A 55,199-nucleotide genomic window follows, 5' to 3' on the forward strand; every position below is an offset into this window, starting at 1 on the left:
CTCATAACCCGAAGGTCGTCGGTTCAAATCCGGCCCCCGCAACCAACTCTTTCGTCAGCTTGCGATTGTATAAACAGTCGAAAGCAGACAAACGCTACCAAGCTACTGCTCGGCTTGGGGTGACAATTCGGACGCGGGGTGGAGCAGCTCGGTAGCTCGTCGGGCTCATAACCCGAAGGTCGTCGGTTCAAATCCGGCCCCCGCAACCAACTTTCTGTACGTTCCCTTCCTGCATTGCCAATCATTGAACAATCCTTCTTGATGCTCGTCACCATCTGGTGATTGCTGCTATTTCTGACGCTTTTTCAAGACCAAAACTGGTCGTATCAACCATTTGTTGGGTATCATCAGGTATCTCTTCATGGATGAGGCACGCGCCTGTGATCACTCCCTTCACCTATCTTCCTCCTGCTATTGAAAGCCGGGATGCTACGCTGGCCGAAGCCCTTGCCCAAGGGCTGCCGTTGCAACTGCTGCTGATCGCCGAAGAGCAGAAGGAGTCCTTGCTTTCGCTGCCCGCCCTTGCGGGTCTCCAGACCCAGCTTGCGCTGGGGAAAAAAGCGCCCTTTACCCTGATGCATGGCAATACCCTGTTGCAGGTGATGTTTGTGGCCGGCAGTGTGACGCGGGATCACCGCCTCTATAAACAGATCCGAGGCTGGATTTCTCCTCTTTCTGGGCTCAATGTGGAGCGCCTCGGGCTGCATCTGGAAGGTTTTTCCCCCTCCGAGCGAGTGATGCTGGCCGAAGTGATGTTGTCAGCCCTGCTTGCCGCCAATATTTCGTTGCCCACCAGTAAGCGCCGCAGTGAAAGCAGCTGGAGCTATCAGCAGATCAAGGTTTCACCCGCGGTGGTGCTGGACTTGGCACGCCTTTACAGCGAAGCGGGGGGGAACGGGCTGGCTCGCCATCTGGCGGTGTTGCCTGCCTCCGAGCTGACGGCCGCCAGCTATCGCGAGTTTGTCAGCAAGCTGGCGCAAGATGAGGGGTGGCAGTGCCATCACTATGATCAGGCGCAGCTGGCCGAGCTGGGGGCGGGGGCGTTTCTGGCTGTTGCTCGTGGCTCGGAAGACAATCAGGGGGCCATGGTCAAGCTCAGCTACTACCCACCCAAGCCGGTGCGACGCATTGCGTTGGTGGGCAAGGGGATCTGCCACGACTCTGGCGGCTACAACCTCAAGGTCTCTGGCAGCATGTATGGCATGCATCTGGACATGGGGGGGAGCGCGGTGGCGCTCGGTACCCTCTACGCTATCAGCCGAGCTCAGCTACCCTACGAGGTACACTGCTGGCTGGCCATTGCCGAGAACCATATCGGCCCTCACGCCTATCGTCCTGGCGAGGTGGTGACTGCCATCAATGGCACCTCCATCGAGGTGGTCGATACCGATGCCGAAGGGCGAATGGTATTGGCCGACACCCTGGCGATGGCGGTGCAGGATACTCCGGATCTGCTGCTCGATTACGCGACCCTGACCGGGGCCTGCAAACGGGCGCTGGGTAGCCGCTACAGCGGCGTCTTTACCAATCGCAGCGAATGGATGACATCGCTGGTCAATCTGGGTCAGCGCAGCGGTGAGCGGATCTGGCCCTTCCCGCTTGATGACGATTACGACGACAACATCGAAAGCGAGTGGGCCGATGTGTTGCAGTGTGCGCCGGGCAGTTCGCCGGATCACATCGATGCGGCCCGTTTCCTCGCCCACTTCGTGCCCGAGCAGACCCCCTGGCTGCACTTCGACCTGAGCGGTTTTCGCAACAAGGGGGGCAATGGGGTGGTCTCCAGCGAAGTGACCGGCTTCGGTGTGCGTCTCACGCTGGATCTGCTGGCCAGCCCGCTTGGCAGAGTTGGTCGCCAAGCCTCTGAACAATCTGAATGATTACAAGGATTTCTGTGAAACAACCAAGCTATGACTGGGTGCTGTTCGATTTGGATGAAACCCTGCTCGATTTTCCGGTCGCCTCTGCGCTGACTCACACCTTGCAGATCTATGGCGTACAGGCTGATGACGCCAGCATGGCGCAGTACCACGCCCTCAACCACGGGCTCTGGCAGCAGTACAACGACGGCGAGATCGATGCAACGGCGTTGCAGCAGACCCGCTTCTCCCTCTTTGCCCAGCAGGTTGCCGCCGATCCCATGGCGATGAACAACACCTTTCTGGAGCAGATCATTGCCCTTAGCATGCCTCTCGAAGGGGTGGTCGAGACTCTGCAGCAGCTGCGCAGCAAGGTGCGGATGGGGATCATCACCAATGGTTTCAGCGTGCCCCAGCGGGGGCGGCTCGGCAAACTGGGCTGGAGCGAGTGGTTCGAGCCGCTGGTGATCTCCGACGAGATCCGGGTGACCAAGCCAGCGCCAGCTATTTTCCAGCACACTCTTTCCTTGATGGGACAGCCAGATCCGGCCCGGGTGCTGATGGTGGGGGATAATCCGAAAACTGATATTGCCGGGGCGGCGGCGCAGGGGCTGGCAACCTGCTGGTACAACCCGGCGCGGCAAGCGGGCGAGTGCGATGCCACCCACGAAATCCACCACTTCGCCCACCTTGCCGACATTGTGCTGGGACGCTGATAGCCAGGCTTAACCATCACGTTATCGGTGACCAAAACGTCCTGGCAAGTTGCAACCAGGGTTGTTTGAGACAGGATTGGGTTTGCTTGAGACAGTAAGGGGAGCTGATGCTCCCCTTACTTATGAGTGTTTTCCTGTGAATGCAGGGATCTGAACTGATAGCGATCGAGGATCTGCTGATAGTCGGGACTCTGTTTCAATTGATCGATAGCCTGATTGATCCGCTGCAGTTGCGCCTCAGTAGTGCTCTCTTTGCTCAGCATCAGGTGAACCGGTGTCTGTTCGATATGCAGCAGAATATACAGCTTGTCCTGCACGCCATCCTTACCCTGCCACTCCTGCAGTCCGTGGGGGTCCAGAATAAACCCCTGGATCCGACCCCCTTGCAACATCTTCAGCAACTGATCCAGCCGCAGGCGCATCTGCAAACGGGGCTGCAGCTCGGGCCTTGCCATCAACTGGCGGAAGGTATTGCCGTAATCAAAGCCCTTGAGCACCCCGATATGGAAGTCAGGGGTGTTGATCAACTGCTCCAGGGTGTTGATCCCGCGCCAGCGATCGGCATCTTGCCGACGGATGACGATGGCCGTCTCCTCTTCCCGATAGGGGTGGCTGAAGCGGGCATATTGCTGCCGCTCGGCGGTGATATTGGCTGACATGGCCAGTTGAACCGTGCCGAATTTCAGCTCGTGCAGCACGCGAGCCCAGGGCATTTCACTGAATTTGGCCTGATAACCGGCCCGCAGGAAGATGGCGTTGAGCAGCTCCACATCCAGTCCGCGGAGCTGTTGCTGTTCATTGCGATAACTGAAGGGTTGCCAGTCGACCCAGCCCACGACCAATGACTCTTGTGCCGTAGCCTGGCAACACAAACACCATAACAACAAGAGTCTGTACACAACGCATACCCTCGAACAGGCTGATACGGTTGAGTATTGGACAGGAACGACGGAGTAACCAGTGCTGAGGGTTGAGCGGATGCACAGATGTGCATCCCTCACAGTTCGTGGGCGTGGAATCCCTTGCGATAGCGGGTTTCACAGCGCGGGCAGCGTTGCAGGGTCGGATCCTGTTCCAGCTGTTCGATGGACAGTGGCTCTTCACAATCGGAGCAGAGGCCATAGAGGCCAAGATCCATCTGGCAGAGTGCCGCATCGATCCGCTTGAGGCGGGCCACGCTCTGCTCAACCTTCGGCAGATCCAGCCGGCTGGTCAGTTCCACCAGTTGATCCTGCTCGCAGTGACCGACCTGTTCGGCCCACTCGTCACGGCGGCAGGCTTTGAGCTGACCGATCAGCGTTGCTCTTACTTGGGCCCAGTCTGACAGCAGGCGATTACGCCAGACAGTCAACTGTGCTTGCGTCATTTCACACACATTATCCCCCACAGGACAGACGACAGATTCGGGGCAGTATAGGGATCCGATAACTCTATCAAGATGATATGCGTCAAGTTAAACGTGGTTAGCCGTGGCTTTTGGCTGCTTGCAGCAGGGCATCGCGGATGGGAGCCGTCTCTTTGAGCACCCGGATCTCCTGAAACAGCAGGTCCGCTTCGGGATATTCCCGCTTGAGATAGCTGAACCACTGTTTGATGCGGCTGGGGTAGTAGTCGGCTTTTTCGCTGGCCAGATCCTGCTCGGTATAGCTCACCATCAACTGCAGCACCTCGGCCCAGCTCATGTGCGGGCAGCCGGTTTTCATCACGTTGGCCAGATTGGGCAGGGAGATGGCGCCGCGCCCGACCATCAGGGCATCGCAACCCGAGACCCTGGCGCAGGCGAGGGCATCTTTGTGATCCCAAATTTCGCCGTTGGCGGTGACGGGGATGGGCAGGGCGCGGCGAATGGCGTCCACATATTCCCAGTGGGCGGGGGCCTTGTACCCTTCGCGCTTGGTGCGCGCATGAACGGCCAGCTCGTTGGCGCCCCCCTGGAAGACCGCCTGAGCGTTCTCCAGATAGAGATCCTTGTCATCGTAACCGAGGCGAATTTTGGCGCTCACCGGCAGATGGGCGGGCACCGCCTCGCGCACCGCCTTGACGATGCGGTAGATAGTCTCGGGCTCTTTGAGCAGCACCGCACCGCCCTTGCTCTTGTTGACCGTAGGGGCGGGACAGCCAAAGTTGAGATCGACCCCGGGGGAGCCCAGCTCGATGGCGCGCACGGCGTTCTCGGCCAGCCACTCGGGGTGTTGCCCCAGCAGTTGTACCCGCACCGGGGTGCCTGCGCGGGTTTTGCCATCTTGCAGCAGTTCAGGGCAGAGGCGGTAGAACACCTTGGCGGGCAGCAGCTGATCGACGACCCGGATAAACTCGCTCACGCAGAGATCGTAATCATTGACGGAGGTGAGAACCTCCCGCATCAGGTGATCCAGTACCCCCTGCATGGGGGCCAAAATAACGCGCATAACGGCTTTCCGACGAGAGTGGCAAGAAAAAAGAGCGCAGATTGTAGTGGGGTTGCGGCCCGCTGTCAGCACCCGCTCAAACTCTGTTAGGCTAGAGGGAGATAAATCACGCAAGGAGACGGAATGAAGCGTTGGTGTCTGATGGCGCTCGGGTGGCTGGCATTTGCCACCGGTATCGTGGGCATTGTGCTGCCGCTCTTGCCGACTACCCCCTTCATGTTGCTGGCTGCCGCTCTGTTTGCCCGCTCGTCGCCCCGTTTTCATCGCTGGTTGCTGACCCATCCCTGGTTTGGCCCGCCCATCGTGGATTGGCAGCAATATCGCGGCATTCGTCGCCAGGCCAGACGGCGCGCCATTATCTTTATTTTGCTCACCTTTTCGGTGTCGCTGGCGGTGGTGCCACTGCTGTGGGTCAAGGGGTTGCTGGTTGTCATAATGGTGATCCTGCTCACCTGGTTAATGCGCCTGCCGGTGCTGGAGCCAGTTGCAATGGCGAAGTGAAGTCCCTAAGCTATTGCAGCAATAATGCTATGGAGTCGGCCTGTCATTTTTGCGTGACAGGCTTTTTTATTTCCCGCAGAAGGGAATTGAGAAAAAATGGCCACCCCTGGGTCAAAAAAATAAGCGGTCAACACATGAATCCGGAAACCCTGAAATTTATCGAAGCAAGCATCAAGACCATTCCCGACTATCCGAAGCCGGGCATTCTGTTTCGTGACATCACCAGCCTGATCGAGAACGCCGAGGCCTTCAAGGCCACCATCGATCTGCTGGCCAATCATTATCGTGATCAAGGGATCACCAAGATTGTTGGCACCGAAGCTCGCGGCTTCATCTTTGGCGCGCCGGTTGCCTATGCCATGGGGCTGGGCTTTGTGCCGGTCCGCAAGCCGGGCAAGCTGCCGCGCGAAGTGATCGAGGAGTCCTATGCCCTCGAGTACGGCACCGATACCCTGCAACTGCACACCGATGCCATCGTACCCGGTGACAAGGTGCTGGTCGTGGACGATCTGCTGGCGACCGGCGGTACCGTCGATGCGACCGTCAAGCTGATCCGCCGTGCTGGTGGTGAAGTGGCCGATGCGGCCTTCATCATCTCCCTGCCGTCTCTGGGTGGCGATGCCCGCCTGACTGCCGCTGGCATCAAGGTGGTCTCACTGGTCGAGCTGGCCGGCGAGTAATGCCTCTTCGGCCTGATCCTCTGCATCGGGCCTGCATTGAACCGGTGCCCTTGCGGGCATCGGTTTGAAAATCAAGCGATCCCTCCCGCTCTCACCGATAGCCGATACAGCCAGCTCGCCATTTGTGTTAGCATCCGGCCTCAATGCCCTGTCTTCCCTGCATGATGGATTTATGAGCTATCAGGTTCTGGCGCGTAAATGGCGCCCCCATACGTTTGAACAAGTGGTAGGCCAGCAACATGTGCTGACCGCCTTGACCAACGCCCTGGATCAGGGACGGCTGCATCACGCCTATCTGCTGAGCGGTACCCGCGGGGTCGGCAAGACCACCATCGCCCGTATTCTGGCCAAGAGCCTCAACTGCGAGCAGGGGATCAGCAGCCACCCATGCGGTGTCTGCGATACCTGCCGCGAGATCGATCAGGGCAATTTTGTCGACCTGCTGGAGATTGACGCGGCGTCGCGAACCAAGGTGGAAGATACCCGCGAGCTGCTCGACAACGTGCAGTACCGCCCGGCCCGTGGCCGCTTCAAGGTCTATCTCATCGATGAAGTGCACATGTTGTCGCGTCACAGCTTCAACGCGCTGCTGAAAACCCTGGAAGAGCCGCCCCCCTATGTGAAGTTTCTGCTGGCCACCACGGATCCGCAGAAGCTACCCATTACCATTCTCTCGCGCTGCCTGCAGTTTCATTTGAAGAGTCTGGATCAGACCCAGATTGCCAAGCAGCTCGAATGGGTCCTGGATCAGGAGGGGCAGCCCTTCGAACCACGCGCCCTGCTGGCCCTGGCCAAAGCCGCTGACGGCAGTATGCGAGATGCCCTGAGCCTGACCGATCAGGCGCTGGCCCACGGCAATGGCAGCGTGCGCCTCGAGAGCGTGCTGGCGATGCTGGGCACGCTCGATCACCGCCATCTGCACCAGCTGCTGGAAGCCATTTTGCGGCAAGATGCCCCCGCGACCATGGCCAAGATCACCGAGATCGCCACCCTGGGCCCCGATTTTGATCAGCTTCATGCCGAGCTGGAGGGACTGCTCCATCGCATCGCCATGGCGCAGCTGCTGCCTGCCAGTGTGCAGGAGCAGGGGGCGGATGCCGATTCCCTGCTGCAACTGGCCAAGGCGATGAGCCCGGAAGAGGTGCAGCTCTGCTACCAGATTGTGCTGGGGGGGCGTAAAGATCTGCCCTGGGCCCCCGATGGCCGCACTGCGCTGGAGATGACCTGCCTGCGGATGCTTGCCTTTGCGCCACGGCGCGATGCCCTGCATCCTGCCAGCCTCACTGCGCTGCCCCCGTCAATGACGAGCAATGCGGCGAGCAGTGCCACGCCGGTAGCCTCCTTGCCGGGAAAGCACCCGGCCGCTGAATCGGCCGCACTGGCACCGATCAGCGGCGCCGTGCCTGCACCGCTAGCCAGCCCTGTTGCCACCAGTGTCGTGCCCGCGGTTGATGTCTCCCTGCCTGCGATGACGGATGACATCGGCAACCCCGCCGACAGTGAGGAGGAGGCGCAAGCCGCCGAGCTGTTCAGCCAGCAGGATGAACTGCTGCGCGAAGCTGCGGGCATGGGGTATCAACCCGAGCCCGCGTTGCCACGTGTGCAACCCGATGTGTCTGCGCACTCAGCCGCACAGCCCGTTGATGCTGATGATCGAGCGCCTGCCGCAGCCGATACCGACTATTCCCGTGGCGAGTCGCTGACTGCCTGCATCGAGCCCGCGCTCGAACCTACAACCACGCCGGTTAGCGCACCTGAAGCTGTTTCAGCGGTATCGAGCATGCAGAGCCTGCTTGGCAAGCGAAACATGCTGCGCAGCCGCCAGCGTGGTCAGGATGCCCCGGCGGCGCCTGCGCCGCGCGCGGTGCCGGTTTCGCCAGCTAAGCCTGTAGCGCCCGCCGCTGCACCGGTCGCCACCCAACAGCCAGCTCCGGTCAGCCAACCGGCCGGGCAGGGGATGGCGACGATGGGTCACTATGATGATCTGCCACCGGTGGATCTCTATGGCGACAGTTACGAGCCGCAGGTTGATAACGGCGATTACGAAGAGTACCTCAATCAGGGCTTTGCCGAGCAGACTCAGGTGATGAGCCACGCTCCCGTCACGGCACCGGCCCAGCCCACCGATCTGCCACCCTGGGATCTCGACGGGCAGCCGAGCTATCGATCCGGTGAGCGCAGCGCTGCGGCGCCAGCGGTGACGCCCACCCCTGTGACCCAGCCGCCCGTTGTTACCACGGCGGTGGCTACTGCACCTGTGACGCAGAGCGAGCCCCCTCAGCCGGTGATGGAGACCATCGACTGGGATGAGCTCGAAAGCGACAGCGAGCCGCAAGAGGGGGAGGCGACTCGCCTTATCCCCTCCTCGCTGCTCAATGGTTGCGGCGATGCTTGGGCCGAGTTGATCGCCCACACTCAGGTGGGTGGTAGGCTGCGTCAGCTCGCCATCAACTCGGTGATGACGCGGGAAGGGGACAAGGTGTTGCTGACCCTCAAACCCGAGCAGCGCCATCTGGTGAGTGACAAGGCGCGCGCCGATCTGGCCGAGATCATCGGGCCAGCGCTGGGGCAACCGGTGCAGGTCGAGGTGACGCTTGGTGTGGTGCCTGACCAGGAGACCCCCCTCGAGATCGAACATCGCCTTTATCTCGGGGTGCGCGAGCAGGTGACCCGGGATCTGGAGCAGGATCCCTACGTACAGTTTTTAGTTCAGCGGTTTGGTGCCGTGCTTCATCACGAGAGCATCGAGCCCCTCAACCGCTAAATTCCGTGGCCGGGAGCTTGCTTCCGGTTGAAAAGCAGTTTGGCTGTCCCCATCTAGGACAGACAAGCCCACAGCCCGGCGCTGGATGCCGGATTTCAAGACGAGAGACGACATATGTTTGGTAAAGGTGGAATGGGGAACCTGATGAAACAGGCCCAACAGATGCAAGAGCGTATGCAGAAGGCGCAGGAGCAGCTGGCTCAGATGGAAGTGACCGGTGAAGCCGGTGCTGGCATGGTCAAGGTCACCATGACCGGTAGCCACAGCGTCCGTCGCATCGAGATCGATCCCTCCCTGATGGAAGATGACAAGGAGCTGCTGGAAGATCTGGTTGCCGCCGCTTGCAACGATGCCGTGCGTCGTGTGGAAGAGCAGAACAAGGCCAAGATGGGCGAGCTGACCGGTGGCATGCAACTGCCGCCAGGCTTCAAGATGCCGTTCTAAGGCGACTCTCCCCGCGCATTCTTGCTCCCTTGTCGCTGGCCATTCGGGTCACGGCAAGGGGGACGGCCGAGAGACCCAAAGATGCAGCGTTATTGCTCAGGCGATACGCTGCGTTTTTTTATGGGCGCCATGCTGGCGCGGGCGGGCTCTAACTATCCCTTCTGGGGAGAGGTTGCCACAGCGAAGGCCGATTACGCCATGAAACGCAGCGCCTTGTATAGGCGGCACTATTTGTCGATACCCGCTATCGGATATCCCGGTTTGGCGTGGCCGGGCGGGAGCGGCATAATAGCCGCTTGCCGTATTGAGGAGATTGTATGAAATATATTGGAGCTCACGTCAGTGCGGCCGGCGGGGTGGAGAATACCATCGCCCGCGCCCAGGCCATCGGGGCCAACGCGTTTGCCCTCTTTACCAAGAATCAACGTCAGTGGCAGGCGGCCCCCTTGTCGGATGCCACCATTCGTGCCTTCAAGGCGGCCTGTGACAAGGCCGGTTTTCTGCCGGAGCAGATCCTGCCCCACGACAGCTATCTCATCAATCTGGGCCACCCGGATCCCGATGGTCTGGCCAAATCCCGCGATGCGTTTCTCGACGAGATGAAGCGTTGCGAGCAACTGGGGCTTTGCTATCTGAACTTCCACCCCGGTAGCCATCTCAAGCAGATCCCTGAGGCGGCCAGCCTCAAGCTGGTGAGCGAGTCCATCAACTGGGCGCTGGAGCGCAGTGAAGGGGTGACGGCGGTGATCGAGAATACCGCCGGGCAGGGGACCAACCTCGGCTGGTCGTTCGAGCACCTCGCCACCATCATCGAGGGGGTGGAGGACAAGAGCCGGGTCGGGATCTGTTTCGATACTTGCCACGCCTTTGCCGCTGGCTACGATCTGCGCACTGCCGAGAGCTGCGCTGCCGTCTTTGCCGAGTTCGACCGTACGGTGGGTTTTCACTATCTCAAGGGGATGCATATCAACGGCGCCAAGTGTACCTTCGGTAGCCGGGTCGATCGCCACCACAGCTTGCGGGAGGGCAATCTGGGAGAGGCAGTATTCCACCACATCATGAATGATGATCGCTTCGATCGCATTCCGCTGATCCTCGAGACCATAGACGAGTCCATCTGGGGCGAGGAGATCAGCTGGTTGCGCAGTCTGGCGCAGTGATACCGAGCAAGCGAATCAAAGAGAGGGTGCCGTGGCTCCCTCTCTGCTTTTTCCGTCATTGGGGGGCGGGTCTGCCAGCGGCGCTCCGAGCGGGCGTTACTCTGCGCGGCTCACCTCGGCATCCTTCACCTGAGCCCGGCAGAAGTGGATAAAGTGGCGCAGGGAGGTGGAGTGGTACTTCTGCTTGTGCCAGATAAGGGAGAGCTGGCGCGGGAAGCGGCGGGAGAGGGGCAGGGCGATCAGCCGCCTATCTGCCAGGCGATCCGAGGCTGCCAGCCGGGAGATAAAGGAGATGCCAAGCCCCTTCTCCACCGCCAGCATCACCGCCTCCAGGGTGTTGAGTTCAAGCCCTGGTTGCCAGCGGGGCAGCTCGGGCTGGATCTGCTGGATAAATTGCTCGCGGCTGCCCGATTGTGCTTCACGCAATACCCAGGTTTCGCCCCCCAGTCGGGAGAGGGAGAGCTCCTTCTTGCTGGCAAGCGGGTGACCGGGTGGAGCCACCACCAGCATCTCGTCCTGCAGCCAGGGTTCGGCGAGCAGGTCGGGGTGGTGGTTCTCCCCCTCGATCAGTGCCATATCCAGCTCGAAGTTGGCCAGCGCATGACAGAGCAGGTGAGTGTTGTTGATGGTCACCTTGGGGGGGAGTCCCAGCTCCTGTTTGCTGCTGGCGAGCAGGGTGGGGAGCAGGTAGTTGCCGATGGTCTGGCTGGCACCAAGGCGAAGCTGGCCGCTCGGCTCGGCATCGGGACTGAACAGGTTCTCGATATCCTGCATCCGGGTCAGCAGCTCTTCGGCGGCCGGTTGCAGCAGGCGCCCCTCGTTGTTGAGCTGCAATCTGGGGTGAATGCGGTCAAACAGCGGGGTGGAGAGCTGGCGCTCCAGCTCCTGCAGCGACTGGGAGACGGCCCCCTTGCTCAGGCAGAGCTCGTTGGCGGCAAGGCCAAGGTTTCCATAGCGGGCAATGGTGGCGAACACTTTCAGCTGCTGCAGGGTCAGTTTCATCGTGTTTGGTTTTCCTGAATGATTGATTTAATTCATTTAGATATCGTAAACGATAAGGGACCATTATCCTATCGCCATAGTCATCAATAGAAAGGTGTCATCATGATCGCAAGAACCCGTAAATCACTGGCTGCCGCCCCAACCCCCATGGCGGGTCTGGCGCTGGGCATCGCCAGCCTTGGTTGGTGTTGGGAAAATGCCGGTCACTTCGATGGCCGGATGCAACTGCTGGGCGCTGCCATTGCTGCCGTGCTGCTGGTGATCCTGACCTTCAAGTTTCTGCTTCACCCCCGCCTGCTGTTGCAGGATCTCGCTCACCCCGTGGTGGGCAGTGTGGTACCGACCTATGCCATGGGCACCATGGTGGTCTCCAAAGCGCTGGGTATGATTGCGCCGCAAGCGGGTGAGGCCCTCTGGCTGTTTGCCGTGGCGGTTCACCTGCTGTTCCTGGCCACTTTTATCTGGCATCGCGCCAAAGAGTTTGAAATCCACCACATGGTGCCGAGCTGGTTCGTGCCGCCTGTGGGGATCATCGTGGCTGACGTCGCCTTCCCGGGCGGTCAGTTTGCCCCGCTGGCCAACGGTCTGCTCTGGTTCGGGATCATCTGCTATGGCCTGATGCTGCCGCTGATGCTCTATCGCCTGATCTTCAGCCATGAAGTGCCGGATGCCGCCAAACCGACCATCGCCATTCTGGCGGCCCCTGCCAGCCTCTCTCTGGCCGGTTACCTGACCGTCAGTCAGGAGCCGTCACTGCTGCTGGTAGCCGTGCTGTTGGGGATTGCCATCCTGATGACCGGTATCATCTATCTGGCCTTCATCAAACTGCTGCGTCTGCCCTTCTCGCCGGGTTATGCCGCCTTTACCTTCCCGCTGGTGATAGGTGCTACCGCCCTGTTCAAAGTGGCTCATCTGGTTGAAGGGTTTGCGCAAGGCAGTCACTACGTCGAGCAGATCAGACTGCTGGCCCACTTCGAGCTGGGGGTGGCTACCGTCATCGTCGGGTATGTGGCACTGCGTTACCTGATGTTTTTTCTGCCGCAGCGTAATATCGAAATGAATAACAGCATGGCCCGCCAGGGTGCTCACCGTTAAATCTTGAAGAAGATGTGACATCGGGAAATGGATAAGCAGTGCGCTCCGAGAGCGACGGGATAAACGACCAGTCATACGATGGATGGACAAAGAGCCTCCACCCTGGTTGTGTAACGAGCAAAATGCCCCGCAGTGCGGGGCATTTTTTTATGGTTTTTTGATGTGGCGCCTGTGGCGGGCTATTTGCCATGGATTTAACTGGTATTACCTGTCAGGACGACTACAATGCAGCACCACTTTTTCGCTCGACCCCAATACATGTCGTCCCAAGATCCCGTATTTGACTCCTCTTTTGAAGCCCGTTTTCTGCATCCCCGCTACTGGTTCAGCTGGCTGGCGCTCGGTGTGCTGATGTTGCTGGCCTTTGTGCCGGTGCGATTGCGCGACCGTTTGGCCGAAGCCTTGGCACCGCTGGTGTTTCGTATCTCGAAAAAACAGATCTATATCGCCAGAACCAATCTGGAGATCTGCTTCCCGGACAAGAGCCCGGAAGAGCGGGATGCCATTGCACTGACCTCGATCCGGGTCGGCCTCAAGAGTCTGTTGGGATTTGGCGAGTTCACCATGCGCAGCCAGCGTTATCTGATGAGCCGGATGCAGGTGATCGGTTGGGAGCATATCGAGGCGGAGCGGGCGGCCGGTCGTCCGGTGATCCTGGTGGTGCCCCATACCTGGCCGGTGGATGCCGCCGGTTACTGCTTTACCCAGCGCGGGGTGCCCATGTGCACCATGATGAAACGGGCGCGCAATCCGGTGTTTGACTGGCACCTCAACCGGGCACGAGCCAAGAACGGTTGCCGCGTCTATGAGCGCAGCGCCGGGATCAAGGCGGTGATCAGGACCATCAAGAGCGGTCGCAGCTTCTTCTATCTGCCGGATCAGGATCATGGCCGCGAGAAGAGCATCTTCGCCCCCTTCTTTGGCTATCCCAAAGCGACCCTGCCTGCCTTGCCCCGTCTGGTGCAGGTCAGTGGCGCCAAGGCGGTGCCGCTGCTCGCCTGCTATGACGAAGCGAACCACTGCTACCGGCTGGAGATTGAGGCTCCGTTCGACAACTACCCCACCGAGGATGTGATGGCCGATACCTGTCGGATGAACGACATGGTGCAACAGCAGCTGATGCGCCATCCGGGTCAATACATGTGGTTCCTCAAGATCTTCGATACCCGTGAAGATCAGGAGGGGCTGGATGGCCTCTACGAAGAGGGGATACGCCGGATCCGCAAGGGATTGTCGCCCCACGGCTGACCCAGAATTTGGATTGATTGAAATGGCCCCAGGTGGGCCATTTTTTATGATAACTAGTCTGATCAGTGCCTTGCAGGCTGATGGCCAGCCTCCCCAGGGTAGAAAAAAATGTCAGGATCACTACAATAACCGTTTGTTTTTGATGACTTGATGGCCGCCATGTCTGCGTTAGATCCGGTATTTGATACCTCATTTCATAGCCGCCTGCTGCATCCCAAATGGTGGGGCAGCTGGTGCGCGTTGGGCCTGCTCTCCCTGCTGGCATTTACCCCCGCGAGATTGAGGGATCGCTTTGCCGATCTGGTCTCACCGACCCTGCTGCTTTTTTCGAAAAAGCAGGCCTATATCGCCGATACCAACCTCAAAATCTGCTTTCCCGAGCTGGATGCCGCAGCACGGCAGGCGCTGCTGCTCAAATCGATCCGGGTCGGGCTCAAGACCTTTATGGGCTTTGGCGAGCTTAGCTGGCGCAGCAAGGCGCGGCTGACCCGTCGCATCAAGGTTACCGGCTGGGAACATGTGCAAGAGGAGCAGGCTGCAGGCCGCCCGGTTATCCTGGTGGTGCCTCACACTTGGGCGGTCGACATGATTGGCCGCTACTTCTCCATGATGGGCATCGAGATGTGCACCATGATGAAGAGCCCGAAAGATCAGGTGTTCGACTGGTACATCAACCGCGAGCGGGCCAAAGGGGGCAAAGTGTACGAGCGCAGCGCCGGCATCAAACCGGCGATCAAGTCGATCCGCGCTGGTGCCAGTTTCTTCTACCTGCCGGATCAGGATCACGGCCGCGAGGCGAGTGTGTTTGTTCCCTTCTTTGGCCGCCCCAAGGCAACCCTGCCTGCATTGCCCAAGCTGGTGAAGCTGACCGGTGCCAGAGCGGTGCCCATCTTCGCCAGCTATGACGAGGATGAGGGTAGCTATCTGCTGGAGATTGAGCCGCCGTTTGACCCTTATCCCACCGCCGATCTGCTGGCAGACGTCAATGCCATGAACCGGGTGGTAGAGATGCAGGTGGCGCGCCATCCCGAGCAGTACATGTGGTTTCTCAAGATCTTCGAAACCCTGGAGCATCAGGAGGGGGATGACGGCCTCTATGAAGCGGGGATCCAGCGCATTCGTCAGGGCTTGCCGCCCGAACCTTGAAAATTGGCCCGCTTGCGGGCCATTTTTGTTGGTACAGACGCCTTTCGTATTTGGTCTGCTGCAGGTGGTTTTTAAGGCGAACGGGTGGACAAAAACAGCGCAAACAGGGGATAACAGGGTGTCTTATGAAAGGGAGAGGCAGGTGAGCGTGTTCGGAGCTATCTTCGAGAGCGGAAATAGGGTAAAAGGGCGGCCATGAAAATTCCAAATCGAATCCAACCTTTGGTTGATGACGGCCTGGTCGATGAGGTCGTCAGCCGGTTGATGAGCGGCAAAGAGGCCGACGTCTATGTGGTGCGCTGCGGCGACGAGATCCGCTGCGCCAAAGTTTATAAAGAGGCGTCCAAGCGCAGCTTCAAGCAGGCCGTGGTTTATCAGGAGGGGCGCAAGGTGCGTAACAGCCGCAGCGCTCGCGCTATGGAGAAGGGCTCCAAGTACGGCCGCAAGCAGCATGAAGAGGTGTGGCAGAACACCGAGGTCGACGCCCTGTTCAAGCTGGCGGCGGCCGGTGTGCGGGTGCCGCAGCCCTATGTCTGCCTCGATGGTGTCCTCTTGATGGAACTTATCACCGATGAGGATGGCAATGTCGCGCCGCGCCTCAACGATGTGGCACTCACCCCCGAGCAGGCGGTTATTGATCACCACAAGGTGATCCGCTATGTGGTGCGGATGCTCTGCGCCGGTCTTATCCACGGCGATCTCTCCGAGTTCAATGTGCTGGTGGATGAACAGGGCCCGGTCATTATCGACCTGCCCCAGGTGGTGGATGCCGCCGCCAACAACCAGGCCAAGGCGATGCTGGAGCGGGACGTCAACAACATGCGCAACTACTACGGCATGTATGCCCCCGAGCTGCTCAAGACCCGTTATGCCCAAGAGATGTGGGCGCTGTTTGAAGATGGCACACTCACCCCCGAGAGCGAGCTGACCGGTCACTTTGAAGAGAGCCGCGCCGCCATCGATCTCGATTCGGTGCTGCAGGAGATCGAGAGCGCCGAGGAGGAGGCCTATGCCCGTCAGGCCCGGATGAAGGCGGAGCAGGAAGACAGCTACTAACGGTCTTGCCACGTTCGCAAAAAGAGCGCCTTCGGGGCGCTCTTTTTATTACTGCTGCGGCTATGGTCGGCTGGGGCGGGGGGCTAGCTGATACATCTCCAGCCAGTTGCGATCCCCCGGATGGAAGCGCCGTCCCAGCAACATGCCACCGGCTGCTGTAATGACCTTGCGGGAAGCCAGATTGTCTTGGTCACAGCAGATCAGCACCGGCGCCGCCAGTACCTGTTGTTGCACCCAGCGCAGCAGCACAGTCGCGGCCCCTTCGCCACGGCGAGAGGGGCGGGTTTCGTAACCGATATGACCCAGCCACTGGCGGGTTGCCTTATTGTCACCGTGACGAAGGCGCAGGGTGGCGATGATCTCCTCGCCATCGAGGGCAAAATAGGTGGTGGTCGGCAGGTATCCCCTGGGCAAGTTGTGCCCTTTGGCGTGATCCAGCAGGCTCTGTAGCCAGCCGTCCGGGTCAAATTGTGCCACCTGATAGAGCGGCTGTCCGTCCTCGGCGCATTCGGTGACATAGCGCCGGTAAGCCGGGGCATCTGCCAGTCTGGCCGGTCGGCACTGCAGAGTGAGCACTTCGCTCATGACAGGAGCGCGCAGGGCGGCAGCGGTTGCGGCTCGTTGTGGTGGAGTTCCTGTACGCAGGCCCGTTGCCTCCCAGCCTGTTTGGCGGCGTAAAGGGCCTGATCCGCGCGCAGGTAGGCCGCTTCAAACCCCTCGTCAGGGTGCAGCGAGGTGAGGCCGATGCTGAGGCTGATGGGGCCACCGGCCAGCGCCCGGGTCGCCTCGGCGATCTGTTGCTGCAGGCTGTGACAGTAGTCGGGCAGGGTCTGCGGGTCCGCCATCAGCAGCAGGGCCAGCTCATCGCCGCCAAGCCGACCGGCCATGCCCTCAGAAGGCAGGGTATTGGCGATCACCCGACCCACGGCCCGCAGCATGGCATCACCGGCGGGGTGGCCGTGGCGGTCGTTGATCTGCTTGAAGTTGTCCAGATCGATCAGCAGCAGCTGGCCGGGGCTCGTCACCTCGCGGGCACGCAGGGCGACCTGGCGTTCGAAATAGTGGCGGCTGAACAGGCCGGTCAGCTCATCCTGATTGGCGCGCCGCTCCAGCTTGCGCTGGGTGGCCAGCAAGGCTTGCTGCTGGCGGGTGTGGACCAGGCTCAGCAGCAGATAACTGCGGGCGATGGTAAAGAGCAGGCTGAGCAGGATCACAGGTCCGAGCAGCGGGTCGGTGAAGGAGTTGGCCGCCTGCTCCGGCTGCCAGAGGTGTTTGGCAATCCGCAGCAGTTGCAACAGCAGTTGCAGGCCGAGCAGCAGAATGGCAAAGCGCAGCACCCGATAGACAGGGGCCAGCCGCTGGTAGCGCCAGAGCTGCCAGATAAGCAGCGCAATCTGCAGCGAGAGCACGCCGGAGAGCACGATTATCCGACTGTGCACATCAAAGAGGGGTTGCTGCAGGGCGGTCAGGGCAAACAGGACGAAACCACCGAGGGTAACGGCGGGCAGCAGCCAGCCCAGTTGATCGGCTTCACGGCGAAAGAAGTGGCGCATCCCCCGTTCATAGAGCAGGGTGGTCGACATCAACAGCAGGTTGGTGCAGAGAATATTGGCAAGGGATGCATTTCCCTCGAGGGGGCGCAGCAGCAGGCAGCAAAAAGCCCCCGCGATAACCAGTTCCCCCGCTGACCAGTAGATCAATGCCCTGATCTGGCGATGGGTGTGCCACATGGCGGCGAAAATGGTGGCGACCCCCACATGTGACAGCGTGACGAACAGCACCAGACTCAACAACTGGGCCGAGGAAAACAGACTTGGCATCAAGGGGCTCTCTGGGAAGTCACCTGTGAACGAACAGGCGATGGGGTATCGCCTGCTGGCAGTGGCCGATCACAACATGAATCCAACCTATTATCAATTGGTTAAATGGCCGAATGTGCTCACCTCCGACTTCTTGCTCGATGGCGACTGCTGACTCGATTTATCAGCGCACAAGGAGCCATTTTATTGTCTTGTCAGTCAATTTCGCTGCGTGAAAGGTGGTTGTGTTGGCGGCAGGGTGAACCCAACCGCCAGACGTTGTGCTAATCGCAGGTTGCAGCAGGCAAGCGCATTACGATGGCCTCCCTGTCCAGATGGGTCAGTAGACGGCGCACGTCGTCGAGGCGGATGATCAGAGTTGCGGTGTTGACCAGCGGATGGCACTGCACCTGTTCGGCCTGCCAGATGGCCTCGTCCACCACCAGCTCTACCGCTTTTTCCCTGTCGCGCACCATGGCGAGCAGGGTCACCGATCCCGGGGTAAGGCCGAGCACCGCATCGAGTCGCTCAGGTGAGCCAAAGCTCAGCCGCTTGACGCCGAGCATGGCAGCCAGCGCCTTGAGGTCGACCCGGTGCTCCTCCGGACTCACCACCAGAAACAGCCGCTCGCTTTTCGGATCGCGCAAAAAGAGGTTCTTGGTCTTGGCGGCGGGCAGGTCGGGCAGCAACTTGCTCGCCTCCTCACAGGTAAACACCGGGGGATGGTCAAAGCGCTGGTATGGGATAGCCAGCTGATCCAGCAGGGAATAGATTGCCACAGATACTCCTTTCGTCGGCGAAGAGTGGTCAGAACGGGATGAGCGGGAATAACGACCGGATCGAGCTTACCAGTTTGACTCCCGCCTCGCAGCCAGCGTGATGATTGCGAGCAGGCACTGTATGAACGTACAATAGTCCCATTCTCGGACAGCCCCTTTACGCTTCATGACTGCAACCCTGCCCACCGTACCCGCCACTCCGCCCCTCGACGGTTTTATCCTGACCCGCCATGGTCGGGACGTGCGCGGTCGCAACGGGCTGCCTGCAACCACCGAAATCGTGATGTGGCTCTGGAGCGCGCAGGGGCCGGTACGGGTGGTGGTGCCGGGGCAGGAGCCGGTGTTCTTCCTGCCGCAGAGCCATATGGCAGAAGCCGCCGAGCTGTTTAAAGGGGCCGGGGTGAGCGGGCGGTTTCGCCGCCTGCCAATGCACACCTTCGACGGTCGCCCCGTGGTGGGCTGCTATTTCGCCACCCTGAGCGCCTTTCACCGCGCCATCGAGCTGTTGCTTATTCGCGGACTGGAGCACTTCGAGGCGGATATCCGGCTGCCGGAGCGCTTCCTGATGGAGCGTTTCATCACCGCTGGTGTGCGCTTCGATGGCCGGGCGGTAAAAAAGGGGGGCAAGCAGGGCTACTGGGAGGTGAACGAGGCACGCTGCGCGCCGCAGGCGGTGACACCGACCCTCTCCTGGGTGTCGCTGGATGTGGAGTGCGCCATGGACGGGGCCCTCTTCTCGGTCGGTCTTTACAGCGAGCAGGATGCGCGGGTCATCATGATCGGCACCCCGGAGGCGGATGCCGAGAGCTGGGGCACCCAGATCCAGTGGGTAGAGGACGAGAGCGCCCTGCTGAGTGCGCTGGAGAGCTGGTTCAGCCTGCATGACCCTGATCTGGTCATCGGCTGGAACGTGGTTAATTTTGATTTTCGCCTGCTGCTGCGCCGCGCCGAACTTAACAAGCGGCGGCTGCGGCTCGGGCGGGGTCGTGAGCTCTGTTTCTGGCGCTCGTCACGGGGCGATCCCCAAACCGGCAACGTCATTATCCCCGGGCGCATGGTGCTCGATGGCATCGACACCCTCAAAAGCGCCACCTGGCAGTTTGCCAGCTACAGCCTGGATGCGGTGGCGAGCGAACTGCTTGGCCGTGGCAAGGATATCGAGGATGTGGCCAATCGGGGGGAGAAGATCACCGAGCTGTTCCACTCCGACAAGGAGGCACTGGCCCGCTACAACCTGGAAGATTGCAAGCTGGTGTGGGAGATCTTCGACTACTGCCACCTTATCCCTTTTGCCATCGAACGCGCCTCCCTCACCGGTCTTGAGCTGGACAGGGTAGGGGGCTCGGTGGCGGCCTTTACCAACCTCTATCTGCCGCGGTTGCATCGTGGCGGCTACGTGGCCCCCAATTTGCCAGCCGACGGTGGGCTGGCGAGCCCCGGCGGCTATGTGATGGACTCCAAACCCGGTCTCTATCGTCACGTGCTGGTGCTCGATTTCAAGAGCCTCTATCCCAGCATCATCCGCACCTTCTGCATCGATCCCATGGGACTTATCGAGGGGTTGCAACACCCCGACCACGCTATTCCGGGCTTTCGCGGCGCCATGTTCTCCCGCGAGCGGCACTTCTTGCCGGAGCTCATCGCTACCTTGTGGGCGGCGCGGGATCGGGCCAAGGCCGCCAGCAACAAGGCACTCTCCCAGGCCATCAAGATCATCATGAACTCCTTCTACGGCGTTCTGGGGTCGGGGGGCTGCCGTTTCTATGATCCGCGCCTAGCCTCGTCCATTACCCTGCGTGGCCACAGCATCATGCAGCAGACCCGCGAGTGGATTGAGGCGAAGGGGTTCGAGGTGATCTATGGTGACACTGACTCCACCTTTGTCCATCTGGGGCGCGAGACCAGCCCCGATGAGGCGGACGAGATCGGCCAGCGACTGGCGCAAATGATCAACGATAACTGGGCTGCACTGATCAGGCGCGAGTTCGACCTGCCGAGTTATCTCGAGATCCAGTACGAGACCCACTATCGCCGCTTTCTGATGCCCACCATCCGCGGCTTGGAGAAGGGGAGCAAGAAGCGCTATGCGGGGCTGGTTGGCAAGGCCAGTGAGGGGAGTGAACAGCTGGTATTCAAGGGGCTCGAATCGGTGCGCACCGACTGGACCATGCTGGCCAAGCAGTTTCAGACCCGCCTCTATGAACTGGTGTTTCACGATGAAGATCCCAGCGGCTATGTGCGCACCATGGTCGATGAGACCCGCGCCGGTCGTCACGACGATCTGCTTATCTACCGCAAACGGCTGCGCCAGAAGCTCGAGGAGTATCAGAAGAATGTGCCGCCTCATGTGCGAGCGGCGCGGCTGGCCGATGAGGAGAACCTGCGCCGCGGTCTGCCCCAGCGCTATCAGCATCGGGGCGCCATCGCCTATCTGATGACCCTCAATGGCCCCGAGCCGCTGGAATACAGGCGCAGTGCCATCGATTACGAACACTATATCGACAAGCAGTTACGACCCATTGCCGACGCCATCCTGCCCTTTATCGGCGAGTCGTTCGACCGGATCTGTGGTCAGCAGCTGGATCTTTTCTGATTGGTGCAAGTTGGCACTTTACTTCCCATGAATACTGTATAAAAATACAGCTATAAATCATGGAGAAGTTTCCTATGCGTCTTGAAATCATCATCGACAGAAAACATCAGATCCCGACCTCGACCATGGAGGCGCTGCGTCAGGAGCTGCTCAAGCAGCTTGGCGAAAAATTCCCCGACATCCATGTGCGTGTCGCGCCGGGCAGTGCCATGGCTCTGACCGTCAGCCGTGCCAGCAAGGAAGACAAAGAGCTGGCCGAAGCCATGGTGCAGGAGGTGTGGGAGAACGCCGATAGCTGGATGCCGGAAGAGAACGTCGCCTCCTGATCCCACACGGTCAGTGGATAACACGGGCGTTGGATAAATGGGTAGCTGATAAACGGGCATGCCCGCGAATGATCCGCCGATCCCCGGACAACAAAAAACGCAGCCAGATGGCTGCGTTTTTTGTGGGTGGTGAGAGGCTCGCGGTGGTTTTTCTAGCTTTGGGTTGAGCCAGGCCCATTACAACCCCGCCCAGCTTTTCAGGCTCTGCTGCTGCACCCGGCGATTGGCTTCGCGGATCTCCCCTTTGGCGCGCAGGTCGGCCAGTGCAATGGGCAGTGCGGTGCGGATCTCGTCACTGCTCATTCCGGCTTTGAGGGCCGGGTGATAGGCCATCTTGAGCAGCACATAGTCCAGCCCGGTCAAAAAGCTGTCGATGCTGTTGTCATTGAAGATGGAGGGAAACACCTTGTCCGAGTCGTTGGGCAGCCCCATCACCTGGGTGAACTCCTCCACCACGCAGTCGAGAAAGCGCCCCTTGGCCCGGCTGTAGTCTACCGGAATGATGATGGTGGCACGGCTGATCTCGTGTTTCGCATTGGTTGCGAAGTTGGCAAGGCAGAGCCCCTCCTTGAGCGCCATCTTGACCGATGGATCGCCCCCCATGGTGCGGTTGGCCCAGCTCTTCATCTTGCTGTAGTCGGTCATGATCAGGGTGAGGTTGGGCTTTGCGGCCACCATGCTGATGGAGTGGCCGGTGATGCGGGCCAGATGGGCCGCCTGTACCTTCACCACGTCGGCCTGCAGCGGCTTGTCACCCGACTCGTTGATAAGTTGCAGCCGGATCGGCTGCTGCCAGCGGGCAAAACGGGTCTGCCTGGCTTCGCCATACTCCCGCTCCATGGCGATGGCCATAAAGCTCTCGGTGAGATAGCTGTCGCTCTGCCAGCGCTCATCGGCCCGGGCGCTGTGGCCCGCGAGCAGAAGCAGCAGGGCCAGCAGCCCGTGTGACGAGCTGCGGGGACGGGCAGCGCGGCCCAAGCTGGTCATTACCAAAGTGGCAATAAAGCGGGTGGCACCAAAGGGGGTTGCGGCAAATGACATGTTTCCTCCCTGAAACGGTTGTCAGCCTAGCGGTTGGCCTTGTCGATATCACGCCAGGTGAGCCAGAGTCTGAGATCAAACTCCAGTTGATGATAGTCGGGCTCCATGTGCTGGCAGAGCTGGTAGAAACTCTTGTTGTGATCCTTCTCTTTGATATGGGCCAGCTCGTGCACCACGATCATTTTCAGGAACGGGGGCGGCGCCTCCTTGAACAGGGCGGCGATGCGGATCTCGTTCTTGGCCTTGAGCTTGCTGCCCTGCACCCGGCTGACGTAGGTGTGCAGGCCGAGGGCATCCTTGATCACGTTGATCTTGCCATCGAACACCACCTTTGACAGGGGTGCCGAGCTCTTGAGGTAGCGGTTCTTCAGCTCCATGGTGTAGGCGAGCAGCGCCTTGTCGCTCTGGATCTGGTGGCTCTCCGGATAGCGTTTGGCCAGCATCTCCCCCAGCTTGCCCGCCGCAATCAGCTGCTGTACCTGTGCCTTGAGGGGGTCTGGATAGCCGCCCAGATAAGTCAGTTCCGCCATGGTGTCACTCGTTACATCAAAAAGAGCGTCATTGTAGTTATCTCGGGCGGGCTTGCCTACTGCGGGCCGTCGCTGCAAGGGGCTTTGGCGCAAGAAAAAGGGCGGCCATTGCAACAATGGCCGCCCTGCGGGGCGTATTGACGATCAGCGTCGGCGATAGAGGCCCGGATCCACCTCTTCATAGTGGCTGGTCAGGTATTGATAGAAGGCGAGATGGGAAGGGGAGCTGGGTTTTACCAGCTCCTCGCTCACCCGATCCGGCTTGGCGATGATGAACTTCGGAGTCTGGCGCTGGATATCGGCCAGCACCCGCTCGCGCACGTCATAGGGCGGATTGACGTTGGCAAAGAAGAGGTAGGCGGATGCTGGCTGGCGATCGGTCCAGAGATAATATTGCGGCTGGATGCCATCGACCCAGATCTTGTCGCTCGGGACTGTCTCGGCCTTGATGCGATCGACCCGCACCTGCGCTGCCGGATTGAAGGGGCGACCCTTGAGGGTTCCTTCCCAGGCGTTGTTGATCATCAGCAGCAGCATGGCCAGCGTTGCCAGCCAGGGGGTGGCACTGCGCACATCCCAGGCGCGCCAGAGGGGGATGAGGATCAGCACCGGCAGTGCCCACAGCAGGCTGGTACCGAGCACCTCGTTGACCCGCTCGAGGGACCACTCCTTGGTGCTCCAGCCAAAGGCGAGCTGCTGGGCCAGCAGCCAGCTGGCGGTGAGCACCACCAGCGAGATGCAGAGCAGCCCGATGGCATCTGCCTGCTGTTCGCTGCGATCCAGCAATACCGCCAGCGGCAGCACCGCCAGTTGCAGATAGAGCACGTCATAGTGATCGAACACATGGCCGGAGACCGAGTTGGCGATCAGGGTAAACAGCACCCCAAACAGGGTCGCCAGCAGGGCGGGCAGATACCACTCCTGACGGCGGCTCAACATCAGAATGATGAAGGCGGGCAGCAGCATCACAAGGCCGGTGCGCAGCAGGCCGACGGCGCCCACCATGGGGGAGAAGCCGTTGCCGTAGCTCCCCTCGAAGAAGATGTCGAAGGCGTAGTATTTGAAGGCCGCCAGCAGATCATGTTGCTGGAAGTAGGCGTAAAGCGGGCCGCCAATCAGCGCCAACCCCAGCAGGCTGGAGATGAGCAGCAAGATGGCGTCACGCCACTTTTCGTGCAGACACCAGTGGCAGAACAGCACCAGATACCAGGCACCCCAGAAGGCGCCGTTGTTGGTGCGCATCCAGGCGACGATGGCGAAGGTGAGAGCCGCCACCAGCGCGGGCCACCAGCGAAATCCCTTGTCCAGCAGCAGGGTGATGAAGGCCCACTGGGCGATGAGGGCGAGGTGGAAGGTCCAGTCCTCAGTCATGTTGCCGTAGTAGTAACGGGTGCCGTAGAGAGCCAGCACCGCCAGCATGGCGCCGAGACGCGCCTTGAACGAGAGTCCAAGCTGGGCAAAGGCTTGCCAGCTGGCCAGCAGTCCGAGCCAGCAGAGCACCCACTCCAGCGCCCAGATCCCGACAAAACCCCCCATTCGATAGCCCAGCGCATCGAGGGCGAAGATCATCGGCCCCTTGATGTCGATCATGTCGCGATAGAGCACGCCACCTTCGCTCCACATCTTGCCCATCACCGCGAACAGCGAGGCATCAAAGCCTGGCGCCATGGCGTGGAAGAGCGGGTTGCGCAGACAGAAGAGCAGCGCCAGCAAGGCGGTCAGCAGCACAATGGCTGGCTTGATACCCGGGTTGACGCGAGGGGGAGTGAAACGGATGGAGTGATTCATGAAGTCGCCTGTTCCTGCAGCTGGTCTTGAAAGCGGGCCTATCTTGCCGAGCTAGTGAGTGCGATGCAATGGGGCAGGCCCGTGTGGGGCAAATATTCTCGAAAAAGCCCGGTTCTTGCAGGGAACCGGGCGCTGGCTGCGGCAATATTGGCCGTCAGGGGGATGTGGCAAAGCATCCCTCCGATATCAACTGAAGTACTCAACCAGGGGCGGCTGCGCTTCCAGTGTCGGAAGGTGACGGGCCCAGCGGATAAAGGCGTCGGCCAGGGTGATGCCGAGCTCCTGATTGTGCTGGGTCAGGGTCCGCGCCAGTGCGGTGTAGCCCTCCTTGCCGGAGGCGGTATAGGCGCTCGACACTCCGCGATAGACCTGTTCGGCATTGACCGCTTGCCACTGGCCGGGGGCGGCTTCCCACTCCAGTCGGGTGATGCGCTGACCCTTGGGCCGATCGGCCTGATAGGTGAATCGCACCCCTGCGGTGTAGGGGAAGCTGCCGTTGCCATTGCCGACCACGCCGTTGTTGGTGGCGTTGTCGATGGCATTCTCCAGCGCCTCCGCCAACTCGTGACCGTGCACCCGATAGAGGGTGAGGGGAATAGCAAACGGCAGCAGGCGACCGGCGATATCCGCTTCGCTCAGGGGGCCCGGCTCCAGCGAGCAGCGCACGCCGCCGGCGTTGTGCAGGGCAAAGTCCACCTCGCCTACCTGTTCACGGGCGGCGGTCAGCATGGCGCTGGCCACCAGCGGGGCGAGCTGGCTGCCGTGGGACAGGGTGGCATCTGGCAGCCGCTGATGGGGAAGTGGCGCCGCCAGTCGGGTGACGATGCGCTGGCTCATTGTCTCTATCTCAGGCCGATAGCGTTTGGCCAGATGTTGTTCAAGCTGTGGATCCGGCTCGCAGAAGGTGAGCCCGACAGGTGGCGTGGAGGCAAATGGCCAGGGCTGCCAGGGGAGCCACTCCAGCTGCCCCTCACTTTGCACGACGCGGCCTGCCTCATCGAAGGTGAGCTCGCAGACACCGAGGCAGAGGGCGCTGTGGCCAGCATGCAAAATAGCCACCCCGTTGTTCATCAGCGGATAGCTGCCTTCACTTGGCAGACCCAGCGGCGCGAGATCGCCGAGCAGGCTGTGGGTATGGCCGCCAATGATGAGACTGAGCTCGGGGAAGCGCTCGGCCAGCAGCTTGTCCTGATCCAGCCCGAGGTGGCTCAGCAGCACGATATGCTGGATCCCTTCGCGCTTGATCTCCTGCAGCACCCGGGTGAGGGTGTCGGCGACCGCGTGGAAACGGGTGTGGGGATCCGGGTTGGCGATGGCAGCCATCTGGGCGAGGGTGATGCCGAGCAGCGCAAAGGGAACCCCGTCGATCACCTGACGATGCCAGGGCTGATGGGCGTCGTAGAGGTGGGGAATATCCCACAACCCAAGCGGCGTGTCGGCAGGCTCCTGACTGTTGTCCAGATTGGCGGCCAGCACCGGAAAATCGAGCTGGCGCAAGAACTCCACCAGCGGGCCGTTGCCCAGATCGAACTCGTGGTTGCCGAGCACCATGGCATCGGGGGCGAGCATGGCGAGCAGGTCGGCGTTGGCGCGCCCTTTGAAGCGGTTGAAATAGAGAGAGCCCTGAAAGGAGTCGCCACCGTGCAGAAACAGAAAACGCTGGCCAGCTGCTGCGGCGTGGGCACGCAGTTGGGTCAGTCGGGTCAGGATCCGGGCATAACCGCCGCACTGGGTGCGCCACTGGCCTTCACCGACAGGGGAGAAGCTCATGGGCGCGCCATCGAAGTGGGAGTGGCAATCACTGAAATGGGCAAGTTGAACCGTAATACTCATCTCGGTCCTCCTTAGGGGGAAAATGAGCACCGAGTCTACTGCAAAGGGGGGGGAGGATACCAGCCCGGCAGGGTGCCGGGCTGGTCAGCGATCAGGCGGGTACCATGATCTGGGTGGCGACGATCACTACCAGCAGGCCGACGGCGACCGGCATACTGGTGCGCTTGACCACCTCGAACGGCGAGAGCTTGCCCATCCCGGCACAGGCGACCACCACCCCGGAGACCGGAGAAATGGTGCGACCCAGGTTGGAGGCTTGCAGCATGGGAATCACCAGATAGGCCGGGTTGATGCCAAGGCTGCTGGCCAGATTGGGGATCAGCTCTACGAAGGCGTAGAAGGGGGCATTGCCCGAGCCGGTGGTGAAGGCGGCCAGGGTGGTGATCACCACCAGTGACAGCATCATGATCAGGCCGCCCGAACCGAGATCCTGCGCGTGAGCCAGCAGGGTGTCGATAAAGCCGATGGTCATCAGACCCTGGGCGAAGACACCGGCACCAACCAGCAGCATGACCACACCGGCAAAGGCGTCAGCCATGTTGCGCCAGCAGACCTGGAGACCGTCCAGCAGATCCTTGCCATTGCGGATCCGCACCAGCTCCAGAAGGCTGGCCAACACCATGCACATGACGATGATGGTGACGATATCCAGTTGCGGGCCCCATTTGCCGTCAAACACCAGCACCCCGATGATGGGGGTAAAGGGAAGGATGGCGTAAAAGGCAGGCGCAGTCGTCACCAGATCACCCGGGGCGACCGGCTCGTTGTGCTCACCTGATTTTTGGTCAAGGTAGCGCTGCCAGAAGAAGTGGGTCACCGCCATGCAGGCGATCGCCACCAGCGAGATGGGCAGGGTCAGCTTGAAGGCAAAATCCAGCAGCGGCATGTTGGCGGCCTGAGCGGCCATCACCACGTCCCCTGAGGTCGGTGCCAGAATGATGGCGGCTGGCGAGGCGCACACGGCTGCAGCCGCGCCACGGGAGATCCCCATGTTGACCATCAGCGGAAACAGGGTGGCCATCAACAGCACGCCGAGGCCGGTAGCGGAGCTGACCGCCAGCGACATGGCGCAGGCCACCAGATAGGCAGCCACTAGCAGGATATAGGGGGACTTGATGATGCCGAGCGGTTTGCTGGCCAGCTTGACCAGAATGGTGTTGGCGCCGATGTGGCTCATGTAGCCGGCGAAGCCGCACAGCACCATGATCAGCATCCCCAGTCCACCGCCACGGTCATTGAGCAGGAAGCGGACGTATTCGAAGATATCGGTTGCGATATAGCCGGTGCTGACCACCTTGCTCGGCAGTACCGGCTTGCCCATCATGGCGGTGATGACCAGCAGCAGCAAGCCGCCGCTCAGCAGCACCCCGGTCGCGGAGTATCCTTTGAAAATGGCACGGCCCACCACCAGGGTGACCAGGGTGCCAACGATGAGTTCCAGCATATGTTGCCTTCTGATTGGATGAGAGTGGAGGGAGTCTATTCCGATAGGGGTAGAGTGGCGACTGGAAACAGGATGTTGTGTGAGCTAAATCAACGTTTAACCCCATGAACAGAATTAAAGAAAGGTAAAGGTACTTTACCCAGCGGGTTTGGCTACCTACCCTTGCCAGCCTTGGTTGTCTTTTGAGGCTTTTATATGGTTGTTGGTGATTTTTCAGGCATTAAACGCTCTCTTTTCCTGCTTGCGATGCTATTTTCACCTACTTGCGTGTTTGCAGTAACCAATGACGGTTTTCATCAAACCGGTCCTCATCAGGCGGTCGCCATGCGGCGTCTCATGGCTCCTCACTCTTACGGCGTACTGGTGGTTGCCGAGGGTAACAAACCCCGTTTTGCCGCGCTGGCATCCAAAACCACGGAAGCAAACTGCCTGGCCCGTCATGCCATCCGGGTAGATGGGGTCGCGCTGCTGGTCACTCCGAGATTCTATGCCAAAGAGGGAAAACGGGGACTTTGCGAGCTGTGGCTCAATGAGGGGGCAGATCAGGACTTTTTTGCCAACCGTCTTAAAAATGATCATTTTATTCAGATAGATGGTCATGACATCAATGTGAAAAACTATCACCTCGACTGGCAGCGCATCAGCCGTCATGCTCAATAAAAATACAGTTTTGCCCTTGTGCCATACTCTGCTCACGCAACCTGTGAGCGTGCTCTGATTTCTGGGCGCATCATTGTATTGCGCCGCCTCGTCGTCACACATAGGCTATACCCGTCATCTGTATGGCGGTGGGGTTCACCAAGGTTGGTACTCCGCCCGTGCAATCAAGGAAGGTAGTCTGGCATGGTCAGCAAGGTTTATGGAGTAGTGGGGGTCGGGTTGTTGTTGCTGCCCCTGATGAGTCAGGCTCAGCCGAGCCGGCCGCAAGTGGTGCCAGAGTCCCGCATCAATGTCCGTTTTTATGAGGTCAATGCAACCAGTCCGGAGCAGCTCGCCCGGGCGATTGCCCAGAGTGCTCCCAAGGTGAATGGCAAGCCCGTGCTCGGCAAGGCGAGTTATCAGGTGGACTGGCAGCTGGATACCGAGCAGTTGCCGGGGCGCTGCCAGCTCAACCGGGTGACGGTGACCACCAACGCCACCGTGCTGCTGCCCCGCTGGCGTCAGAGTGCTAACAGTAACGAGCCTGCCCGCCAGCGCTGGGGGCGGCTGCTCTCCAGCATGTTTGACTACGAATCCCGCTTCAAGGAGATGGTGCTGCAAGGGGCCAATCAGGTGGGCGGTGCGATTGCGGGATTACCCGGTCATGCAGATTGCCAGGCGCTGCGCTATGCCGCGTGGGCTGCGGGCAGTGGCGAGCTGAACAAGATCAAGGGACGGCTCAACGGATTCCAGCGTCAGACAGGTTACGGCGAACAGCTTGGGGTGCACTGGCCCAAGTGAGCGCTATCTCAAGACGCAATATCCAGCATCGCACGATTTGATAAATAGAATGGCCGCCTGGATTTGATAAATAGAATGGCCGCCTGATCGGCGGCCATTCTATTTGTTTGCAGAGTCCGGTTCAGACTAGCGCCTTGCCCTTGAGCAGCTTGCGTACCCAGTAACGGGCAGGGTGGAGCGCTTCCAGCAGATCGGCGGCCAGCGGCAGGGGATCGCCGCAGATCTCGCTGGCGAGCAGCTCACCACAGAGCGGTGCCGAGCAGAGGCCCCGCGAGCCGAGTGCCCCCAGCACATAGAGGCCGGGGTGAAGGGGGAGCGGCTGGGCGTTGTGCTGATCATGCTGCAGCTGCGCATAGTGATCCGCCAGACCTTGCAATCTGGCCACTGGCCCCACCACCGGCAGGTGATCCCGACTGGCACAACGCACCCCTACGCGCGCCTCGTTGCCGCTCACATCCACTTCGGCGGGCCAGGTTTGCTCCGGCAGGCAGGCTTGCAACCGCACCTGATTCTGGATTTGCTCCTCGGCTCGAAACTCAAGGCTGCTCTGGTTGCGGCCATAACTGGCGCCGATGCAGTGTTGATCGTTGTGCATGGGCGTGAGGTAGCCATCGTAGCAGAGCACTGTGTTGAGCTGACTCAAGCTGGCCGTGGTCGGCACATGGCTCACCTGACCGCGCACCGGATAGAGGGGCAGCTCGGCAAAGGGGAGCAATGTTGGCAACTGGTGACCGGCAGCGACCACCAGATTGGGGGCCTGCCAGTGGCGGCCATCCTGGCTTTCTACTTGCCAGCCATCGGCCTGCTCGGAAATGGCGACTACCTCGGTCTTGAACACGACCTCCAGCAGGCCGCTGGCTTGTGCTTCTTTGATAGCGGCGTGGGTGAGATCGGCCGGACAGAGCCAGCCCCCCAGTGGGTAACTGACGCCGCTGTGGCCGCAGGGCAGGCCAACCACTTGCTCTACCTCTGCTGTAGAGAGGGGATGCATCAGTTCGGACGGGAAGGGGCCCTGGTTCATTTTCGCCAACTTGGCTGCCGATTTGTCGTCATAACCGAGCTGGGTCACTCCGCATAATTCGAAAGCGATAGGATGGCGTTCGGCCAACGCCAGCAGCCGTTGGCGGGCATAGCCAAAGGCGAGCGAATAGAAGCGTGACAGGGCATCGTGCTCGCCGTTGAGCAGGGGATAGAGCGCGCCCTGGCGGTTGCCGGAGGCGCCGGTGGCCGGTTCGCCATCTGCACACAGCAACGTCACCTTGCGACCCCGCTCCACCAGAGAGAGCGCCGTCATGGCCGAGGCGATGCCGCCGCCGATGATCACCACCTCGCCAGTGCGTCCGGCAGGACGGGCATACCAGGGGGCGATGGTCTGCTGCGGCTGCTTGTCGGTGCGATCCCCCACCAGCATCTCCCGCTTGCTGCCGTGGCCCTTCACCTTCTTCATGGCAAAACCGGCGGCAATCAGGCCGCGACGGACAAAACCGGCACAGGTAAAGGTGGCGATGGAGCAATCGGGACGGGCGAGGCGAGCGAGACCATCAAACAGCTCCTGTGTCCACATCTCCGGGTTCTTGGCCGGGGAGAAACCATCCAGATACCAGGCGTCCACCAGACCTTCTGCCCGGTGAGGCACCTGCGGCAGCATATCCTTGATGTCGCCAAACCAGAGATCGAGGCGAATGCGGCCACCCGCAAAATGAAGGCGGTGGCAACCGGAAACCGGCAGCGGCCATTGGGCGACAAGATCCTGACTCAAGTGGCCAATTTCAGGCCAGGAGGCCAACGCCTTGCGCAGATCGTCCCGGGTCAGGGGGAATTTCTCGAAACTGATGAAGTGCAGACGGGAGCCGTTGCCGGATTGAGGCGCCTGTTCCAGGAAGGCTTGCATTGTCGCCAGAAAGTTAAGGCCTGTGCCGAAACCTGTTTCACCTATCACGAAACTGTCACTATCGTGGTGCGAAAATCGCGCAGGTAGCCGGTTTTGCTGCAAAAAGACGTAGCGGGTTTCACTTAGACCGTTATCATTGGAAAAGTACACATCCCCGAAGTCACTGGAGACAGGAGTTCCCGCTTCATTCCAGTCCAATCGGGCATGATGTAAGGATGTTTGACTCACGTTTTCCTCGGCTCGCGTCACAAAATCGCGGGCATTCTACGTGAAAGCAGACCAGTTTGGCAGCCGAAAGCGGGTAGACTTGGCGCCAGTTTTTCCAGACGAGATGAATTAATGAGAAGAGCAGTGATCACCGGTATCGGCGTCATCTCCAGTATCGGCAACAACAAGGAAGAAGTGCTGGCCTCCCTGAAAGCAGGTAAATCCGGCATCACCTATTCCGAGCAGTTCGAGCAGCACAACCTGCGCAGCCGTGTCTGGGGTAACATCAAACTCGATCCGTCTGAACTGATCGACCGTAAAGTCATGCGTTTCATGGGCGACGCTGCGGCCTACGCCTACCTCTCCATGCAGCAGGCCATTGAAGATGCCGGTCTGGCGGAAGATCAGGTCTCCAACGAGCGTACCGGCTTGGTGGTCGGTTCAGGTGGTGCCTCCGGCAAGAACACCTCGGAATCTGTGGACATCGCTCGTGAGAAAGGGGTCAAGCGTGTGGGCCCTTACATGGTGCCGCGCACCATGTCTTCCACCACCTCTGCTTGCCTCGCGACCCCGTTCCAGATCAAGGGTGTCAACTACTCCATCAGCTCAGCTTGCGCCACCTCTGCTCACTGCATCGGTCACGCGCTTGAACTGATCCAGCTTGGCAAACAGGATGTGGTCTTCGCTGGCGGCGGTGAAGAGCTGGACTGGTCCTCTACCATCCAGTTTGACGCCATGGGTGCCCTCTCCACCAAGTACAACGACACGCCGGAAAAAGCGTCCCGTACCTATGATGCGAACCGCGATGGTTTCGTTATCTCCGGTGGCGGCGGCATTCTGGTGATCGAAGAGCTGGAACATGCACTGGCGCGTGGCGCTCACATCTATGCCGAGCTGACCGGTTACGGTGCTACCTCCGATGGCTATGACATGGTCGCGCCGAGCGGTGAAGGTGCGGTGCGTTGCATGAAGATGGCGATGCAGGGTGTGGGCAAGGTTGACTACATCAACACCCACGGCACCTCCACTCCGGTGGGTGATACCAAAGAGCTGGAAGCTATCCAGACTCTGTTTGGCGCCAACGGTCCCAAGATCTCTGCCACCAAGGCGATGACCGGTCATGCGCTGGGCGCTGCGGGCGTGCACGAGGCTGTCTACTCCCTGCTGATGATGGAACACGGCTTTATCGCCCCCAGCATCAACATCGAGACCCTGGACGAGAAAGCCGAAGGCCTGCCCATCGTGCGCGAGTACGAAGCGGCCGAGCTTAATACTGTCATGTCTAACAGCTTCGGCTTTGGCGGTACCAACGCATCTCTGGTGTTCAGCAAGTTCAAAGGCTGATATCCGGTTGATATGAAAAAAGCGCCTCAGGGCGCTTTTTTTGTCTTCGGGAGCTGCCATCATCGTTGCAGAGCAGAGCAGAGCAGAGCAGAGCAGAGCAGAGCAGAGCAGAGCAGAGCAGAGCAGAGCAGAGCAGAGCAGAGCAGAGCAGAGCAGAGCAGAGCATCGGCCATTGTGGAATAGGAAGAGTGGGTTAGTGGCAGATTTCAGCGCAGATGGTGGGGGCATGTTATCACCCCCATAAGTCTGCTCTACATCTCTATAGCGGAGTAGATAGCAAGAAGGGAGCCTTAGGCTCCCTTCTTTGTTAGCGGTAATGTGATGGTACTGGCTAGAACCAGAAGCCTATGATAAAGGAGCCCGCCAGGGTCAGCATCACGTTGGCCACCGCATAGGTGCCGGCATAGCCGAGCGCCGGAATGGAGCTGTTGGCTGCCTCGTTGACCACATCCATCGCCGGGGCACAAGTACGGGCACCTGTGATGGCACCGAGCAGCAGCGCCGGGTTCATCTTGAGCACCCAGACCCCGAACAGATAGCCAACCAGCACCGGCAAGGTGGTCACCAGCATGCCGGAGAAGAGCACTACCGTACCCACCTCGCTGAGGTGGTCGAGGATGCCGCCACCGGCTTTCAGGCCCGTACTCACCATAAAGACCGCCAGACCGAGATCCTTGGCCAATCTGAGCGCGCCGGGCGGCACATAGCCGACCGTCGGGTGGTTGGCCCGCAGGTAACCCATCAGAATGCCCGCCAGCAGCAGGCCGACGGCGTTGCCGAGGCCAAATTCGATCTGACCGAACACCAGCGAGACGGAGCCGATCAGCAGGCCAAGCACAAAGAAGGTGGTGAAAGCCACCAGGTCCGTGGTCTGGCTGTGGATGCTGATAAAGCCGATCTTGTTGGCCAGCAGTTTGACCCGTTGCTTCTCGCCGCTGATCTGCAATACGTCGCCTTTTTGCAGCATGATGTTGCGATCGAACGGCATCTCGATCTGGGAGCGCACCACCCTGTTGAGGAAGCACCCTTTCTCGGTGAGGTTGAGCTCCACCAGATGGCGGCCTACCACGGAGTCATTCTTTACCACGATCTCTTCGGTGACGATCTGCAGGTCAAGCAGGTTGCGATCAAACACCTCTTTACCGTTGCGGTAGTTGACGTCCAGCTTCTCGTGACTCTCGGGATAGCCCACCAGAGCGATCTCATCCCCTTCCTGAATGACGGCATCGCCATCGGGACTGGCCAGAATGCCGTTGCGGCGGATCCGCTCTACATAGCAACCGGTATGGGGATAGATGCCGGTCTCTCGCAGGGTACGGCCGCCAATCCAGGCTGCCAGCTCTGGGCCGACCCGATAGGCGCGGATGATGGGCAGGTAGGTCTTGCGACTCTCGCTGTCGGAGAGACCCCGCTCGCGGGCGATTTTTTGTGCCTCGGTATTTAGGTCGAGGCGAGCCAGCGAGGGGAGGTAGCGCACCACCAGCATCAGGCCGACCAGACCCACCAGATAGGTCAGGGCGTAGCCGATGCCCATATTGTCGAGCACCGCCTGCATATCGGTCTGATGGGGCAGGTTGAGCAGACCGCTGCGCAAGGCATCCTGGGCACCTACCAGCGCGGGGGTCGAGGTGAGGGAACCTGCCAGGATCCCCGCCGCCATCCCCGGCCCCAGATTGAAGAACTTGGCCAGCCCCACCGTCAGCAGCAGGGCGGTCAGCAAGATCACCAGGGTCAGGGTGATGTAGTGGATGCCGTCGCGCAGGAAGACGCTGAAGAAGTGGGGGCCCGCCTCGATCCCCACACAGAAGATGAACAGCATAAAGCCGACGTTTTCTGTGGTGGCAGTAAACTCGAAGCCCATCTGGCCGAACAGCAGGGCGGTAAACAGCACTCCTATGGTGTTGCCAATCTGAAAGTTGCCAATTCGCACCTTGCCAAGCAGCAGGCCGAAGGCCAATACCACGAACAGCAGCAGGGAGTCGCTTTGATGTAGCAGTGTCACGAAATCTATGGTCATGCCCGGAAAAACCGAGGAAAAAAGTGGGGTCGATATTGTGCCGGATCTATCCCCAATAAAGAAGCGCAAGGGATCGATTAATCGGACGTTATCGGACGCTATTTGTGGAACCGGCGGCGTGATAGGGAGACAAGCGGATGAAATCTGGCAATTTTTGCTGTAACCGTCGTTGTCAATTAGTGAAATCTGCTGCCCGCGACCGAAGTGCTCTGGCGCAGGCCGATATTTTAGATTCTGCTGTCCGGTCGCTTGGCGGGGATCAGTTTCAGCAGATTCAACCGATGGTCACCATGGTTGGCTGAGGGGCAAATCAGCTTGATATTTACCCGCTCGCCCACGGGGCATGGGTTGGCAAAAAGATGCTTCTGAAAAGTGCCAATAGAGCCTGTCACTAGGTGGTTCCGGAGGGAGCAAAAAAACAGCATAAAATCAGGTTGGCCAGCAAAATGACTCTTTGCCGGGGGCCATCAAGGGCAATCCCGCGTCCTGACAGGGCTAGCTGCACTTACCCACAGAATCTGTGGATAACCCTGTTCATGAAACTTGTTCATCGCCCTGAAAGCCGCGCCAGCACTGGAATGCAAGGGCTGTTCAAAAAATACCGGAAGAAAAATGTTTGTATAAAAATCAAATAGTTAGATGCAACAGGAGAAAACTCTGTCGAGCCGGAACGGGTAACAAAAGGGAGCGTCAGCAGCAAGAAGGATCTTGTGCATTAAAATTGGCAGGAGAGGGCACTAAAGTGGATAACTTGCACCGAGATGGTGAGGAATTGGCTCCCCCGACTGGACTTGAACCAGTGACATACGGATTAACAGTCCGCCGTTCTACCGACTGAACTACGGGGGAACATCAGGCAAGGAGGAGCATCATACAGAAGGTGTCCGGGGCGGTCAAGCCATTCGCGGGATGATGGCACGGGTGTACCGCTGCCAAACCCTCGGTTACACTGCTCCTCTGCTGTTTTGTGTCGGGAGTGTTCATGAGCAAATTGTTCAAGTTAGCCAGCCAGTTTCAACCCGCCGGGGATCAGCCCACGGCGATTGCCCAACTGCTGGATGGCATCGAGTCAGGGCTGGCCCATCAGACCCTGCTCGGGGTGACCGGTTCGGGCAAGACCTTCACCATGGCCAACGTTATCGCCACCCTGAACCGCCCGACCATGATCCTGGCTCCCAACAAGACCTTGGCCGCCCAGCTCTATGGCGAGATGAAGGAGTTCTTCCCCGACAACGCGGTGGAGTATTTCGTCTCCTACTACGACTACTACCAGCCCGAAGCCTATGTGCCGACCACCGACACCTTTATAGAGAAGGATGCCTCGATCAACGATCACATCGAGCAGATGCGATTGTCGGCCACCAAGGCGCTGCTGGAGCGGCGCGACGTGGTGATCGTTGCTTCGGTGTCAGCCATCTATGGTTTGGGGGATCCCCAAGCTTATCTGAGCATGATGCTGCATCTCAAAGTGGGGGATGTGATCAACCAGCGGGATATCCTGCGTCGCCTCGCCGAGCTGCAGTACACCCGCAACGACATGGCGTTCCAGCGCGGTACTTTCCGGGTGCGCGGTGAAGTCATCGACATCTACCCTGCCGAATCGGACAAGCTGGCCCTGCGGGTAGAGCTGTTTGATGAGGAGGTGGAGCGCCTTTCCCAGTTCGATCCCCTGACCGGCGCCATCGAGCAGACGGTAGTGCGCTACACCATCTACCCCAAGACCCACTACGCCACCCCGCGCGAGACCATTCTGGGGGCTATCGAGCATATCAAGGAGGAGCTGCGCAGCCGCCGCGAGCAGCTGTTGTCCCTCAACAAGCTGGTTGAAGAGCAGCGCATCAGCCAGCGTACCCAGTTCGACATGGAGATGATGCAGGAGCTGGGTTACTGCTCCGGCATCGAGAACTACAGCCGCTACCTTTCCGGCCGTGCGCCGGGGGAGCCGCCGCCCACCCTGTTTGACTACCTGCCGGGGGATGGTTTGCTCATCATCGATGAATCCCACGTCACGGTGCCGCAGATTGGCGCCATGTTCAAAGGGGACCGCTCCCGCAAGGAGACCCTGGTGGAGTACGGCTTCCGGCTCCCCTCGGCGCTGGACAACCGGCCACTCAAGTTCGACGAATTTGAAGCGCTGATGCCGCAGACGGTGTTTGTCTCGGCGACTCCCGGCCCCTACGAGCTGGAGAAGTCCGGCGGCGATGTGGTGCAGCAGGTGGTGCGCCCAACCGGCCTGCTCGATCCGGAGATCGAGGTGCGTCCTGTGACCACTCAGGTGGACGATCTCCTTTCCGAGATCCGCAAGCGGGTCGCCGTCGAGGAGCGGGTGCTGGTCACGACCCTGACCAAGCGGATGGCGGAAGACTTGACCGAGTATCTGGCGGAGCACGACGTCAAGGTGCGCTACCTCCACTCCGATATTGATACGGTCGAACGGGTGGAGATCATCCGCGATCTGCGCCTTGGCAAGTTCGATGTGCTGGTGGGTATCAACCTGCTGCGGGAAGGCCTCGACATGCCGGAGGTGTCGCTGGTGGCGATTCTGGATGCGGATAAAGAGGGCTTCCTGCGCTCGACCCGCTCGCTGATCCAGACCATCGGCCGGGCGGCGCGTAACCTCAACGGCAAGGTCATTCTCTACGGCGATACCATCACCAACTCGATGAAGGTAGCCATTGAGGAGACCGAGCGGCGCCGCGCCGTGCAGCATGCCCATAACCTCAAGCATGGGATCACCCCCAAAGGGCTCAACAAATCCATTGGCGATGTGATGGACATGGGGGGCAGCCGCACGGCAGGCAAACCAGGCAAGGGGATGCGCAAGGCAGCCGAGCCGCAAGGGGAATACCATGTCCGCTCTGCCAGCGAGATTGCCAAAGAGATCAAGCGGATGGAGGAGCAGATGTTCCAACATGCCCGGGATCTGGAGTTCGAACAGGCGGCGGCACTACGGGATCAGATCCAGCAGTTGCGCAGCGAGTTGATCGAGTCATGAGCCGCAAACGCTGGTTGATTTGGCAACGACTTCGTCGTCTCTATCAGGGCTTTCGCCATCCCGGTACCCCTTGGTGGGCGAGGGGACTGGTGATCCTTATCCTGCTCTATGGCATCAGTCCGGTGGATCTTATCCCTGACGTGGTGCCCTTGCTGGGATGGTTCGATGATGTGACCCTGCTGCTGGTGTTGCTATGGGGCTGGGAGCGTTGTTTGCCCCCCGCAGTGCGCAGCGAGCTGGAACAGGTCTCCTAGTTCACCTTTTCAACACCACGCTCGGCATCTCTCTTTGTGCTCCCACCCTCGAAGGAAGCGGAAAAACGGTTTCATTTGAAGGTGGGCGCTGCGGGATGAAAAAGAGGCTGGCCCGGTGATTGTCGCCCGGATGGCATTGGCGTAGACTCCACGCCGTTCACTTTATGGGTATGGAAAAAATGGATCTGATCCTCTTTGCAATCGACTTTATTCTGCACGTAGACGTGCATTTGAAAGAGCTGTTCGAGAACTATGGCGTCTGGGTTTACGCCATCCTGTTTCTCATCATCTTCTGTGAAACCGGCTTGGTAGTGACGCCGTTCCTGCCGGGTGACTCCCTGCTGTTTGCCGCCGGTGCGCTTACCGTGGGCAGCGTGCTGGACGTCCATACCCTGGCGGCCGTGCTGATCATCGCTGCCGTGCTGGGCAACGTGGTCAACTACACCATTGGTCACTTCTTCGGCGAGCAGCTGTTCCGCAACCCGGACTCCAAAATCTTCCGCCGGGATTATCTGGAGAAGACCCACGCCTTCTATGCCAAGCATGGTGGCAAGACCATCATCATCACCCGCTTCCTGCCCATCGTGCGTACCTTTGCGCCGTTCGTTGCAGGGATGGGTGCCATGACCTATCCGCGCTTCCTGGCGTTCAACCTGGTTGGCGGCTTGCTGTGGGTACTCTCCTTCGTTTATGCCGGCCACTTCTTTGGCAATCTGCCGGTGGTGCGTCACAACTTTACCCTGCTGATCTTCGGCATCATCGGTATCTCCCTGTTGCCCATGGTAATTGGCGCGGTCAAGGCCAAGATGGGTACTGCCAGGGCGTAACCAGAAATAGGGTCAGCCATAACGAGAAAGGGGGAGCCATCATGGCTCCCCCCTTTTTATCTCCACGCGGGCATGATGATCAGTTGCAGCAGCGCCCTTTCACCAGATTGCCGATGGCCACTACGGTGAAGACCAACAGGTAAGCGGCGAAGATGACGACCAGCCACTGGGGCATGGAGTAACCGAAGAACTGCCAGGTGATCTGGGCACAATCCCCTTCTGGCATAAAGAGCCAGGGGAGCCACTGATCGAGCGGAGCCCAGCTCGGGAAGTCGGCAAACGGGCTGCAGACGTTGAACGGGGAGGGGTTAACCTGATAGTCCACATGCTTGAGGGCCAGCTGGAAGCCACGGAAGGCACTGTAGCCCCACAGCAACATGGCACTCCAGCGAACATACCACTTATCCGGCGCCACCATGCCGAGCAGACCAGCGGCCAACACACCCAGGGTCGCCAACCGTTCGTAAACACACATCACGCACGGGGAGAGGCCCAGCACATGCTGGAAGAAGAGGGCACACAACTCGAGGAACAGGGCTGATGCTGCCAACAAGCCCCAGGCCAGCCGATGGGCGGCGATACGGCGGAGAAACTCGATCATCTCATTGATCTCTCAGAAAAAACAGTGGCTGAATTAGAGCAGAGCGGAACCGAAAAGAAAAGGGCCCTGAAAGGGCCCTCGGAAACCATCTCAATGGATTAATGCAGCGCCGGCTGTACCGCTGGCAGCGCACTCTCCATCACCAGCCATCCGTGCTGATAGAACCACTCGGTGGCAGGACCAAGCAGCAATTCGACAGAGAAAAAGCCGATCAGCCCCAGCACCAATGTGTAGGGCAGCGCCATCCAGACCATGCGGCCATAGGAGAGACGCAGCAGCGGCGCCAATGCCGAAGTGAGCATAAACAGGAAAGCGGCCTGACCATTGGGAGTGGCGACCGACGGCAGGTTGGTACCTGTGTTGATGGCTACCGCCAGCAGATCGAACTGGGCGCGGTCGATGGCACCATTGAGCATGGCCGTCTTCACCTCATTGATGTAGACAGTGCCGACAAAGACGTTGTCACTGACCATGGAGAGCACCCCGTTGGCCAGATAGAAGAGGGCCAGCTGGTTCTCCGGTTTTGCTGCCAGTACCAGCTGGATCACCGGCTTGAACAGCTGCTGATCGATGATGACGGCGACTACGCTGAAGAAGACCGCCAGCAGGGCGGTGAAGGGGAGTGCCTCCTGGAAGGCTTTACCCAGCGAGTGCTCCTCGGTGATCCCGGTCAGGGAGGTGGCCAGCACAATGACCGAGAGGCCAATTAGACCAACGGCTGCCAGGTGCATGGCCAGACCGACGATTAGCCAGACCGCAATCAACGCCTGAACGATCAGCTTGGCCTTGTCTTGCGGGCTGCGTTTTGCCTCTTCGTAGCGGTTGTACTCCTCCATGATGGCTCGCACCGTGTCCGGCAGGCGGGCGCCATAGCCAAACCAGCGGAACTGCTCCACCAGCACGCAGGTCAGCAGACCGCAGATAAAGACGGGGACGGTGACGGGGGACATACGAATGGCAAATTCGGCGAAGTTCCAGCTGGCCTGCTCACCAATGATGAGGTTTTGCGGCTCGCCCACCAGGGTGCAGACACCACCCAGCGCGGTACCGATGGCGGCATGCATCATCAGGCTGCGCAGGAAGGCGCGAAAATCGTCGAGATCCTGGCGATTGAGCTCGGCGACTTCCTTGTCATCGGTATGGTCATGGCTGTGACCAAACTCCTTGCCGGACGAGACCTTGTGATAGATAGCGTAAAAGCCGGTGGCGACGCTGATCACCACGGCAATCACGGTCAGGGCATCGAGAAAAGCCGACAGGAAGGCGGAGACCAGACAGAAGGAGAGGGAGAGCAGGATCTTGGAGCGTACGCCGATCAGCAGCTTGGTGAAGACATAGAGCAGCAGCTGCTTCATGAAATAGATGCCGGCCACCATGAACACCAGCAACAACAGCACTTCGATATTGGCGACCAGCTCGTGTTTGACCTGATCGGCGGAGGTCATGCCGATCAGCACGGCTTCGATCGCGAGCAGACCACCCGGTTGCAGGGGGTAGCATTTGAGGGCCATGGCGAGGGTGAAGATAAACTCAACGACCAGTAACCAGCCCGCAATGAAAGGATCAAGGTGGAAGGCAATCGGATTGATCACCAGAAATAGCAAGATGGCGCTTTTATACCACTGTGGTGCATTGCCCAAGAAGTTCTTGGCGAATGCCTGCCCTAGGCTTATTGGCATGATAATGGGTCTCAACTTTGTTGTTAGGATCTGCTTCTATGCAGTCAAGGATGATTCGACCTGTGCCTCCGGATGTTGGCCTTTATCTGTCTGATTCCTCGTGATTTTAATCAAAAAGCGTGACGATTATAAATGATAGCCGATGGATCTCTGCCCATGTGTCTGTTTTATAACCACCTTGTCGGGGTTGGCTGGCTCCCTCCTGGCGATTAGATACATATTCCCAACACTATATTTGCCATATGTGAGCAGAGGACTGACCTTATGCTTGCCAGCCATCATCGCTTTGATATCATTCGTCAGCCTTTTTACGCATTACAACAGAGTCAATTCATGGTTATAAAAGCGCAGAGCCCAGCTGGGTTTGCCGAGGAATACATCATCGAGTCCATCTGGAACAATCGCTTTCCTCCCGGATCTATTCTGCCCGCCGAGCGTGAATTATCCGAGTTGATCGGGGTGACGCGGACCACCTTGCGCGAAGTGCTGCAGCGACTGGCCCGTGATGGCTGGTTGACCATACAGCATGGCAAGCCGACCAAGGTGAACAATTTCTGGGAAACCTCCGGCCTCAATATTCTGGAGACGTTGGCCCGTCTGGATCAGGACAAGGTACCTGATCTGATAGCTCAGCTGCTCTCCGCCCGTACCCATATCTGCACCATCTTTATCCGCGGGGCGATCCGTCACAATCCGGAACAGGCCGCCGAGATCCTGCGTGGCGCCGATGGGGTCGAGAACAACGCACAGGCTTATGCCGAGTTCGATTATCGCCTGCACCACCAGCTGGCGTTTGCTTCCGGCAATCCGATCTACGCTTTGATCCTGAACGGTTTCAAAGGGTTGTACAGCCGGGTTGGCAGCTACTACTTCTCCGACAAGCAGGCCCGCGAGACCGCAGATGCCTACTACAAGACTCTGCTCAATCTGGCGGAGACCAAGAACCACGAAGCCGTGTTCATGACGGTGCGTCAGTACGGTATCGAGTCCGGCAAGCTGTGGACCCGCCTGCGTCAGGACATGCCAAGCGATCTGTGCGACAACTGATCCCTTGCCTGTGCAGTCCAAGAAACGCGCCATCCGGCGCGTTTTTTTATTCTGCCGTGTTTGTGTCTATCCTAGATTGGTGATGGTAATTGCTTGAACTGCATGGATATTTGGCCAAAAAGCTTGATCCAGCGCAAATGAACCCTGCATTTATCACTTTGGTGGCATAGGACCCAACCGCTGATTGAGGTCAAATGGAGGCATCAAGAGCGGAGCCAATATCCGCCAGAAGGAACACACCTTTCACCGGATGAAGGACACAACAATGAGTCTTCTTGAACACACCATCTGGACAGTACTGGGATACGGGGCCATGCCCTTTATCTTTCTGAGCGGATTCGTGGCGGTGGCAGTGACCTGTTGCATGCTGCTGAATGCGTTCGGGGTACAGTCCGCCGAGAAGTGAGTCGCTTCTCCATGCCGCCAAATGCCAGTCTTCGGACTGGCATTTGTTTTTTGTGTCTTTTAAAGCACTTATCCCGGCGGGGAAGGGGAAATCTTTGGTCAGGATGGTCGAACCTGCCGCCGATTTTGATTACACTGGCGCCCGTATTTCCCACTCACCCTTCTCTTATCAGGGGTTCAAGGTTTTCTATGGCTCTCAAGGCAACCGTATTCAAGGCCCAGATCAGTTTGTCTGATATGGATCGCAATCTGTATCAGGACTTCTCCCTCACGCTGGCGCGTCACCCCTCCGAAACCGATGAGCGGATGATGATCCGGCTGGCGGCCTTTGCCTGGCACGCTGCCGAGCGACTGGAATTCACCAAGGGATTGAGCGCCGATGACGAACCCGAGCTCTGGTGCAAGAACTACTCGGACGAAATAGAGCTCTGGATCGAGCTGGGCCAACCCGATGAAAAACGGCTGAAAAAGGCCTGTAACCGCGCCCGTCAGGTGGTGCTCTATCTCTACGGTGGTCGTGGCACCAGCGTTTGGTGGAAGCAGAACCAGGGCAAGCTGAGCCAGCATGACAACCTCAGCATCATCGAACTCTCCGACAGCCAGACTCTGCCGCTGACCGCCATGGTCGAGCGTACCATGCAGCTCACCTGCACTATCTCCGATGGTCAACTCTGGGTCAGTAACGGAGCACTGGAAGTGACGCTGGATCCGGTGGCGCTGATGGGCAAGCCGGCCCGCGAACTGTAACGGACGCCGCCCATGTTCAGCGCCCTGCTCAATATCGTCATTCCGGTGTTCGGTGTGGTCGGGCTCGGTGCACTCTACGGGCGATTGCGACCGGGGGCTGCGCTCGGTTACGTCAATCGGGCCAATATCGAGCTGTTTACCCCTGCGCTGGTCTTCTCCGCGCTGGTCAAGTATCCGCTGGCACTGGCGGAGCATATGCCGCTGATTGCGGCGGGGGCGCTGGTTATTCTGTTACCCGGTCTGCTGCTCGCGCTGCTCAAACTCAAAGGAATTGAGCGGGCAGCGCTGATCTTGCCCGCCATGTTCCGAAATACCGGCAATCTCGGTATCCCCTTGATGGTGCTGGCGTTTGGCGAGCAGCAACTGGGGGCCATCGTGATCCTCTTTGTGCTCTCCAATCTGCTGCACTTTTCGGTCGGCATGTTTATCCTCTCGGCCAATACCTCCCGCTGGCTGTGGCTGCGCAGCCCGGTACTGTGGGCCGCGCTGGCCGGTTTGCTGGTGGCCAACCTGCACATTGCGCTGCCGGAATATGTGGTGACCACGGCCTCGCTACTCGGCCAGATCTCGGTGCCCCTGATGCTCTTTGCGCTGGGTATTCGCCTGATGGAGGGAGAGCTCGATCACCTGGGCCTCGCGCTCAAGTGCAACCTGCTCTATCTGCTGGCGGGGGGATTGTCGCTGCTGCTGGCGATCTGGCTGTTGCCCCTTAAGACGGAGTGGATCCCGCTGTTGATGTTGTCGGTTTCCTTGCCCCCTGCGGTGTTGAATTACATGCTCTGCGAGCAGTATCACTGCCAGCCTGACAAGGTGGCCAGTATCGTGCTCGGCGGCAATGCCCTCTCCGTGTTGGTGATCCCGCTGGCGGTCTGGCTGGCACTTCATCTGCCTGGCTAAGTCAGATTGCATCGCTGCGGCTCTTCTCGTGGAAACGGTTCGTACCAAATCATTGCCTCCGTGATACATCTGTCGTCCCCGTATCCGGCCCTGAGCCCCAGGGCTAACGGCGACAGCTATAGTATGAAAAAGAGCTGACTGACACTGTTTAACCAATGCCAGTGAGGGAAACCGGATGGGCACAAGTGAGCAATCTGATCCTGTGGGGCAGGCAAAATCGCGCTATGACCCGGCATTGCCTACCGGTTATGACTGGCGCAGACACCGCCGTTTTATCCTTAGTGGCGGTGGTTACAAGGCGGAATGTCGCCGTCGCAACTGGTTTCTGGAGTTGCTCAATCCGGTGCCCTATGTGGTGGTGCGAGACATAGCCATCGGCGGCATCGGCATTCTTGGGGCCATACGGTTGAAAGAGGGGGATGAGCTGGTGATTACCATTCCCTCTGGCGAGATGCTGCGCGGTCTGGTCGTGAGATCCCAGCCAGACCCACTTTTTCCCAAACTCTATCGCACCGGTATTCGTCTGCATCGTTATCCGACGGCCGAGCTGTTTGCCCGCTGGCAAAGTTACATTCAGCCGCAAGATAAAGCGGATTTCGACCATGAGTGCCAAGTCTTGAAACAGGTACGTGGCGCGTGAGCCAAATGCCATTTCAGTGGTTGTTTTCCTCACATTTAGCATGATCTGTCGATGGACTTTGCGGATCAGCAGGCTTGGCTGTTCCGAGTGGTTTATCTTGCTGCATGTGTTTTCATCTTTATGTTTTTATTGAATTTTATCTATACCTCTGAAGTCGCGGAGGATGCGGAGCATTTTCCCTTTTCGTGATCCCCCCCGAAGTAGTTCCCCCTGATATCCCTTAGTATCTGGCCAGCATGACTCCCTTTAGGGGGAAGATAACAAGAACAAAAAGGAATGATGGATGAGATCCGTGAGCAACCAGTGTCTGTTGATGCAGATCCAGCCGACCATCTTGCGCTTTGCCAAGATGCTGGCGAGTGTGCTGCAGCTTGAGGTCGAGATTGTGGATGCCGATATGGTTCGGGTGGCTGGCACCGGGCCCTATGGCAAATTCTTCGGACGTCAGCTGGAGGGGGATTCCCGTCTGCTGCGCTATGTGATTGATAACCAAAGGGAGAAGATCGTTACCCACACCAGCGATGATCCGGTGTGTGACGGTTGTACCTGCAAGGAGAGCTGCCGTGAGCGCGCCTTCCTCGGGGTGCCCATCATGGTGGACGAGCGCTGTATCGGGGTGATCAGTCTGGTGGCCTTCAGCGACGAGCAGCAGGCGCGCCTCAACAACAATCTTCAGGATGTGTGCGACTATGTGCGCCATATCTCCACCATCTTTGTGGCCAAGTTGCTCGATTCGCGCGGGCTGTCGGACGGGGTCAACAAGGTGTTCCTCAATCTGATGACCAACATGGATCAGGGTTGCCTGCTGCTCGATGACAAGAGTCAACTGCTCTACGCCAACGAGGCGGCACTCCATCATCTGGGTTGCCAGCAGGAACAGCTGCAGGGGCGCGAAGTGGGGATCCGCCCGCTCACTTTCTCCCAACAGGGGCTGAGTGGTCATCTTCAGCACATCATCACCTTTGAAGGTCGTCAGGAGCTGATCATCGGCCAGCTACACCATGTGCAGGGCCAGCAGCTCTTTCTGATGGCCTTTCACCAGTCCCACTCCGGTCAGGTTCAGGAGCCGGATCCGGATGTGCGGATCGATCAGCTGATCGGCGAGAGCAAGCCGATGCGCACCCTCAAACGACTGCTGCACCGCATCGCCCAGAGTCCCTCCAGCGTGCTGATTTGTGGCGAGAGCGGCACCGGTAAAGAGGTGGTGGCACGCGCCGTCCATCGCCTGAGTCCGCGGCAGGACAAGCCCTTTATCGCCATCAACTGTGCCGCCATTCCCGAACAACTGCTGGAGAGCGAGCTGTTTGGCTATGTGAAGGGCTCCTTTACCGGTGCCTCCAGCGGTGGCAAGCAGGGCCTGATCCAGGCAGCCCATCAGGGCACCCTGTTCCTTGACGAGATTGGCGACATGCCGCTTACCATGCAGGCCAAGCTGCTGCGGGTGCTGGAGCTGCGGGAGGTGACCCCCATCGGGGCCAGCCGACCGGTGCCGGTGGATATTCGCATCATCGCCGCCACCCACCAGCATCTCGATCAATACATCGCCGAAGGGAAGTTTCGCGAGGATCTCTTCTATCGCATCAACGTCATCCCCCTCAACCTGCCGCCGCTGCGGGAGCGGGAAGGGGACGTGGAGCTGCTGACCCACTACTTCCTCAACCTGCACACCAGCCGCATCGGCATCGTCTATCCCGGTCTGGCGCCCGAGGTGATGGCGCTGCTCAAGGGGTATCGCTGGCCGGGCAACGTGCGTGAGCTCAGCAACCTCATCGAATATCTGGTCAACGTCAGCCAGGCGGGCGAGGTGATTGACGCCAGTCTGCTGCCCCCCAATATCATCCGCAATCAGGAGCCCCATCTCGTCACCGCCCAGTCGATCCCGGTGACCAATCTGGATGCGGCGTTCAATGTGCCTGCCACTGCTCCGCTCGCCGCCACGCCGGAGAAACTGCCTGAACCCGTACCGGGTGAGAGTGGCCTTGAGAGCATGGAAAAACAGATGATAGAAGAGACCCTGCAGCGGCTCGGCAACAAAAAACTGGCCGCACAGGCGCTGGGGATTGGGATTGCCACCCTCTATCGCAAGATAAAGAAGTACGAGATCGCCGTGCAGAGCTGAAGATCTGGCAGCATCTATCCGGCCCGTGTCATTTATCGGATGACACGGGTTTTTTTATGCGAACAAGGCTCTGCGTCATTGCCGAATTGTGCTGAACGGATTGGCGGGGCAGGGGAGTGACTAAATGGCAGAATGCAAAAAGCCCGCTCGATGAGCGGACTTTTTATAATCTGGTGCGTCCTAGTGGATTCGAACCACCGACCCCCACCATGTCAAGGTGATGCTCTAACCAGCTGAGCTAAGGACGCAGGGTGCGCAATGCGGCTTTTATTTCTTTATGCAGAAGTGGTGGGTTTAATTGGATTCGAACCAACGACCCCTACCATGTCAAGGTAGTGCTCTAACCAACTGAGCTATAAACCCACATCTGGAATAACTGCAAAGTATTTAAACTCAATGGTGCGTCCTAGTGGATTCGAACCACCGACCCCCACCATGTCAAGGTGATGCTCTAACCAGCTGAGCTAAGGACGCATAATCAGTGTTCTGTAATGGTGCGTCCTAGTGGATTCGAACCACCGACCCCCACCATGTCAAGGTGGTGCTCTAACCAGCTGAGCTAAGGACGCATCACAGAAAAAGTGGTGGGTTTAATTGGATTCGAACCAACGACCCCTACCATGTCAAGGTAGTGCTCTAACCAACTGAGCTATAAACCCACTTTCTATCACTTCACTACGCCAGCGCTGCTGACGTGGTCGGCATACTACCCATGCCCCCCAAGGCTGTCAACAGGCCATATGCACAAAGGAGACTGTTTGCCCAGTTCTTGCGCAGCCTGTTGATTTTGCAGGCGAGTTGTCGCTTGCCAAGCCCTGTTACTGAGATCGCGACAGGGTAGTGCAGGCTTCCGGAGTGGCAAAGCGGCCATAGATGTAGCGCAATCTCGCCCCCAGCATCAGGGCCGCACTGGTGAGGCCGACGATAAAGCCGATCCAGAAGCCCTGCGGCCCCATCCGCGGCACCAGCCAGTCGGTCAGACCCAGGATCATGCCGGTGGGCAGCCCCAGTCCCCAGTAGGCGACGATGGTGACGTAGAAAATCGCCTGGGTATCCTTGTAACCGCGCAGCGCGGCGGCCGCGACCACCTGCACCGAGTCGGAGATTTGATAGATGGCGGCGAAGAACAGCAAGATGGCCGCCAGGACGATCACCTGCTGATCATCGGTATAGATGGAGGCGATCTGCTCGCGCAGCAGCACCGTCATGGCGGCAGTGGCAGCAGCGATGGCCATCCCCAGCATCAAGCCGGTGCGAGCCGCCACCCGGGCGTGATGGGGTTGCCCTTCGCCGATGCTGTGACCGACCCGGATGGTGACACCCACCCCGATGGAGAGGGGCAGCATAAAGACCAGGCTGGAGAAGTTGAGCGCAATCTGGTGGCTCGCCACCGTTTCGGCGCCGAAGGGGGCCAGCATCAGGGCCACCACGGTAAACAGGGTCACCTCGCAGAAGATCGCCATGGCGATGGGGAACCCTAAGCGGAACAAGCGCCAGATCCGGCTGCCGTTGGGGCGAGCCAGCTGGGAGAAGAGCCGGATCTCGGTGAAGTGACGGGAGAGCTTCACATAGAGGATCATCGCCAGCAGCATGGCCCACAGCACGATGGCCGTGGCCACGCCACAACCCACCCCGCCCAGTTTCGGCATGCCGAAGTGGCCGTGAATGAAGATGTAGTTGGCGGGAATATTGACCGCCAGCCCGACAAAGCCGATCACCATGGTAGGCATGGTGTGGGAGAGCCCCTCACTGAAGTTGCGCAGCACCTGGAACAGCACGAACGCGGGCAGACCCCACAGGATGGCGTGCAGATAACCAGTGGTCTTGGCCGCCATCACCGGCTCCACATCCATGAACTGCAACGCCAGCGGGCTGTAATAAAGCGCAATCATCGCCAGCGGGGTGACGATCAGTGCCAGCCAGAAGCCCTGATGAACTGCCGGACGGATTGCCTCCCGTTTACGGGCACCATTGAGCTGGGAGACGATGGGGGTGAGCGCCATGATGATCCCCTGCACCAGCAGGATCACCGGTAGCCAGAAGCTGGACGCCACCGACACGGCGGCCAGATCGACCGCACTCACCTGACCCGCCATCACGGTATCGACGAAGTTCATGGCGACCTGGGCGACCTGGGCGACCAGAATGGGGCTGGCTAGACGGACGAGCTGCTTCGCCTCGGACCAATAACGTTGCACTGACACCTCCGAGTGGATCAGATAAGAGTAAAAAAGAGCGGAAATCGGGAAGAGCCTTTGCACTTTCGGACGAAAGTGCAAAGGGTGGGGGAGGCATTCTAGCCTGAAATTCAGCCAGGACGAAATAGTTGCCACCCCAAGGGGCAGGATCAGGCGTCTTCGTGATCGCTGATCAGCAGGTTGGCGGCAGCATAGGCAGCCTGTTCACGCAGCTCGGCGGGTACCCGCTCATCGGCGGCGACCGCGTTGAGGGCGCGGATAGTAGCGGCGATGGCGTTTGGCACATAGCCCTGCTCGCCGGAGCCAATCTGGTTATAGGCGATACGGATCGCTTCACAGCACTCATAAACCATCATGATTTGCTTCCTTGAAAGTAAAAAGGCGAGCAAATATAGCGGTTTTGCTCGCATTTTGTCAGTCTCGCGGTTGTAATTTGCGGCAAGCCCGTTAGTTTGGTTACCCCCTTTTCCTGTTTCGGCCTCTTTGATGCTGTTCTCTTCGCGCAACTCACTGGCGATCTTCCTGACGCTGTTTGCACTTCTCGCCCTGACGCTTAAGGATGGCGCGGACAAATATCTGGTACTCCATGGCTACTCCGTGATGGAGATGGTCTGGTTTCGCTTCTTTGTTCCTTTCCTCGGTCTGCTGCTGTTGTTGCCAAGGCGCACCATGTCGGCGCTGCTGGCGGTGGATCGCTGGCTATTGTTGCGCTCGCTGCTGTTTCTGGTCTGTGCGCTGGTCTCGGTGATTGCGCTGGCCCATGTACCGCTCAACGTCTACACCATCATCTGCCAGCTTGGTTCGCTGGCCTTCGTGGTGGCGGGCGTGATCTTTTTCAGGGAGCGTCTGACCCGGGCCAAGGTGGCGGCCGTGCTGTTGGGGTTGTTTGGCGTGCTGGTGGTGACCCATCCTGACGGGGGCGACGCGAACCTCTACTATCTGCTGCCACTGGTCATTGTACTGGCCAACACCGGCTACAACCTCATCACCAAGCTGGTGGATCCACGTTTGACCACCCTCGATATCCTAATCGTCACCTGCTTCATGCTGGGGATGGTGGCAATGGTCGCACTCTGCTGGCAGCCTGCACTGTGGCGCAACCCTGGGCTTGCCGACTGGCCCTATCTGCTGGCGCTACCGGTGGTGACCCTGCTCTCCCAATATTGCCTTATCAAGGCGATGCAGTATGCGCAGGCCTCTACTCTGGCGCCCTTCTTCTATTTCCAGATCTTTTTTTCTACCCTCTGCGGCTATCTGATGTTTGGTGAAATGCCGACCCTCAGTAGTATGGCGGGGTGTCTACTCATCGTGCTGGCTGGCATAGTGGTCATCCATTCCCAGCGCCGGGCTCGTGTGCTGGCGCGGTCTGAGGCGGCGGAGCAGGTGTGACAGTTTGTACGAAACGAATTGTGTAAAAAACGGATTATGTAAAAGAAGCGGCCACAGGCCGCGATAAAAAACAGAGCGTGTTAGCAGAAACAAAGAGGTGATGATGTTTACCGGAATTGTGCAAGGTGTGGCCGAGCTGGTCGCCATCGAAGAGAGTGCTTCATTTCGTACCCACGTGATCCGCATGCCCAGCCGGGAGTGGGGCGAGGGATTGGCTCTTGGTGCCTCGGTGGCTCACAACGGCTGCTGTCTCACCGTGACCCGGATTGCAGGGGATCTGGTCAGCTTCGATCTGATGCAGGAGACCCTGCGCCTGACCAATCTCGGCAAGCTGCAGGTGGGGGACAAGGTCAACGTGGAGCGGGCCGCCCGTTTTGGTGACGAGATCGGCGGTCATGCCATGTCCGGCCATATCATCGGCATGGCAGAGGTTACCTCGGTGATCGATACCCCCAACAACCGTCAGGTGTGGTATCGCCTTGCTCCCGAGCTGATGAAATATGTGCTGACCAAGGGGTACATCGGCATCGACGGCATCAGTCTGACCATCGGCGAGGTGCGCGAGCGGGAGTTCTGCGTCCACCTGATCCCCGAGACCCTGGCCCGCACCAACCTGGGTTGGGTCAAGGCTGGCTGGCAGACCAATATCGAGATCGATCCCCAGACTCAGGCCATCGTCGATACCGTTGAGCGGGTGCTGGCGGCACGCGGGGGGCACTGAAAGGAAACTGTTCGGTTTCAATCGCCTCATAAGCAAGGGCCTGCGGTGTGCAGGCCCTTGCTATTTACATGGTGAAAAGATCCACTCAACTTTCTATGACTCGCAGTCACAACATCTGCTCAGCTCTTTGCGACTAGCACTCAAAACATCTGCTCGGCCTTTTGTGACTCGCAATCAAAACAGTTGCTCGTCATCCGCATCCACAAACAGCTGCAAGCAGTCGCGGGCTTCGTCGAGGTGAAGCCGCAGGTGGATCGGATTGCAACAGGCCATGCAATCTTCGTAAAACTCCTGATCACCCTGGCTGGCATCCAGCTCGACCCGGGTATGGTGGCCACAGTGGGGGCAGACGATGCGCTTGCTGGTGTACTCGATCATGATAACCTCCTCGGGCCCTGGGGCCGCCTATCAACCCTGATTCTAGTCGGGCTGCAGGGGGTTAACCGCGAGCAAACGCACGTTTATGACAGAGATCAAGCCTGAGGGATGGCAAGGTGCAACCGGTTGGAGTGGTCGTGTGCGAGAGGAACAATCTGGTTGTGAATGACGGGTGAAAAGAGGGGAATTGCCAACGGTTGTTTGGCAATCACAGGGGGCTGGATGCCCCCTGCGGATATGAGAACGCGAGCGCAGCAAGGCGCCGACAGGCGCTACTTGACCCAGCTGGCCAGCATCTCGCTATTCAGCTCGGCCAGCGAGCTCAGCTGGTAGTTGGCGATGGCCAAGCGTGGGTCACCCACTAAAGCGGGATCCGGCACGATCAGCGCAGTCATGGAGGCCGCCTTGGCCGCCAGCAGGCCGGTAAAGCTGTCTTCGATGGCCAGACAATGGACGGGCTCTACCCCCAGCTTTTCGGCGGCGTGGATATAAACATCCGGGTGCGGTTTGCCGAAACGCTCCACCTCGGCCGAGTGAACCGCCATAAAGCGATCGCGAATGCCGAGTTTGCCGAGCACCGCTTCTACCATCGCAAAGGGGGAGGAGGTGGCCAGACCCACTTTCAGGCCGCGGGCCTCGATAAGGTCGAGCGCTTCCAGCACACCGGCCTTGGCCTGACCTTCGGAGAGGATCAGGGCGTTGACCTGATCCAGAATGCGCTGCACAACCTCTTCCTGAGTCGGGCCGCTCCATGGGCGCAGGCGATACCAGTGGGCAACCAGCTGATCGATGCGCACGCCGATGGTCGATTCACAATCCTCGACGGTGTGGGGGTGACCCAGTTCGGAGAAAACGGCGATCTGGGCCCGTTGCCAAAAGGGTTCCGAGTCGATCAGAACACCATCCATATCGAAGATCACGGCAGCTAACATCTTGTACTCCTGACAAATTTGAAGAGGGGATTATAAGCCTGACGGGGAAATGCAAAAGGGGCATTGCCATGCCCCTTGCGCCCGATCACATCGGCAAACGTTTGTTTTGCTGTGGCAAAAAAAGCCCTTAGAACAGCACCTCGACCTTGGCGGCCACGGCTTTGGCTTTCTCTACCGCATCCTGGCAATCCTCTGCGCGGGCCAGCGCCACGCCAAGACGGCGGCGACCGGCGATCTCCGGCTTGCCAAATAGCCGCAGCTGGGCGCCCGGCACCAGCGCCAATGCCTCACCAATCCCCTGATAGCGGATATTCTGGCTGTGCCCTTCGCGCAGTACCACGGCAGAGGCGCTCGGCCCGTACTGGGTGATGGTGCCGACCGGCAGCCCCAGAATGGCGCGCACGTGCAGGGCGAACTCGGAGAGATCTTGCGAGATCAGGGTCACCATGCCGGTATCGTGGGGACGCGGCGATACCTCGCTGAACCACACCTCATCGCCCCTGATAAAGAGCTCGACTCCGAACAGGCCGTAACCGCCCAGCGCCTCGACCACCTTGGCCGCTACCTCTTTGGATCGGGCCAGCGCCAGCTCGCTCATCACCTGCGGCTGCCAGGATTCGCGGTAGTCGCCATCTTCCTGACGGTGGCCGATCGGCTCGCAGAAGTGAATGCCATCGACGGCGCGTACCGTGAGCAGGGTTATCTCGTACTCGAAGGGGACGAAGCCCTCGACGATCACCTTGCCACGACCGGCGCGGCCGCCTTCCTGGGCGTAGGTCCAGCTCTCATCGAGCTTGGCGAGATCGCGCAGTACACTCTGCCCCTTGCCGGACGAACTCATCACAGGTTTCACCACGCAGGGCAGGCCGATAGCCTCGACGGCGGCGACAAACTCCTCTTTGCTTTGGGCAAAACGGTAGGGTGAGGTGGGCAGACCCAGGGTCTCGGCGGCGAGGCGGCGGATCCCTTCCCGGTTCATGGTGAGCTGGGTAGCGCGGGCGTTGGGCACTACCTTGACCCCTTCTTGCTCAAGGGCAGCCAGGGTATCGGTGGCAATCGCTTCAATCTCGGGGATGATGAGGTCGGGTTTAACCTCGGCAACCAGGGCACGCAGGGCGTTGCCATCGAGCATGTCCAGCACGTGGGCTGCGTGGGCCACCTGCATGGCGGGGGCATTGGGGTAGCGGTCGGCGGCGATCACTTCGATCCCAAACCGTTGCAACTCGATGGCGACCTCCTTGCCAAGTTCGCCGGAGCCCAGCAGCAGGGCACGGGTGGCGCCGGGGCGGGTTGCGGTTCCAAACATACGATCTCTCCTGATGTCGATGGTCATTGTTGATGATCGCTATTACACAAATAGCGGACAAAAAAAGAGGCACGCATGGCGTACCTCAGGAAACGGGTTTGTGAGCGCGCTGCTCCAGATGGGTCAGCAAGGTAATGGCGCCAATGATGATGGCGGCGCCAAGCCACAGACGGCCTGGGGGCGCCCAGCCAAATACCAGCCAGCCCGCCAGCACGTTCATCGGCAGCTTGGCAAAATCGAAAGGCTGTACGAAGGAGGCCTCCGCCACGCTGTAGGCGCGAGCGATGGACATCTGGGCCAGTGCCGTCAACACGCCGGAGGCGGCTACCAGCAGCCATTGGCTCTCGCTCGGCCACTGCCACTCCGGCAGGGCCAGCATGACGTTGAACGGGGTACTGAAGATAAGCAGATACACCACTATGGTGTGGGATGATTCGTTGGCTGCCTGATAGCGCACCATCAGGGAGTAGCCGGCCCAGAACAGCGCCGCCGCCACCGGCAGTAGGGAGGCCCAGTTGAATTCGTCAGTCCAGGGGGCGAGGATCAGCATGGCGCCGGCAAAGCCCGCCAGGGTGGCCAGAATGCGGGTGCGGCTCACCTGCTCCTTGAGCAGCAGGGCGGAGCCCAGGGTGGCAAACAGCGGTGAGGTCATTAGCAGAGCGATCCCCTGCCAGATGGGGACGGGGTACGCCAGTGCCCAGAGCCAGAGCTGGATGCCGATCACCGCCAGCAATACCCGCAACAGGTGCAACCGGAACTGATTGGTCATCAGGGATTGGCGCAGGCCATGGCGAACCAGCCAGGGCAGCAGGCAGATCAGGGCGATCAGGTATTGATGAAAAGCGACTTGGGTCGATGGGAGGCCAAGCTTGAAGCTGACATACTGGCTCAGGCTGTTGACGGCGGCGAAGCAGAGTCCTGCCACCATCATCCAGACTGCACCGGCCAGAGGA

At 59.4% G+C, this 55,199-nt stretch carries 51 protein-coding genes and 7 tRNA genes (1 of these 58 running past the window's edge); 30 read left to right on the plus strand and 28 right to left on the minus strand.

What is annotated here, in order from left to right:
* The first annotated feature begins 132 nt into the window (after nucleotides 1–132).
* The 3 genes from AB5Z02_RS17510 (at nucleotide 133) to yjjG (ending at nucleotide 2,575) form a co-directional block, all read left to right on the plus strand.
* Nucleotides 133–209 (plus strand) — tRNA-Met (locus AB5Z02_RS17510).
* 171 nt (nucleotides 210–380) lie between these two features.
* Nucleotides 381–1,880, plus strand: coding sequence for a leucyl aminopeptidase family protein (locus AB5Z02_RS17515; RefSeq protein WP_368216893.1), 1,500 nt, complete (start codon nucleotides 381–383; stop codon nucleotides 1,878–1,880).
* A 14-nt stretch (nucleotides 1,881–1,894) separates the two neighbouring features.
* The gene (gene yjjG / locus AB5Z02_RS17520) at nucleotides 1,895–2,575 is read left to right on the plus strand and encodes a pyrimidine 5'-nucleotidase (protein WP_005333455.1); all 681 of its coding nucleotides are present in this window, start codon (nucleotides 1,895–1,897) and stop codon (nucleotides 2,573–2,575) included.
* A gap of 116 nt (nucleotides 2,576–2,691) precedes the next feature.
* On the opposite strand, the gene AB5Z02_RS17525 is transcribed toward yjjG, so the two are convergent.
* The 3 genes from AB5Z02_RS17525 to dusC all read right to left on the minus strand — a co-directional run bounded on the left by AB5Z02_RS17525 (nucleotide 2,692) and on the right by dusC (nucleotide 4,983).
* A complete protein-coding gene (locus AB5Z02_RS17525; RefSeq protein WP_080764942.1) occupies nucleotides 2,692–3,411 on the minus strand; it encodes an ABC transporter substrate-binding protein in 720 nt (239 codons plus the stop codon).
* 161 nt (nucleotides 3,412–3,572) lie between these two features.
* On the minus strand, nucleotides 3,573–3,941 hold the full coding sequence (locus AB5Z02_RS17530) for a TraR/DksA family transcriptional regulator (protein ID WP_368216555.1): 369 nt from the start codon (nucleotides 3,939–3,941) through the stop codon (nucleotides 3,573–3,575).
* Nucleotides 3,942–4,038: 97 nt separating this feature from the next.
* Complete coding sequence (gene dusC, locus AB5Z02_RS17535; RefSeq protein ID WP_047436768.1) at nucleotides 4,039–4,983, minus strand: tRNA dihydrouridine(16) synthase DusC; 945 nt, start codon at nucleotides 4,981–4,983, stop codon at nucleotides 4,039–4,041.
* A gap of 123 nt (nucleotides 4,984–5,106) precedes the next feature.
* Between dusC and AB5Z02_RS17540 the strand changes: the two genes are divergently transcribed.
* The 5 genes from AB5Z02_RS17540 (at nucleotide 5,107) to nfo (ending at nucleotide 10,532) form a co-directional block, all read left to right on the plus strand.
* Nucleotides 5,107–5,484: a YbaN family protein gene (locus AB5Z02_RS17540; RefSeq protein ID WP_019445809.1), complete on the plus strand. Its 378-nt coding sequence runs from the start codon at nucleotides 5,107–5,109 to the stop codon at nucleotides 5,482–5,484.
* Nucleotides 5,485–5,618: 134 nt separating this feature from the next.
* A complete protein-coding gene (apt, locus tag AB5Z02_RS17545) occupies nucleotides 5,619–6,164 on the plus strand; it encodes an adenine phosphoribosyltransferase (protein ID WP_005352403.1) in 546 nt (181 codons plus the stop codon).
* A gap of 172 nt (nucleotides 6,165–6,336) precedes the next feature.
* Nucleotides 6,337–8,928: a DNA polymerase III subunit gamma/tau gene (gene dnaX, locus AB5Z02_RS17550; RefSeq protein ID WP_368216556.1), complete on the plus strand. Its 2,592-nt coding sequence runs from the start codon at nucleotides 6,337–6,339 to the stop codon at nucleotides 8,926–8,928.
* Nucleotides 8,929–9,042: 114 nt separating this feature from the next.
* Nucleotides 9,043–9,372 (plus strand): YbaB/EbfC family nucleoid-associated protein, encoded by a 330-nt coding sequence (locus tag AB5Z02_RS17555; protein ID WP_005333445.1) that lies wholly within the window; start codon nucleotides 9,043–9,045, stop codon nucleotides 9,370–9,372.
* A gap of 317 nt (nucleotides 9,373–9,689) precedes the next feature.
* Nucleotides 9,690–10,532: a deoxyribonuclease IV gene (nfo, locus tag AB5Z02_RS17560; protein WP_069555787.1), complete on the plus strand. Its 843-nt coding sequence runs from the start codon at nucleotides 9,690–9,692 to the stop codon at nucleotides 10,530–10,532.
* 96 nt (nucleotides 10,533–10,628) lie between these two features.
* Here the strand turns inward: nfo and AB5Z02_RS17565 are convergent, their stop codons facing one another.
* Complete coding sequence (locus tag AB5Z02_RS17565) at nucleotides 10,629–11,534, minus strand: LysR substrate-binding domain-containing protein (protein WP_368216557.1); 906 nt, start codon at nucleotides 11,532–11,534, stop codon at nucleotides 10,629–10,631.
* 102 nt (nucleotides 11,535–11,636) lie between these two features.
* On the opposite strand from AB5Z02_RS17565, the gene AB5Z02_RS17570 reads away from it, so the two are divergent.
* The 4 genes from AB5Z02_RS17570 to AB5Z02_RS17585 all read left to right on the plus strand — a co-directional run bounded on the left by AB5Z02_RS17570 (nucleotide 11,637) and on the right by AB5Z02_RS17585 (nucleotide 16,079).
* Nucleotides 11,637–12,629, plus strand: coding sequence for a TDT family transporter (locus tag AB5Z02_RS17570; RefSeq protein WP_245096692.1), 993 nt, complete (start codon nucleotides 11,637–11,639; stop codon nucleotides 12,627–12,629).
* A 258-nt stretch (nucleotides 12,630–12,887) separates the two neighbouring features.
* Entirely contained in the window at nucleotides 12,888–13,877 is a 990-nt protein-coding gene (gene lpxM, locus AB5Z02_RS17575) for a lauroyl-Kdo(2)-lipid IV(A) myristoyltransferase (RefSeq protein ID WP_103251205.1), read from the plus strand.
* Nucleotides 13,878–14,027: 150 nt separating this feature from the next.
* Nucleotides 14,028–15,023 (plus strand): lauroyl-Kdo(2)-lipid IV(A) myristoyltransferase, encoded by a 996-nt coding sequence (locus AB5Z02_RS17580; RefSeq protein ID WP_180993723.1) that lies wholly within the window; start codon nucleotides 14,028–14,030, stop codon nucleotides 15,021–15,023.
* Between the two features lie 195 nt (nucleotides 15,024–15,218).
* Nucleotides 15,219–16,079 (plus strand): PA4780 family RIO1-like protein kinase, encoded by an 861-nt coding sequence (locus AB5Z02_RS17585; protein WP_103251195.1) that lies wholly within the window; start codon nucleotides 15,219–15,221, stop codon nucleotides 16,077–16,079.
* Nucleotides 16,080–16,139: 60 nt separating this feature from the next.
* On the opposite strand, the gene AB5Z02_RS17590 is transcribed toward AB5Z02_RS17585, so the two are convergent.
* Nucleotides 16,140–16,664, minus strand: a complete 525-nt coding sequence (locus tag AB5Z02_RS17590) for a GNAT family N-acetyltransferase (protein WP_368216558.1) — start codon at nucleotides 16,662–16,664, stop codon at nucleotides 16,140–16,142.
* Nucleotides 16,661–17,899, minus strand: coding sequence for a GGDEF domain-containing protein (locus AB5Z02_RS17595; RefSeq protein ID WP_368216559.1), 1,239 nt, complete (start codon nucleotides 17,897–17,899; stop codon nucleotides 16,661–16,663). Before AB5Z02_RS17595 ends, AB5Z02_RS17590 begins: the two co-directional genes overlap by 4 nt.
* A 25-nt stretch (nucleotides 17,900–17,924) precedes the next feature.
* On the opposite strand from AB5Z02_RS17595, the gene AB5Z02_RS17600 reads away from it, so the two are divergent.
* Entirely contained in the window at nucleotides 17,925–18,053 is a 129-nt protein-coding gene (locus AB5Z02_RS17600; RefSeq protein WP_257493047.1) for a hypothetical protein, read from the plus strand.
* Nucleotides 18,054–18,162: 109 nt separating this feature from the next.
* Here AB5Z02_RS17600 and AB5Z02_RS17605 read toward each other — a convergent pair whose 3' ends face one another.
* Entirely contained in the window at nucleotides 18,163–18,657 is a 495-nt protein-coding gene (locus AB5Z02_RS17605; protein ID WP_043826304.1) for a prolyl-tRNA synthetase associated domain-containing protein, read from the minus strand.
* Nucleotides 18,658–18,823: 166 nt separating this feature from the next.
* Between AB5Z02_RS17605 and AB5Z02_RS17610 the strand changes: the two genes are divergently transcribed.
* Nucleotides 18,824–21,250: a DNA polymerase II gene (locus AB5Z02_RS17610; RefSeq protein ID WP_368216560.1), complete on the plus strand. Its 2,427-nt coding sequence runs from the start codon at nucleotides 18,824–18,826 to the stop codon at nucleotides 21,248–21,250.
* 74 nt (nucleotides 21,251–21,324) lie between these two features.
* Complete coding sequence (locus tag AB5Z02_RS17615) at nucleotides 21,325–21,576, plus strand: DinI family protein (protein ID WP_005352362.1); 252 nt, start codon at nucleotides 21,325–21,327, stop codon at nucleotides 21,574–21,576.
* A 177-nt stretch (nucleotides 21,577–21,753) separates the two neighbouring features.
* Here the strand turns inward: AB5Z02_RS17615 and AB5Z02_RS17620 are convergent, their stop codons facing one another.
* The 5 genes from AB5Z02_RS17620 to dcuC all read right to left on the minus strand — a co-directional run bounded on the left by AB5Z02_RS17620 (nucleotide 21,754) and on the right by dcuC (nucleotide 28,212).
* Nucleotides 21,754–22,617: a DUF2927 domain-containing protein gene (locus AB5Z02_RS17620; RefSeq protein WP_279459044.1), complete on the minus strand. Its 864-nt coding sequence runs from the start codon at nucleotides 22,615–22,617 to the stop codon at nucleotides 21,754–21,756.
* A 26-nt stretch (nucleotides 22,618–22,643) separates the two neighbouring features.
* Nucleotides 22,644–23,147, minus strand: coding sequence for a M48 family metallopeptidase (locus tag AB5Z02_RS17625; protein ID WP_005333421.1), 504 nt, complete (start codon nucleotides 23,145–23,147; stop codon nucleotides 22,644–22,646).
* Between the two features lie 144 nt (nucleotides 23,148–23,291).
* Entirely contained in the window at nucleotides 23,292–24,935 is a 1,644-nt protein-coding gene (locus tag AB5Z02_RS17630) for a hypothetical protein (RefSeq protein WP_179903811.1), read from the minus strand.
* 186 nt (nucleotides 24,936–25,121) lie between these two features.
* Nucleotides 25,122–26,768 carry a bifunctional UDP-sugar hydrolase/5'-nucleotidase gene (locus tag AB5Z02_RS17635; protein WP_368216561.1) on the minus strand — a complete coding sequence of 549 codons (1,647 nt, stop codon included), beginning with the start codon at nucleotides 26,766–26,768 and terminating at the stop codon, nucleotides 25,122–25,124.
* A gap of 91 nt (nucleotides 26,769–26,859) precedes the next feature.
* Nucleotides 26,860–28,212: an anaerobic C4-dicarboxylate transporter DcuC gene (gene dcuC / locus AB5Z02_RS17640; RefSeq protein WP_160880479.1), complete on the minus strand. Its 1,353-nt coding sequence runs from the start codon at nucleotides 28,210–28,212 to the stop codon at nucleotides 26,860–26,862.
* Nucleotides 28,213–28,407: 195 nt separating this feature from the next.
* Between dcuC and AB5Z02_RS17645 the strand changes: the two genes are divergently transcribed.
* Both AB5Z02_RS17645 and AB5Z02_RS17650 read left to right on the plus strand, forming a co-directional pair.
* Entirely contained in the window at nucleotides 28,408–28,872 is a 465-nt protein-coding gene (locus AB5Z02_RS17645; RefSeq protein ID WP_139478521.1) for a hypothetical protein, read from the plus strand.
* 183 nt (nucleotides 28,873–29,055) lie between these two features.
* The gene (locus AB5Z02_RS17650) at nucleotides 29,056–29,652 is read left to right on the plus strand and encodes a DUF922 domain-containing protein (RefSeq protein WP_368216562.1); all 597 of its coding nucleotides are present in this window, start codon (nucleotides 29,056–29,058) and stop codon (nucleotides 29,650–29,652) included.
* Nucleotides 29,653–29,773: 121 nt separating this feature from the next.
* Here the strand turns inward: AB5Z02_RS17650 and mnmC are convergent, their stop codons facing one another.
* Complete coding sequence (gene mnmC, locus AB5Z02_RS17655) at nucleotides 29,774–31,792, minus strand: bifunctional tRNA (5-methylaminomethyl-2-thiouridine)(34)-methyltransferase MnmD/FAD-dependent 5-carboxymethylaminomethyl-2-thiouridine(34) oxidoreductase MnmC (protein WP_368216563.1); 2,019 nt, start codon at nucleotides 31,790–31,792, stop codon at nucleotides 29,774–29,776.
* 90 nt (nucleotides 31,793–31,882) lie between these two features.
* On the opposite strand from mnmC, the gene fabB reads away from it, so the two are divergent.
* Entirely contained in the window at nucleotides 31,883–33,094 is a 1,212-nt protein-coding gene (gene fabB, locus AB5Z02_RS17660; protein ID WP_100645761.1) for a beta-ketoacyl-ACP synthase I, read from the plus strand.
* A gap of 331 nt (nucleotides 33,095–33,425) precedes the next feature.
* Here fabB and AB5Z02_RS17665 read toward each other — a convergent pair whose 3' ends face one another.
* Nucleotides 33,426–35,111 (minus strand): aspartate:alanine antiporter, encoded by a 1,686-nt coding sequence (locus AB5Z02_RS17665; protein ID WP_019445829.1) that lies wholly within the window; start codon nucleotides 35,109–35,111, stop codon nucleotides 33,426–33,428.
* A 137-nt stretch (nucleotides 35,112–35,248) separates the two neighbouring features.
* Here AB5Z02_RS17665 and AB5Z02_RS17670 point away from each other — a divergent pair, with 137 nt between their 5' ends.
* Nucleotides 35,249–35,413: a hypothetical protein gene (locus tag AB5Z02_RS17670; protein WP_368216564.1), complete on the plus strand. Its 165-nt coding sequence runs from the start codon at nucleotides 35,249–35,251 to the stop codon at nucleotides 35,411–35,413.
* A 471-nt stretch (nucleotides 35,414–35,884) separates the two neighbouring features.
* Here AB5Z02_RS17670 and AB5Z02_RS17675 read toward each other — a convergent pair.
* Nucleotides 35,885–35,960: transfer RNA gene (locus tag AB5Z02_RS17675), tRNA-Asn, on the minus strand.
* 133 nt (nucleotides 35,961–36,093) lie between these two features.
* Here AB5Z02_RS17675 and uvrB point away from each other — a divergent pair.
* The 3 genes from uvrB (at nucleotide 36,094) to AB5Z02_RS17690 (ending at nucleotide 39,187) form a co-directional block, all read left to right on the plus strand.
* On the plus strand, nucleotides 36,094–38,106 hold the full coding sequence (gene uvrB, locus AB5Z02_RS17680; RefSeq protein WP_128815309.1) for an excinuclease ABC subunit UvrB: 2,013 nt from the start codon (nucleotides 36,094–36,096) through the stop codon (nucleotides 38,104–38,106).
* Nucleotides 38,103–38,360 carry a YkvA family protein gene (locus tag AB5Z02_RS17685; protein ID WP_100653657.1) on the plus strand — a complete coding sequence of 86 codons (258 nt, stop codon included), beginning with the start codon at nucleotides 38,103–38,105 and terminating at the stop codon, nucleotides 38,358–38,360. The genes uvrB and AB5Z02_RS17685 overlap by 4 nt, the downstream gene beginning before the upstream one ends.
* Nucleotides 38,361–38,539: 179 nt before the next feature.
* The gene (locus tag AB5Z02_RS17690) at nucleotides 38,540–39,187 is read left to right on the plus strand and encodes a DedA family protein (protein ID WP_047437729.1); all 648 of its coding nucleotides are present in this window, start codon (nucleotides 38,540–38,542) and stop codon (nucleotides 39,185–39,187) included.
* Nucleotides 39,188–39,266: 79 nt separating this feature from the next.
* Here AB5Z02_RS17690 and dsbB read toward each other — a convergent pair whose 3' ends face one another.
* Nucleotides 39,267–39,788, minus strand: a complete 522-nt coding sequence (gene dsbB / locus AB5Z02_RS17695) for a disulfide bond formation protein DsbB (protein ID WP_005336895.1) — start codon at nucleotides 39,786–39,788, stop codon at nucleotides 39,267–39,269.
* A gap of 98 nt (nucleotides 39,789–39,886) precedes the next feature.
* Nucleotides 39,887–41,467: a Na(+)/H(+) antiporter NhaB gene (gene nhaB, locus AB5Z02_RS17700; RefSeq protein WP_064338053.1), complete on the minus strand. Its 1,581-nt coding sequence runs from the start codon at nucleotides 41,465–41,467 to the stop codon at nucleotides 39,887–39,889.
* Nucleotides 41,468–41,800: 333 nt separating this feature from the next.
* On the opposite strand from nhaB, the gene fadR reads away from it, so the two are divergent.
* From fadR to AB5Z02_RS17730, 6 genes are all read left to right on the plus strand, one after another.
* On the plus strand, nucleotides 41,801–42,514 hold the full coding sequence (gene fadR / locus AB5Z02_RS17705; protein WP_026034983.1) for a fatty acid metabolism transcriptional regulator FadR: 714 nt from the start codon (nucleotides 41,801–41,803) through the stop codon (nucleotides 42,512–42,514).
* Between the two features lie 265 nt (nucleotides 42,515–42,779).
* A complete protein-coding gene (locus AB5Z02_RS17710; RefSeq protein ID WP_005345965.1) occupies nucleotides 42,780–42,920 on the plus strand; it encodes a TIGR02808 family protein in 141 nt (46 codons plus the stop codon).
* Nucleotides 42,921–43,108: 188 nt separating this feature from the next.
* Nucleotides 43,109–43,666, plus strand: a complete 558-nt coding sequence (locus tag AB5Z02_RS17715) for a YaeQ family protein (RefSeq protein WP_368216565.1) — start codon at nucleotides 43,109–43,111, stop codon at nucleotides 43,664–43,666.
* Nucleotides 43,667–43,678: 12 nt separating this feature from the next.
* Nucleotides 43,679–44,563, plus strand: a complete 885-nt coding sequence (locus AB5Z02_RS17720) for an AEC family transporter (protein WP_139462790.1) — start codon at nucleotides 43,679–43,681, stop codon at nucleotides 44,561–44,563.
* Between the two features lie 175 nt (nucleotides 44,564–44,738).
* Nucleotides 44,739–45,203, plus strand: a complete 465-nt coding sequence (locus AB5Z02_RS17725) for a hypothetical protein (protein ID WP_368216566.1) — start codon at nucleotides 44,739–44,741, stop codon at nucleotides 45,201–45,203.
* Between the two features lie 283 nt (nucleotides 45,204–45,486).
* A complete protein-coding gene (locus AB5Z02_RS17730; RefSeq protein WP_368216567.1) occupies nucleotides 45,487–47,322 on the plus strand; it encodes a sigma 54-interacting transcriptional regulator in 1,836 nt (611 codons plus the stop codon).
* Nucleotides 47,323–47,493: 171 nt separating this feature from the next.
* Here AB5Z02_RS17730 and AB5Z02_RS17735 read toward each other — a convergent pair.
* From AB5Z02_RS17735 to AB5Z02_RS17765, 7 genes are all read right to left on the minus strand, one after another.
* Nucleotides 47,494–47,570 (minus strand) — tRNA-Val (locus tag AB5Z02_RS17735).
* Between the two features lie 38 nt (nucleotides 47,571–47,608).
* Nucleotides 47,609–47,685 (minus strand) — tRNA-Val (locus AB5Z02_RS17740).
* A 34-nt stretch (nucleotides 47,686–47,719) separates the two neighbouring features.
* Nucleotides 47,720–47,796, minus strand: a tRNA-Val gene (locus tag AB5Z02_RS17745).
* An 18-nt stretch (nucleotides 47,797–47,814) separates the two neighbouring features.
* Nucleotides 47,815–47,891, minus strand: a tRNA-Val gene (locus AB5Z02_RS17750).
* 13 nt (nucleotides 47,892–47,904) lie between these two features.
* Nucleotides 47,905–47,981: transfer RNA gene (locus tag AB5Z02_RS17755), tRNA-Val, on the minus strand.
* Between the two features lie 159 nt (nucleotides 47,982–48,140).
* The gene (locus AB5Z02_RS17760; protein ID WP_005360967.1) at nucleotides 48,141–49,520 is read right to left on the minus strand and encodes an MATE family efflux transporter; all 1,380 of its coding nucleotides are present in this window, start codon (nucleotides 49,518–49,520) and stop codon (nucleotides 48,141–48,143) included.
* A gap of 149 nt (nucleotides 49,521–49,669) precedes the next feature.
* Nucleotides 49,670–49,876 (minus strand): YaeP family protein, encoded by a 207-nt coding sequence (locus AB5Z02_RS17765; RefSeq protein WP_005336882.1) that lies wholly within the window; start codon nucleotides 49,874–49,876, stop codon nucleotides 49,670–49,672.
* A 130-nt stretch (nucleotides 49,877–50,006) separates the two neighbouring features.
* Between AB5Z02_RS17765 and AB5Z02_RS17770 the strand changes: the two genes are divergently transcribed.
* Both AB5Z02_RS17770 and AB5Z02_RS17775 read left to right on the plus strand, forming a co-directional pair.
* A complete protein-coding gene (locus tag AB5Z02_RS17770) occupies nucleotides 50,007–50,909 on the plus strand; it encodes a DMT family transporter (protein ID WP_231720894.1) in 903 nt (300 codons plus the stop codon).
* Nucleotides 50,910–51,012: 103 nt separating this feature from the next.
* Nucleotides 51,013–51,630 carry a riboflavin synthase subunit alpha gene (locus tag AB5Z02_RS17775; protein WP_110303774.1) on the plus strand — a complete coding sequence of 206 codons (618 nt, stop codon included), beginning with the start codon at nucleotides 51,013–51,015 and terminating at the stop codon, nucleotides 51,628–51,630.
* Nucleotides 51,631–51,804: 174 nt separating this feature from the next.
* On the opposite strand, the gene AB5Z02_RS17780 is transcribed toward AB5Z02_RS17775, so the two are convergent.
* From AB5Z02_RS17780 to AB5Z02_RS17795, 4 genes are all read right to left on the minus strand, one after another.
* Nucleotides 51,805–52,008, minus strand: coding sequence for a CPXCG motif-containing cysteine-rich protein (locus AB5Z02_RS17780; protein WP_106843630.1), 204 nt, complete (start codon nucleotides 52,006–52,008; stop codon nucleotides 51,805–51,807).
* Nucleotides 52,009–52,280: 272 nt separating this feature from the next.
* Complete coding sequence (gene hxpB / locus AB5Z02_RS17785) at nucleotides 52,281–52,940, minus strand: hexitol phosphatase HxpB (RefSeq protein ID WP_107683061.1); 660 nt, start codon at nucleotides 52,938–52,940, stop codon at nucleotides 52,281–52,283.
* A gap of 127 nt (nucleotides 52,941–53,067) precedes the next feature.
* On the minus strand, nucleotides 53,068–54,246 hold the full coding sequence (gene purT / locus AB5Z02_RS17790) for a formate-dependent phosphoribosylglycinamide formyltransferase (protein ID WP_368216568.1): 1,179 nt from the start codon (nucleotides 54,244–54,246) through the stop codon (nucleotides 53,068–53,070).
* An 85-nt stretch (nucleotides 54,247–54,331) separates the two neighbouring features.
* Nucleotides 54,332–55,199: the 3' portion of a DMT family transporter gene (locus AB5Z02_RS17795; RefSeq protein ID WP_069528158.1), read on the minus strand. 23 nt of this gene lie beyond the right edge of the window; only the last 868 of its 891 coding nucleotides appear in the window; the start codon falls outside the window, past its right edge; its stop codon occupies nucleotides 54,332–54,334.

The organism is Aeromonas sp. R2-3 (assembly GCF_040908375.1).
Lineage (GTDB): Bacteria > Pseudomonadota > Gammaproteobacteria > Enterobacterales > Aeromonadaceae > Aeromonas > Aeromonas veronii.

What these genes read in the sequence shown, in the direction of transcription:
- AB5Z02_RS17555 (WP_005333445.1), top strand. Translation starts at nt 9,043, where the DNA reads ATGTTTGGTAAAGGTGGAATGGGGAACCTGATGAAACAGGCCCAACAG.
- AB5Z02_RS17625 (WP_005333421.1), bottom strand. Translation starts at nt 23,147, where the DNA reads ATGGCGGAACTGACTTATCTGGGCGGCTATCCAGACCCCCTCAAGGCA.
- AB5Z02_RS17630 (WP_179903811.1), bottom strand. Translation starts at nt 24,935, where the DNA reads ATGAATCACTCCATCCGTTTCACTCCCCCTCGCGTCAACCCGGGTATC.
- dusC (WP_047436768.1), bottom strand. Translation starts at nt 4,983, where the DNA reads ATGCGCGTTATTTTGGCCCCCATGCAGGGGGTACTGGATCACCTGATG.
- fabB (WP_100645761.1), top strand. Translation starts at nt 31,883, where the DNA reads ATGAGAAGAGCAGTGATCACCGGTATCGGCGTCATCTCCAGTATCGGC.
- AB5Z02_RS17690 (WP_047437729.1), top strand. Translation starts at nt 38,540, where the DNA reads ATGGATCTGATCCTCTTTGCAATCGACTTTATTCTGCACGTAGACGTG.
- AB5Z02_RS17585 (WP_103251195.1), top strand. Translation starts at nt 15,219, where the DNA reads ATGAAAATTCCAAATCGAATCCAACCTTTGGTTGATGACGGCCTGGTC.
- fadR (WP_026034983.1), top strand. Translation starts at nt 41,801, where the DNA reads ATGGTTATAAAAGCGCAGAGCCCAGCTGGGTTTGCCGAGGAATACATC.
- AB5Z02_RS17665 (WP_019445829.1), bottom strand. Translation starts at nt 35,111, where the DNA reads ATGACCATAGATTTCGTGACACTGCTACATCAAAGCGACTCCCTGCTG.
- AB5Z02_RS17710 (WP_005345965.1), top strand. Translation starts at nt 42,780, where the DNA reads ATGAGTCTTCTTGAACACACCATCTGGACAGTACTGGGATACGGGGCC.
- AB5Z02_RS17685 (WP_100653657.1), top strand. Translation starts at nt 38,103, where the DNA reads ATGAGCCGCAAACGCTGGTTGATTTGGCAACGACTTCGTCGTCTCTAT.
- AB5Z02_RS17635 (WP_368216561.1), bottom strand. Translation starts at nt 26,768, where the DNA reads ATGAGTATTACGGTTCAACTTGCCCATTTCAGTGATTGCCACTCCCAC.
- AB5Z02_RS17650 (WP_368216562.1), top strand. Translation starts at nt 29,056, where the DNA reads ATGGTCAGCAAGGTTTATGGAGTAGTGGGGGTCGGGTTGTTGTTGCTG.
- AB5Z02_RS17645 (WP_139478521.1), top strand. Translation starts at nt 28,408, where the DNA reads ATGGTTGTTGGTGATTTTTCAGGCATTAAACGCTCTCTTTTCCTGCTT.
- AB5Z02_RS17715 (WP_368216565.1), top strand. Translation starts at nt 43,109, where the DNA reads ATGGCTCTCAAGGCAACCGTATTCAAGGCCCAGATCAGTTTGTCTGAT.
- AB5Z02_RS17730 (WP_368216567.1), top strand. Translation starts at nt 45,487, where the DNA reads ATGAGATCCGTGAGCAACCAGTGTCTGTTGATGCAGATCCAGCCGACC.
- uvrB (WP_128815309.1), top strand. Translation starts at nt 36,094, where the DNA reads ATGAGCAAATTGTTCAAGTTAGCCAGCCAGTTTCAACCCGCCGGGGAT.
- AB5Z02_RS17615 (WP_005352362.1), top strand. Translation starts at nt 21,325, where the DNA reads ATGCGTCTTGAAATCATCATCGACAGAAAACATCAGATCCCGACCTCG.
- lpxM (WP_103251205.1), top strand. Translation starts at nt 12,888, where the DNA reads ATGTCGTCCCAAGATCCCGTATTTGACTCCTCTTTTGAAGCCCGTTTT.
- AB5Z02_RS17720 (WP_139462790.1), top strand. Translation starts at nt 43,679, where the DNA reads ATGTTCAGCGCCCTGCTCAATATCGTCATTCCGGTGTTCGGTGTGGTC.
- AB5Z02_RS17530 (WP_368216555.1), bottom strand. Translation starts at nt 3,941, where the DNA reads ATGACGCAAGCACAGTTGACTGTCTGGCGTAATCGCCTGCTGTCAGAC.
- AB5Z02_RS17775 (WP_110303774.1), top strand. Translation starts at nt 51,013, where the DNA reads ATGTTTACCGGAATTGTGCAAGGTGTGGCCGAGCTGGTCGCCATCGAA.
- dsbB (WP_005336895.1), bottom strand. Translation starts at nt 39,788, where the DNA reads ATGATCGAGTTTCTCCGCCGTATCGCCGCCCATCGGCTGGCCTGGGGC.
- nhaB (WP_064338053.1), bottom strand. Translation starts at nt 41,467, where the DNA reads ATGCCAATAAGCCTAGGGCAGGCATTCGCCAAGAACTTCTTGGGCAAT.
- AB5Z02_RS17610 (WP_368216560.1), top strand. Translation starts at nt 18,824, where the DNA reads ATGACTGCAACCCTGCCCACCGTACCCGCCACTCCGCCCCTCGACGGT.
- purT (WP_368216568.1), bottom strand. Translation starts at nt 54,246, where the DNA reads ATGTTTGGAACCGCAACCCGCCCCGGCGCCACCCGTGCCCTGCTGCTG.
- AB5Z02_RS17595 (WP_368216559.1), bottom strand. Translation starts at nt 17,899, where the DNA reads ATGCCAAGTCTGTTTTCCTCGGCCCAGTTGTTGAGTCTGGTGCTGTTC.
- AB5Z02_RS17620 (WP_279459044.1), bottom strand. Translation starts at nt 22,617, where the DNA reads ATGTCATTTGCCGCAACCCCCTTTGGTGCCACCCGCTTTATTGCCACT.
- hxpB (WP_107683061.1), bottom strand. Translation starts at nt 52,940, where the DNA reads ATGTTAGCTGCCGTGATCTTCGATATGGATGGTGTTCTGATCGACTCG.
- AB5Z02_RS17670 (WP_368216564.1), top strand. Translation starts at nt 35,249, where the DNA reads ATGAAATCTGGCAATTTTTGCTGTAACCGTCGTTGTCAATTAGTGAAA.
- AB5Z02_RS17770 (WP_231720894.1), top strand. Translation starts at nt 50,007, where the DNA reads ATGCTGTTCTCTTCGCGCAACTCACTGGCGATCTTCCTGACGCTGTTT.
- AB5Z02_RS17725 (WP_368216566.1), top strand. Translation starts at nt 44,739, where the DNA reads ATGGGCACAAGTGAGCAATCTGATCCTGTGGGGCAGGCAAAATCGCGC.
- AB5Z02_RS17765 (WP_005336882.1), bottom strand. Translation starts at nt 49,876, where the DNA reads ATGATGGTTTATGAGTGCTGTGAAGCGATCCGTATCGCCTATAACCAG.
- AB5Z02_RS17540 (WP_019445809.1), top strand. Translation starts at nt 5,107, where the DNA reads ATGAAGCGTTGGTGTCTGATGGCGCTCGGGTGGCTGGCATTTGCCACC.
- AB5Z02_RS17780 (WP_106843630.1), bottom strand. Translation starts at nt 52,008, where the DNA reads ATGATCGAGTACACCAGCAAGCGCATCGTCTGCCCCCACTGTGGCCAC.
- AB5Z02_RS17565 (WP_368216557.1), bottom strand. Translation starts at nt 11,534, where the DNA reads ATGAAACTGACCCTGCAGCAGCTGAAAGTGTTCGCCACCATTGCCCGC.
- apt (WP_005352403.1), top strand. Translation starts at nt 5,619, where the DNA reads ATGAATCCGGAAACCCTGAAATTTATCGAAGCAAGCATCAAGACCATT.
- AB5Z02_RS17570 (WP_245096692.1), top strand. Translation starts at nt 11,637, where the DNA reads ATGATCGCAAGAACCCGTAAATCACTGGCTGCCGCCCCAACCCCCATG.
- dnaX (WP_368216556.1), top strand. Translation starts at nt 6,337, where the DNA reads ATGAGCTATCAGGTTCTGGCGCGTAAATGGCGCCCCCATACGTTTGAA.
- AB5Z02_RS17580 (WP_180993723.1), top strand. Translation starts at nt 14,028, where the DNA reads ATGGCCGCCATGTCTGCGTTAGATCCGGTATTTGATACCTCATTTCAT.
- nfo (WP_069555787.1), top strand. Translation starts at nt 9,690, where the DNA reads ATGAAATATATTGGAGCTCACGTCAGTGCGGCCGGCGGGGTGGAGAAT.
- dcuC (WP_160880479.1), bottom strand. Translation starts at nt 28,212, where the DNA reads ATGCTGGAACTCATCGTTGGCACCCTGGTCACCCTGGTGGTGGGCCGT.
- AB5Z02_RS17590 (WP_368216558.1), bottom strand. Translation starts at nt 16,664, where the DNA reads ATGAGCGAAGTGCTCACTCTGCAGTGCCGACCGGCCAGACTGGCAGAT.